The 55998-nt window shown below is 72.9% G+C and carries 51 protein-coding genes (1 of these 51 cut by a window edge); 27 read left to right on the top strand and 24 right to left on the bottom strand.

Annotation, left to right across the window (positions count from 1 at the left end; translation table 11 throughout):
* Positions 1–1215: the 3' portion of a uroporphyrinogen-III synthase gene (locus ACFVDM_RS35940; protein ID WP_383650760.1), read on the top strand. It extends 453 nt beyond the left edge of the window; the window shows 1215 of its 1668 coding nt (coding positions 454–1668); its start codon lies beyond the left edge, outside the window; the stop codon is at positions 1213–1215.
* 126 nt (positions 1216–1341) lie between these two features.
* Entirely contained in the window at positions 1342–2337 is a 996-nt protein-coding gene (gene hemB / locus ACFVDM_RS35935) for a porphobilinogen synthase (protein ID WP_383650756.1), read from the top strand.
* Here the strand turns inward: hemB and ACFVDM_RS35930 are convergent.
* Complete coding sequence (locus tag ACFVDM_RS35930) at positions 2334–3179, bottom strand: HEAT repeat domain-containing protein (RefSeq protein WP_383650753.1); 846 nt, start codon at positions 3177–3179, stop codon at positions 2334–2336. The two genes, hemB and ACFVDM_RS35930, sit on opposite strands and share 4 nt — an antisense overlap.
* Before the next feature lie 81 nt (positions 3180–3260).
* Here ACFVDM_RS35930 and ACFVDM_RS35925 point away from each other — a divergent pair, with 81 nt between their 5' ends.
* Positions 3261–3671, top strand: coding sequence for a DUF3224 domain-containing protein (locus tag ACFVDM_RS35925; RefSeq protein ID WP_383650749.1), 411 nt, complete (start codon positions 3261–3263; stop codon positions 3669–3671).
* Between the two features lie 38 nt (positions 3672–3709).
* On the opposite strand, the gene ACFVDM_RS35920 is transcribed toward ACFVDM_RS35925, so the two are convergent.
* Together ACFVDM_RS35920 and ACFVDM_RS35915 are read right to left on the bottom strand one after the other, a co-directional pair.
* On the bottom strand, positions 3710–4429 hold the full coding sequence (locus ACFVDM_RS35920) for a DUF4232 domain-containing protein (RefSeq protein WP_383650746.1): 720 nt from the start codon (positions 4427–4429) through the stop codon (positions 3710–3712).
* Between the two features lie 159 nt (positions 4430–4588).
* On the bottom strand, positions 4589–5353 hold the full coding sequence (locus ACFVDM_RS35915; protein WP_383650742.1) for a DUF4232 domain-containing protein: 765 nt from the start codon (positions 5351–5353) through the stop codon (positions 4589–4591).
* 418 nt (positions 5354–5771) lie between these two features.
* Between ACFVDM_RS35915 and ACFVDM_RS35910 the strand changes: the two genes are divergently transcribed.
* Positions 5772–7355: a helix-turn-helix domain-containing protein gene (locus ACFVDM_RS35910; protein WP_383650739.1), complete on the top strand. Its 1584-nt coding sequence runs from the start codon at positions 5772–5774 to the stop codon at positions 7353–7355.
* A gap of 34 nt (positions 7356–7389) precedes the next feature.
* Here the strand turns inward: ACFVDM_RS35910 and ACFVDM_RS35905 are convergent, their stop codons facing one another.
* Positions 7390–9219 (bottom strand): alkyl/aryl-sulfatase, encoded by a 1830-nt coding sequence (locus ACFVDM_RS35905; protein WP_383650736.1) that lies wholly within the window; start codon positions 9217–9219, stop codon positions 7390–7392.
* A gap of 608 nt (positions 9220–9827) precedes the next feature.
* Between ACFVDM_RS35905 and ACFVDM_RS35900 the strand changes: the two genes are divergently transcribed.
* Positions 9828–10805: a MarR family transcriptional regulator gene (locus ACFVDM_RS35900; RefSeq protein WP_383650734.1), complete on the top strand. Its 978-nt coding sequence runs from the start codon at positions 9828–9830 to the stop codon at positions 10803–10805.
* Positions 10806–10837: 32 nt separating this feature from the next.
* Here the strand turns inward: ACFVDM_RS35900 and ACFVDM_RS35895 are convergent, their stop codons facing one another.
* From ACFVDM_RS35895 to ACFVDM_RS35875, 5 genes are all read right to left on the bottom strand, one after another.
* A complete protein-coding gene (locus tag ACFVDM_RS35895) occupies positions 10838–11269 on the bottom strand; it encodes an ester cyclase (RefSeq protein WP_383650732.1) in 432 nt (143 codons plus the stop codon).
* Positions 11270–11321: 52 nt separating this feature from the next.
* Entirely contained in the window at positions 11322–11930 is a 609-nt protein-coding gene (locus ACFVDM_RS35890; protein ID WP_383650728.1) for a GNAT family N-acetyltransferase, read from the bottom strand.
* A gap of 125 nt (positions 11931–12055) precedes the next feature.
* The gene (locus tag ACFVDM_RS35885) at positions 12056–12568 is read right to left on the bottom strand and encodes a DUF664 domain-containing protein (RefSeq protein ID WP_383650725.1); all 513 of its coding nucleotides are present in this window, start codon (positions 12566–12568) and stop codon (positions 12056–12058) included.
* Between the two features lie 208 nt (positions 12569–12776).
* The gene (locus ACFVDM_RS35880) at positions 12777–14039 is read right to left on the bottom strand and encodes a choice-of-anchor A family protein (protein WP_383650722.1); all 1263 of its coding nucleotides are present in this window, start codon (positions 14037–14039) and stop codon (positions 12777–12779) included.
* Positions 14040–14168: 129 nt separating this feature from the next.
* On the bottom strand, positions 14169–14969 hold the full coding sequence (locus ACFVDM_RS35875) for a DUF4253 domain-containing protein (protein WP_383650718.1): 801 nt from the start codon (positions 14967–14969) through the stop codon (positions 14169–14171).
* A 258-nt stretch (positions 14970–15227) separates the two neighbouring features.
* Between ACFVDM_RS35875 and ACFVDM_RS35870 the strand changes: the two genes are divergently transcribed.
* Positions 15228–15770, top strand: a complete 543-nt coding sequence (locus ACFVDM_RS35870; protein ID WP_383650716.1) for a flavoprotein — start codon at positions 15228–15230, stop codon at positions 15768–15770.
* Positions 15771–15864: 94 nt separating this feature from the next.
* Here the strand turns inward: ACFVDM_RS35870 and ACFVDM_RS35865 are convergent, their stop codons facing one another.
* Together ACFVDM_RS35865 and ACFVDM_RS35860 are read right to left on the bottom strand one after the other, a co-directional pair.
* Positions 15865–16104, bottom strand: a complete 240-nt coding sequence (locus ACFVDM_RS35865; RefSeq protein WP_383650713.1) for a DUF397 domain-containing protein — start codon at positions 16102–16104, stop codon at positions 15865–15867.
* The gene (locus ACFVDM_RS35860; protein ID WP_383650709.1) at positions 16101–16934 is read right to left on the bottom strand and encodes a Scr1 family TA system antitoxin-like transcriptional regulator; all 834 of its coding nucleotides are present in this window, start codon (positions 16932–16934) and stop codon (positions 16101–16103) included. Before ACFVDM_RS35860 ends, ACFVDM_RS35865 begins: the two co-directional genes overlap by 4 nt.
* Positions 16935–17047: 113 nt before the next feature.
* Between ACFVDM_RS35860 and ACFVDM_RS35855 the strand changes: the two genes are divergently transcribed.
* On the top strand, positions 17048–17452 hold the full coding sequence (locus ACFVDM_RS35855; RefSeq protein WP_383650707.1) for an ATP-binding protein: 405 nt from the start codon (positions 17048–17050) through the stop codon (positions 17450–17452).
* A gap of 7 nt (positions 17453–17459) precedes the next feature.
* Here ACFVDM_RS35855 and ACFVDM_RS35850 read toward each other — a convergent pair whose 3' ends face one another.
* Together ACFVDM_RS35850 and argS are read right to left on the bottom strand one after the other, a co-directional pair.
* Positions 17460–19067, bottom strand: a complete 1608-nt coding sequence (locus tag ACFVDM_RS35850; protein ID WP_383650706.1) for a hypothetical protein — start codon at positions 19065–19067, stop codon at positions 17460–17462.
* A 169-nt stretch (positions 19068–19236) separates the two neighbouring features.
* Positions 19237–21024: an arginine--tRNA ligase gene (gene argS / locus ACFVDM_RS35845; RefSeq protein WP_383650704.1), complete on the bottom strand. Its 1788-nt coding sequence runs from the start codon at positions 21022–21024 to the stop codon at positions 19237–19239.
* 162 nt (positions 21025–21186) lie between these two features.
* Between argS and lysS the strand changes: the two genes are divergently transcribed.
* On the top strand, positions 21187–22950 hold the full coding sequence (gene lysS / locus ACFVDM_RS35840) for a lysine--tRNA ligase (protein WP_383650702.1): 1764 nt from the start codon (positions 21187–21189) through the stop codon (positions 22948–22950).
* A 265-nt stretch (positions 22951–23215) separates the two neighbouring features.
* Here lysS and ACFVDM_RS35835 read toward each other — a convergent pair whose 3' ends face one another.
* Positions 23216–24154 (bottom strand): ACP S-malonyltransferase, encoded by a 939-nt coding sequence (locus ACFVDM_RS35835; RefSeq protein ID WP_383650700.1) that lies wholly within the window; start codon positions 24152–24154, stop codon positions 23216–23218.
* A gap of 276 nt (positions 24155–24430) precedes the next feature.
* On the bottom strand, positions 24431–25342 hold the full coding sequence (locus ACFVDM_RS35830) for a UbiA family prenyltransferase (RefSeq protein WP_383650698.1): 912 nt from the start codon (positions 25340–25342) through the stop codon (positions 24431–24433).
* A 386-nt stretch (positions 25343–25728) separates the two neighbouring features.
* Between ACFVDM_RS35830 and ACFVDM_RS35825 the strand changes: the two genes are divergently transcribed.
* The 3 genes from ACFVDM_RS35825 to ACFVDM_RS35815 all read left to right on the top strand — a co-directional run bounded on the left by ACFVDM_RS35825 (position 25729) and on the right by ACFVDM_RS35815 (position 28300).
* Positions 25729–26430 carry a hypothetical protein gene (locus ACFVDM_RS35825; RefSeq protein ID WP_383650696.1) on the top strand — a complete coding sequence of 234 codons (702 nt, stop codon included), beginning with the start codon at positions 25729–25731 and terminating at the stop codon, positions 26428–26430.
* A 105-nt stretch (positions 26431–26535) separates the two neighbouring features.
* A complete protein-coding gene (locus tag ACFVDM_RS35820; protein WP_383650694.1) occupies positions 26536–27642 on the top strand; it encodes a sensor histidine kinase in 1107 nt (368 codons plus the stop codon).
* Complete coding sequence (locus tag ACFVDM_RS35815; RefSeq protein WP_383650692.1) at positions 27617–28300, top strand: response regulator; 684 nt, start codon at positions 27617–27619, stop codon at positions 28298–28300. The genes ACFVDM_RS35820 and ACFVDM_RS35815 overlap by 26 nt, the downstream gene beginning before the upstream one ends.
* Before the next feature lie 76 nt (positions 28301–28376).
* On the opposite strand, the gene ACFVDM_RS35810 is transcribed toward ACFVDM_RS35815, so the two are convergent.
* A complete protein-coding gene (locus tag ACFVDM_RS35810) occupies positions 28377–29777 on the bottom strand; it encodes a PLP-dependent aminotransferase family protein (RefSeq protein ID WP_383650690.1) in 1401 nt (466 codons plus the stop codon).
* Positions 29778–29884: 107 nt separating this feature from the next.
* Between ACFVDM_RS35810 and ACFVDM_RS35805 the strand changes: the two genes are divergently transcribed.
* The 15 genes from ACFVDM_RS35805 (at position 29885) to ACFVDM_RS35735 (ending at position 45613) form a co-directional block, all read left to right on the top strand.
* Positions 29885–31225 (top strand): nucleotide sugar dehydrogenase, encoded by a 1341-nt coding sequence (locus tag ACFVDM_RS35805; RefSeq protein ID WP_383650688.1) that lies wholly within the window; start codon positions 29885–29887, stop codon positions 31223–31225.
* Positions 31225–32274, top strand: coding sequence for an anthranilate phosphoribosyltransferase (gene trpD / locus ACFVDM_RS35800; protein WP_383650686.1), 1050 nt, complete (start codon positions 31225–31227; stop codon positions 32272–32274). The genes ACFVDM_RS35805 and trpD overlap by 1 nt, the downstream gene beginning before the upstream one ends.
* Positions 32271–33068: an indole-3-glycerol-phosphate synthase gene (locus ACFVDM_RS35795; protein ID WP_383650684.1), complete on the top strand. Its 798-nt coding sequence runs from the start codon at positions 32271–32273 to the stop codon at positions 33066–33068. The genes trpD and ACFVDM_RS35795 overlap by 4 nt, the downstream gene beginning before the upstream one ends.
* Entirely contained in the window at positions 33065–34252 is a 1188-nt protein-coding gene (trpB, locus tag ACFVDM_RS35790; protein WP_383650682.1) for a tryptophan synthase subunit beta, read from the top strand. Before ACFVDM_RS35795 ends, trpB begins: the two co-directional genes overlap by 4 nt.
* A complete protein-coding gene (trpA, locus tag ACFVDM_RS35785) occupies positions 34249–35046 on the top strand; it encodes a tryptophan synthase subunit alpha (protein ID WP_383650680.1) in 798 nt (265 codons plus the stop codon). Before trpB ends, trpA begins: the two co-directional genes overlap by 4 nt.
* Positions 35043–36203 (top strand): DegT/DnrJ/EryC1/StrS family aminotransferase, encoded by a 1161-nt coding sequence (locus ACFVDM_RS35780; RefSeq protein ID WP_383650678.1) that lies wholly within the window; start codon positions 35043–35045, stop codon positions 36201–36203. Before trpA ends, ACFVDM_RS35780 begins: the two co-directional genes overlap by 4 nt.
* Positions 36200–37324: a DegT/DnrJ/EryC1/StrS family aminotransferase gene (locus ACFVDM_RS35775; RefSeq protein ID WP_383650676.1), complete on the top strand. Its 1125-nt coding sequence runs from the start codon at positions 36200–36202 to the stop codon at positions 37322–37324. Before ACFVDM_RS35780 ends, ACFVDM_RS35775 begins: the two co-directional genes overlap by 4 nt.
* Before the next feature lie 5 nt (positions 37325–37329).
* On the top strand, positions 37330–38232 hold the full coding sequence (locus ACFVDM_RS35770) for a sugar phosphate isomerase/epimerase family protein (protein WP_383650674.1): 903 nt from the start codon (positions 37330–37332) through the stop codon (positions 38230–38232).
* Positions 38225–39532 (top strand): M20/M25/M40 family metallo-hydrolase, encoded by a 1308-nt coding sequence (locus ACFVDM_RS35765; RefSeq protein ID WP_383650672.1) that lies wholly within the window; start codon positions 38225–38227, stop codon positions 39530–39532. The genes ACFVDM_RS35770 and ACFVDM_RS35765 overlap by 8 nt, the downstream gene beginning before the upstream one ends.
* A 45-nt stretch (positions 39533–39577) precedes the next feature.
* Positions 39578–40699: an Ldh family oxidoreductase gene (locus ACFVDM_RS35760; RefSeq protein ID WP_383650670.1), complete on the top strand. Its 1122-nt coding sequence runs from the start codon at positions 39578–39580 to the stop codon at positions 40697–40699.
* 62 nt (positions 40700–40761) lie between these two features.
* Positions 40762–42075: a Gfo/Idh/MocA family protein gene (locus ACFVDM_RS35755; protein WP_383650668.1), complete on the top strand. Its 1314-nt coding sequence runs from the start codon at positions 40762–40764 to the stop codon at positions 42073–42075.
* On the top strand, positions 42072–42749 hold the full coding sequence (locus tag ACFVDM_RS35750) for a phenylalanine--tRNA ligase beta subunit-related protein (protein ID WP_383650666.1): 678 nt from the start codon (positions 42072–42074) through the stop codon (positions 42747–42749). The genes ACFVDM_RS35755 and ACFVDM_RS35750 overlap by 4 nt, the downstream gene beginning before the upstream one ends.
* Positions 42750–42891: 142 nt before the next feature.
* Entirely contained in the window at positions 42892–44382 is a 1491-nt protein-coding gene (locus ACFVDM_RS35745; protein WP_383650663.1) for an anthranilate synthase component I family protein, read from the top strand.
* On the top strand, positions 44379–44978 hold the full coding sequence (locus tag ACFVDM_RS35740; RefSeq protein WP_383650661.1) for an anthranilate synthase component II: 600 nt from the start codon (positions 44379–44381) through the stop codon (positions 44976–44978). The genes ACFVDM_RS35745 and ACFVDM_RS35740 overlap by 4 nt, the downstream gene beginning before the upstream one ends.
* A complete protein-coding gene (locus tag ACFVDM_RS35735; protein WP_383650659.1) occupies positions 44948–45613 on the top strand; it encodes a flavodoxin family protein in 666 nt (221 codons plus the stop codon). Before ACFVDM_RS35740 ends, ACFVDM_RS35735 begins: the two co-directional genes overlap by 31 nt.
* Before the next feature lie 40 nt (positions 45614–45653).
* On the opposite strand, the gene ACFVDM_RS35730 is transcribed toward ACFVDM_RS35735, so the two are convergent.
* The 8 genes from ACFVDM_RS35730 to ACFVDM_RS35695 all read right to left on the bottom strand — a co-directional run bounded on the left by ACFVDM_RS35730 (position 45654) and on the right by ACFVDM_RS35695 (position 54783).
* Positions 45654–46925 carry an amidohydrolase family protein gene (locus ACFVDM_RS35730; RefSeq protein ID WP_383650657.1) on the bottom strand — a complete coding sequence of 424 codons (1272 nt, stop codon included), beginning with the start codon at positions 46923–46925 and terminating at the stop codon, positions 45654–45656.
* On the bottom strand, positions 46915–47628 hold the full coding sequence (locus tag ACFVDM_RS35725; protein WP_383650656.1) for a hypothetical protein: 714 nt from the start codon (positions 47626–47628) through the stop codon (positions 46915–46917). Before ACFVDM_RS35725 ends, ACFVDM_RS35730 begins: the two co-directional genes overlap by 11 nt.
* The gene (locus ACFVDM_RS35720; RefSeq protein WP_383650654.1) at positions 47625–49037 is read right to left on the bottom strand and encodes a phenylacetate--CoA ligase family protein; all 1413 of its coding nucleotides are present in this window, start codon (positions 49035–49037) and stop codon (positions 47625–47627) included. The genes ACFVDM_RS35725 and ACFVDM_RS35720 overlap by 4 nt, the downstream gene beginning before the upstream one ends.
* A 178-nt stretch (positions 49038–49215) precedes the next feature.
* Positions 49216–49815, bottom strand: a complete 600-nt coding sequence (locus ACFVDM_RS35715; RefSeq protein WP_383650652.1) for a phosphoribosylanthranilate isomerase — start codon at positions 49813–49815, stop codon at positions 49216–49218.
* A 94-nt stretch (positions 49816–49909) separates the two neighbouring features.
* A complete protein-coding gene (locus ACFVDM_RS35710) occupies positions 49910–51187 on the bottom strand; it encodes an MFS transporter (RefSeq protein ID WP_383650648.1) in 1278 nt (425 codons plus the stop codon).
* Positions 51174–52457: an acetyl-CoA carboxylase biotin carboxylase subunit family protein gene (locus ACFVDM_RS35705; RefSeq protein WP_383650645.1), complete on the bottom strand. Its 1284-nt coding sequence runs from the start codon at positions 52455–52457 to the stop codon at positions 51174–51176. The genes ACFVDM_RS35710 and ACFVDM_RS35705 overlap by 14 nt, the downstream gene beginning before the upstream one ends.
* A gap of 101 nt (positions 52458–52558) precedes the next feature.
* Positions 52559–53770 (bottom strand): ATP-grasp domain-containing protein, encoded by a 1212-nt coding sequence (locus ACFVDM_RS35700; protein WP_383650643.1) that lies wholly within the window; start codon positions 53768–53770, stop codon positions 52559–52561.
* The gene (locus ACFVDM_RS35695; protein WP_383650641.1) at positions 53767–54783 is read right to left on the bottom strand and encodes a Gfo/Idh/MocA family protein; all 1017 of its coding nucleotides are present in this window, start codon (positions 54781–54783) and stop codon (positions 53767–53769) included. The genes ACFVDM_RS35700 and ACFVDM_RS35695 overlap by 4 nt, the downstream gene beginning before the upstream one ends.
* 262 nt (positions 54784–55045) lie before the next feature.
* Between ACFVDM_RS35695 and ACFVDM_RS35690 the strand changes: the two genes are divergently transcribed.
* Positions 55046–55816: a 3-oxoacyl-ACP reductase family protein gene (locus ACFVDM_RS35690; RefSeq protein ID WP_383650639.1), complete on the top strand. Its 771-nt coding sequence runs from the start codon at positions 55046–55048 to the stop codon at positions 55814–55816.
* The last annotated feature ends 182 nt before the right edge of the window (positions 55817–55998 follow it).

Raw genomic sequence — 55998 nt, 5'->3', positions numbered from 1 at the left:
GCGCAGGGCGCGGACGTCCGCTTCGTGGACGCCCGTACCGCCACGGACCGCTGCTGGGCCGAGGTCGGGGCGAGCGACGCGACGTGCGTCATCTCGACCTCGCTCGACGCCGTGGCCGCGGCCGCGGGCGAGCTGGTCTCGGCGGGCCGCAAGCCCGACACCCCGCTGACCGTGACCGCCGCCGGGACGACGACGCGCCAGCGCACCTGGACCGCGACGCTCGGCACGATCGCCCAGGTCTTCAAGCAGGGCAAGGTGCTGCCGTCGCCGGACGGGCACCAGCCCGTCATAGCCGTGGTCGGGGAGCGCAGCTCCGCGGCCCAGCGCGACCAGCTGGCGTGGTTCGAGTCGAAGCCGATGTTCGGCTGGAAGGTGCTCGTGCCGCGGACGAAGGAGCAGGCCGCGTCGCTCTCCGACCAGCTGCGTTCCTACGGCGCCGTGCCGCACGAGGTCCCGACCATCGCGGTCGAGCCGCCGCGGACGCCCCAGCAGATGGAGCGGGCGGTCAAGGGCCTGGTCACCGGGCGCTACGAGTGGATCGCCTTCACCAGCGTCAACGCCGTGAAGGCGGTGCGGGAGAAGTTCGAGGAGTACGGGCTGGACGCCCGCGCCTTCGCCGGGATCAAGGTCGCCGCGGTCGGCGAGCAGACCGCCGCCGCCCTGGTCGACTTCGGTGTGAAGCCGGACCTGGTGCCCTCGGGCGAGCAGTCCGCCGCGGGTCTGCTGGAGGACTGGCCGCCGTACGACCCGGTCTTCGACCCGATCGACCGGGTGTTCCTGCCGCGGGCCGACATCGCCACCGAGACCCTGGTGGCCGGGCTCATCGAGCTGGGCTGGGAGGTCGACGACGTCACCGCGTACCGCACGGTCCGCGCCTCGCCGCCGCCGGCCGAGACCCGTGAGGCGATCAAGGGCGGCGGGTTCGACGCGGTGCTCTTCACCTCGTCCTCCACGGTGCGCAACCTGGTCGGCATCGCGGGCAAGCCGCACAACGTGACCGTCATCGCGTGCATCGGTCCGGCCACGGCGAAGACCGCCGAGGAGCACGGGCTGCGTGTGGACGTCCTCTCCCCGGAGCCCTCGGTGCACAAGCTGGCCGAGGCCCTGGCCGAGTTCGGCGCGCGCCGCCGGGACGCGGCCAAGGAGGCCGGGGACCCGGTGACCCGGCCCAGCGAGCGCCGTCCGGGCGCGCGGAGACGTCGTACGACGACCTGACCGGACCTGAGCGGCTGCGGGCCCGGCCACCTCTTCGGAGGGGGCCGGGCCCCGGCGCGTTTCCGGGGCCTTTTGCCAACAAGGGTGTCGGTAAGAGCGTGATGTGTACGGGTCTAGTCTCGAAGGATGACTGTGTACGGAAACTTCCCCGGCTCGCGGCCCCGTCGGCTGCGGACGACCCCCGTGATGCGGCGGATGGTCGCCGAGACACGGCTCGACCCGGCGAACCTGATCCTGCCCGCGTTCGTGCGCGAGGGCATCGACGCCCCGGTCCCGATCTCGGCCATGCCCGGTGTCCAGCAGCACACCCTGGACACCCTGCGGAAGGCCGCGGTCGACGCGGTCGCGGCCGGTGTCTCGGGGATCATGCTGTTCGGTGTGCCGCTGGACGAGAAGAAGGACGGCCGGGGCACGGCGGGCACCGACCCGGACGGCATCCTCCAGGAGGGGCTGCGCGCGGTCCGCGAGGAGGTCGGCGACGACCTCGTCGTCATGTCGGACCTGTGCCTGGACGAGTTCACCGACCACGGCCACTGCGGAGTGCTGACGGAGGACGGCCGCGTCGACAACGACGCCACCCTGGAGCGGTACGCGGAGATGGCCCAGGTCCAGGCGGACGCGGGCGCCCACGTGGTCGGCCCCAGCGGCATGATGGACGGTCAGGTCGGTGTCATCCGCGACGCGCTGGACCAGACCGGGCACGAGGACGTGTCGATCCTCGCGTACACGGTGAAGTACTCCTCCGCCTTCTACGGCCCGTTCCGCGAGGCCGTCGGCTCCTCGCTCCGGGGCGACCGCAAGACGTACCAGCAGGACCCGGCCAACGCCCGTGAGTCGATGCGCGAACTGGCGCTGGACCTGGCGGAGGGCGCGGACATGGTCATGGTCAAGCCGGCCGGTCCGTACCTCGACATCCTGGCGAAGGTCGCCGAATCGGTGGACGTGCCGGTCGCGGCGTACCAGATCAGCGGCGAGTACGCGATGGTCGAGGCCGCCGCCGAGAAGGGCTGGATCGACCGCGAGGCGGCGATCCTGGAGAGTCTGACCGGGATCCGGCGCGCGGGCGCGCAGATGATCCTGACGTACTGGGCGACGGAGGCGGCGCGGCTGCTGCGCGCTTAGGGGACGTCTGCCGGTCCTCCTTCGCCCGGTTCCTCCTCGGGCGGGGTGTCGTCCAGCCGCCCGGTGAAGTCGACCTCCTCGCGCACCTCCGGGTCCGGGTCGGCGGCCAGGTCTCGCAGGAGGTCGTCGACACCGGGGGTCGTCCAGCGGGCGACGGCCCGGACGACGGCGGCGCGGACGGTGGGGTCGGGGTGGCCGGCGAGCGGGGCGAGTCGGTCGAGGGGGCCCCGGCGGCGGAAGCCGAACCAGTACAGCGCCTCGCGCAGGGCGCCCGCGTCCCGGGCCGCGTCGAGCCGTTCCAGGAGGACGGGAACGGCCGGGGCCGGGCCGTCCAGCGGGTGGGGCCGGCGCCGGCGCAGCCGGGCGGAGCCGTACTCGCCGCGCACCCGGCAGCCGGTGCAGGTGCACGGGCGGGTGCCGTGGGCGTCGGGGAAGTAGCGCCAGCCGGTCACCTGGCGGACGGCGCGGACGCGGTGGATCTCGCCGCGCGGGACGGGCCGGGGGAGGAACACCTCCCAGCCGCGCGGGTCCTCCAGGGCGGCGATCCGGCGGACGGCCTCGCTCGCGGTGACGCCGGTGGGCGCCCCGCCGCGCCGGCGGCCGTAGTGCCCGACGGTGACGGGCTCGGCGTCGGGCAGCCGCAGATGGACGGCGACGAGGCCGCGGGGGCCGTGGTGGCGGGCGAGTTCGCGCAGCCACTGATGCGTCAGGGCGTACGACGGCAGGACCGGGAAGCAGTACACGCCCCGGCCGCCGTCGGGTCCGTGCGCGGCGGCCCGTATGCCGGTGCGTCGGATGCGGTCCGCGTACGCGGCGGGGGTCAGATGCACGAACATGGCCATGGCCGCGAGGGTAGGAGACCGGCCCCGGGCGGGCCGAGCGGTTTTCGGGCGGGTGTCAGTGGCGGTCCATACGATCGGGACATGCGCATCTCTGGAACGTTCACCGTGACCTCGTTCGTCCCGACCGAGCTGAAGCCCGAGCCCGAGCCCGCGATCACCACGGCCCTTCCGGTGGGGCTCGCGACCATCGTGAAGGCCTTCGATGGCGGGGTCGTGGGACGGTCCACGACCCTGTTCACCGCCGCGTTCGACCAGGAGTCCGGCGTCGGCTCGTACATCGCGATGGAGTCCTTCGAGGGCGCGCTCGACGGCCGGGAGGGCACCTTCAACTTCGTGCACTCGGCCGCGACGCGCGGTTCGGACCGCTCCGACGAGTTCTTCTCGGTCGTGCCGTCGAGCGGAACCGCCGCCCTCGCCGGGATCAGCGGGGGCGGCGGGATCGCCGTCGACGAGGACGGCACGCACAGAATCTGGTTCGACGTCGAGTTCTAGGCCGCGTCGCTCGGACGCTTCCCGGAACCGGAGGTGTTTCAGAGCAGGGCGTTGTCCATCTCGGTCTGCCAGTAGGTGACGAAGCCGTTGTCGTCCCAGTAGGTCGTGCCGGGCAGCGTCAGTTCGGTGGCGTCGGACTCGGACTGGTTGTTCCGGTCGGCGAGGAAGACGCCCAGGTGCTCGCTCTTGTACGGCTTCCGGCCGTTGGGCTCTCCGGTCAGGCCGATGCCGGCGTACGCGGACTGGCCCGGCTCCAGCGTCACCACGGCCTGCGGCTTGCTGTCCTGGAGCACCGGGAACACCGCCTGCGCGTCGTCGAAGCGGAGCATCGGCGCGTAGTACGCGTAGCAGGGGCGGGAGCCCGTGTTGGTGAGGGTGAGCAGCAGGTGGTTGATGGGGCGGCTCACCTTGGTCACGGTGATCTTGGTGTTGGACGCCACGCAGGTGACCGGGCTCGTGCTGCCGCCGCCGCTGCCCCTGCCGCCGCCCGTGCCGCCGCCGGGGGCCTTCGTTCCGGCCGGGGCCTTCGGCTTGGCGTCGCCGGCCGGTTCGGTGTCCGTGTCCGCGGTGGAGTCCTTGGCCGGGGTCGCGTCGGCCGAGGGCTTCGCGGTGCCGTCGGCGTCGGCCGAGGCCGCGGGGGAGGCCGCGCCGGGCTGACCGGCGGCGGCTCCGTCGTCCCCGTTGCACGCCGTCAGCGAGAGCGCGGCGAGCAGGGCGGTGGCGGCCAGGACGGTGGTGCGGATGCGGTTGCTGCGCATGGTGGTTCTCCCCGTGGAGTGTGTGGTGGTGCCGGTGGTCGGTGGCGCGGCTGTGATGGGCCGGTGGTCGGTGGTGCGGCTGTGGTGGTGCTGAGGACGTGATGGCGCTGACTGCGTGGTGGCGCTGAGTGCGTGGTGTGGCTGGGTGCGTGGTGGGGCTCAGTACTGGAGCGCGTCGTCCATGTCGGTCTGCCAGTACGTGACCGTCAGGGTGCTGTCCACGTACACGCTCTTGGCGAGCGGCACGCTCACCGGAGAGCCGGTGCCGTCGAAGCCGCCGTCGCGGTTCTGGAAACCGACCTCCAGGTCCCGGGTCTTGTATCCGTTCGAGCCGCTGCCGTCGGCGGACGACGTCATGACGCCGGTGTAGGCGGACTCGCCCGGGTTGAGGGTCACCACGGCCTGGGGCTTGCTGCCCTGGGCGGTGTTCGGGACGGACTGGGCCTCCCCGAACCGCAGGGCGGGGTAGTGGTACGCGTTGCACGCCTTGGAGCCGGTGTTCGTCAGCGTGAGCAGCATGTGGTTGACCGGCCGCCTGACCTCGGTGATGGAGAGCTTGGTGTTCGCTCCGGTGCAGGCCGTCGTGGTCGCGCCGCCGCTGTTGTCGCCGCCGGCCGGCTCGGCGGTGGACTTGCCGCCGCCCGAGCCGGAACCGGAGTTCGAGCCCGAGCGGGAATCCGAACCGGTGGAGTCCTTCTTGCCCTGGCCGGCGGGCGATGCGGTCGCATCCTTGGCTCCGGAGGTGCCGGAGGTGCCCGAGCTGTCGGCCGGGGTCCGGTCGGACGAGCCGGGGGTGGCGGACGCGAGGGCGTCGTACGGTTCCGGGGCGTCGCTCTGGCAGGCCGTCAGCGAGAGGGAGGCGAGGAGTGCGACGGCGCCGAGGGCGGTGGTGCGGGCGGCGCGGCGGAAGGCGGTGGTACGCATGAGGTGTGATCCGTTCGTCGAGTTGCGCAGGGTTGTGGGGCGCCGCTTTGGCACACCGGAAGCCGGCGGATGTACTGGACAATGACGTGTGGTCAGAGGTTCCACAGCAGAGCGATGACGGTCGTGACGGATGCGATCAGGACTGCTGTGGCCACTGAGTCGGTGAGGCTGAGTCGAGGACGAGTACGCACGGCGGCTCCCGGGGACGGGCAGGTCGGTGGGTGGTACGAGACGCGCTGCTTGCCCTTGCCGGGGTGCTTGCTGCGGCGTGTTCCACCATCGTGTCCGGCCCCCGGATCAGGGGACAACGGTTGCCGGCCGGTACGGGACGCTGGAACGGAAACATGCCCTCTGACCTGCGAAGACAGCACCTGCCTGGAACGCCGTTCCGGGAGGGCGGGAGAGGGGAACGGTCGGGGTGGGCACAGAGATCCAGGAGTTCGCGGCATCGCTCAGGGAGCTGAAGGAGCGCTCCGGGCTGAGCTATGGAGCGCTCGCCCGGAAGCTGCACATGAGCACGTCCACGATCCACCGCTACTGCAACGGTGAGGCGGTGCCGCACGACTACGCCCCCGTCGAACGCTTCGCGCGGGTGTGCCGTGCGGGGGCGGACGAACTGGTCGTGCTGCACCGGCAGTGGATCCTGGCCGACGAGGCGCGGCGCAGAGGGAAGTCGGAGGGCGGGGCCCCGGTCGCGGCCTCCGCCGCAGCGCCGGTCGCGGCCTCGGGCGAGGCGCCGGGTGCGGCCTCCGGGGAAGGCCCGGTTGCGGCCTCCGGCGAGGCGCCGGCATCCGATTCCGGGAAGGCGCCCGATCCCGAGGCGAAGGCCGGGCCGCTCGTGCCCGATCCGGCGGCTGGGCCGCCCGCGCCGGAGGCAGAGGCTGGGCCGCCCGCGCCGGAGCCGGAGGTTGTGCCGCCTGTGCCTGGGCCTGGGCCGCTTGGTCCGGGGCCGGAGTCCGTACGCGATTCCGCGCCGGAGTCCCTCGCACCTGAACCGGCCCTCGGGGCCCTGGCGGAGAACGAGATCACGCGCGAGGCTGCCGAGCCCGCCGCCTCCCGGTGGCGGCGGGCCTCGGGGCGGACCCGGGTGCTGCTCGCGGTGGCGGCGGTGGTCGCGCTCACCGTGCCCACGGCGGTGGTGGTGGGGGAGCTGAGGAACGCGGGTTCCGATACGGCGGCGGAGCGGCCGAAGGGTGCGGCGTCGGGCGACGGCAAGGCTGCCGATGCCGTGTCCGAGGGGCCGGGGAGTCCGTCGCCCTCGGTCAGCGCGTCGAAGCGGCCGAGTCCGTCGGCGAGCACCGGCTCCGCGTCCGCGTCCACGACGCCTTCCGGGTCCTCCTCGGCGGGCTCCGGGGCCGGAGCGGGGAAGCCGAGGAGCGAGCCGGGCCGGCCGCCGACCGCGGCGATCACCTCGTACAACTGGGACGGTCCGTGCGGGCAGTTCTATCTGGTCGACCAGGACGCCGACAGCGTTCCGCCGCCGCCGGACAACCCGAAGACCTCACGGGGCTGGGCGAAGGTGCTCGGTGGGGTCGACGGCGGCACGATGATGCTCGAAATCACCGTGCAGGGCACCTCGGAGCAGGCCGTCGTCCTCAACGCGCTGCGCGTGAGGGTGCTGAGTCAGCGGGCGCCCCTCCAGCACTCCGCGTTCTCGATGGGCGAGGGCTGCGGCAGCACCATCGAGCCCCAGTCGTTCAAGGTGGACCTGGACGACAGCCGCCCCACGCTCGTCCCGGTCGCGGGGATGCAGGCGGACGGGCCCATTCCGGCGAAGAACTTCCCGTTCCGGGTCTCCGCGAGCGATGTGGAGGTCTTCGACATCGAGGCGCACGTGGAGGGGCACGACGTCAGCTGGGTCCTGGAGCTGGACTGGAGCAGCGGGGGCCGCACCGGCACGCTGGAGATCGACGACGGCGGGAAGCCGTTCCGTACCAGCAGCATCGCCGGGCGGCCGACCTACTACTACCGGTGGGACACCACGGTGTGGGAGAAGCGCTGAGCCAACCTACGGGGCGTCGGTGAGCCGCCTTTTCCTACGGGGTGACGATCGCGAACGACGGGTCCGTGCGGTCCAGGGCGTCCAGCAGGCGGTGCAGGACCATGAGGTCGCCCTCGTGCTCGATCGGCTCGGTGGTCGTGCCCCCGAGCAGGTCCGTCAGCCGGTCCCTGGTCAGGGTGAGGCTGAGGTCGGCGTTGACGTCACGGACCCGGGCGTCGGGGACGACGGCGTGGGTGAGGACGCCGTTGCGCAGGGAGAGGCGGTAGGTGCGGCCCAGGTCGGTGAAGTGCCAGAGCGAGGTGAAGGACTCGTCCCACGCCTTGGGGCCGTTGACCCGGATGGCGAGCGAGTCGAAGACCTGGCCCACCGACAGGGCCCCGGCCATGCTCCCGGAGCTGATCGGGGTGGTCGTGACGCCCTCGCGCAACTCCTTGGCGCCCATGAGGTAGTTGTTGCGCCAGGTGCCGCATTCGGCGCCGTGGCCGAGCCGTTCGAAGGTCTGGGCGAGGAGTTCCTTGGCGTCCGCGCTGTCCGGTGCGGCGAACACCGCGTGCTTGAGGATCTGTGCGGCGAAGCGGGCGTCGTCGTCGGCGAGGTACCGGCGGGCCTTGGTGAGGACCGCGTCGAGGCCGCCCATGCAGTCCACGTAGCGGCGGGCGCTCTCGGTGGGCGGGTGCTCCCAGAGGGAGGAGGGGTGGCCGTCGTACCAGCCCATGTAGCGCTGGTAGATCGCCTTCACGTTGTGGCTGACCGAGCCGTAGTAACCCCGGGCGTGCCAGGCGCCGGCCAGGGCGGGCGGCAGCTCCATCATCTCGGCGATCTCGATGCCGGTGTGCCCCTGGTTGGCCAGCCGCAGCGTCTGGTCGTGGAGGTACGCGTAGAGGTCGCGCTGCTCGGACAGGAAGCGGGTCAGCCGTTCCGTGCCCCAGGTCGGCCAGTGGTGGGAGGCGAAGAGGACGTCGGACTCGGCGGCGAAGGTGTCGACGGCGTCGGTGAGGTAGCGCGCCCAGATACGGGCGTCGCGGACGACCGCGCCGCGCAGGGTCAGGATGTTGTGCAGGTTGTGGGTGGCGTTCTCCGCCATGCACAGGGCCCGGCGCCGGGGGAGGTGGAAGTTCATCTCCGAGGGCGCCTCGGTGTCCGGGGTCAGCTGGAACCGGAACAGCACCCCGTCCAGCGTCTCCTCCTGGCCGGTCCGGGTCACGTCCACGGTGGCCGGCAGCAGGCTCGGGGTGCCCTTGGACGCGGTGAAGCCGAGGCCGACGCCGATGAGCCCGGCCGGGCCCGGCTCCAGCTCGGCGCCCGTGTGGTAGACACCGCGCCGCAGCATCGCCGTACCGGCGTAGACGTTCTCGGCGACCGAGTGCTCCATGAACTCGGCGGGCGCCACGATCGGCACGTCCGCCCCCGGTTCGACGACGCCGAGCGTGCCGCCGAAGTGGTCGATGTGGGAGTGCGTGAAGACGACGCCCGTCACGGGCCGGTCCCCGCGCTGCGATCGGTAGAGTGCGAGGCCGGCGGCGGCGCATTCGGCGGAGACCAGCGGGTCGACGATGATCACGCCCGTGTCGCCCTCGATCAGGGTCATGTTGGAGAGGTCGAAGCCGCGGATCTGGTAGATGCCTTCGGTGACCTCGTAGAGCCCGGCCCGCGCGCAGAGCTGCGACTGCCGCCACAGGCTGCGGTTGGCGGTCTCCGGGCAGTCCCCCTCCAGGAACGCCGTGGCCCCGAAGTCCCACACCACCCGCCCGTCCTCCGCCGTCACGGTGGCGGCCGAGGGCGGGGCGACCAGCCCCCGGTCCGCGTCCTCGAAGTCGGTGGTGTCGGAGAAGTCCAGCAGATCGAGGTCGTCGGAACGGGTCATCGGGCTCTCCCCACATCAGGGCGCGCCCGGCCGGAACCCGGGCGCGCGCGACCGCGTCCCACGCTGCCGCAGGACCCGTACGGGGGCATGGGGGACTGGGCCGTACGGGGGACGGGGGACAGGGGACGGGGGCGGGGCAGGCGGGGGCGGGCGGGGTGATCCCCCGAAGCCCGGGTCTCGGGTCTCGGGTCTCGGGCTTCGGGGGGTCGGAGCCGGATACGGGCGGGGGCGTGGATCGCGGCCCGTGTCACCCGTTCAAGCGATCGGAGGGAGGGGCGCGGCCCGAAGCTCGGGACTTGGGACCCGGGTGTCGAGCGTCGAGCGCCGGGATTCGAGCGCCTTCTTCAACTGATGGGTGGTTAAGGGGGGTTGGGACAACCTCCCCGCCTCCCTACCCCGTAACGGCGAGCAAGTATGACTAATGGTGACGGCTTGCGACGCAGCGTGTCGACTGTTTACGGTGCGAGCACATAAGACGACCCCGACGCGGCGTAGCAACACCGGCCGGGGTCTGACCCGAGATCACCACACTTCAGAAAGCTGATCCCATGGCTGTACGAGACATTAGCTCCCCCCTTCCCGCGCCCGCAGGACCGGCCTCGCATCCGATGGCGAATCCCGGCTACGGCAAGCGCGAAGCCCCCGGCCAACTTCCGCGTTCAGCAGGTGATTTCGCCCTGCTGCCCGCGCGCGAGCGCTGCGTCGCCGGGTTCGTCGAGCGGCTGCCCGAGGGTGCGTCGATGAGCGTGAAGAGCCTCGCGAAACAGATTCCCCTGTACGGGCAGCAGGCGATCGCCTCCGCCCTGACGGCCCTCTCCGTGGCGGGGCACCTGCGCCGCTTCCGCTGCTCGGTGAGCACGGGAGACGGCGAGGTGCGGTGGGTGTTCCGTACGTACTGGTCGCGGACGGCCCGCGACAACGAGTGGTGGGCGGCGCTGGCGGCTGGCGGTGTGTCCGAGACGGCTGCTGTGCCGGTGCCTGTGGCTGTGTCCGAGTCCGCATCCGTTGGGACTGTGACCGCGCCCGTGCCCGCCGCAGCCGCTGTTCCGGTTCAGCGGACGGCCGCTTCGGCGCCCGTGCAGGTGCCTGTGGTGCCTGCGGCCCCTTCGGCGCCTGCGGTGTCCGTGGAGCCGTCCCCCGCCTTCCGCGCCCTGGCGCTGCTCGGTGAGCGCGATGCGCGGCTCGCCCTCTCGGAGGACGACTGCGCCGTACTGGAACCGCTCGCCGCCCAGTGGCTGATGCGCGGCGTCGGCACCGACTACCTCGTGAGCGTCCTGACGGCCGGACTGCCCGAAGCGGTCGCCTCGCCCCGTGGCTTCACCCGCGACCGGCTCGTCAAGAAGCTGCCGCCCGCACGTCAGGCGCTCGCCCCTGCCGGTCCGGCTGCGCCGAGCCCGTCGATGGAATGCACCGCGTGCAGGGTCCCCGGCCCCGCCGAAGCGCTCCCGGACGGCCTCTGCCGCTCCTGCCGAGCCCCCGTTCCCCCGGAGTCCGCCGACCCGGAGGAGTGCGAGGTCCGCACCCGGGTGGACGGGCTCAGGGGCCTGCTGCGCGAGTCCCGGCCGCCCCGGCCCGCGCGGCGCTGAGGGGGAGGTCTCCGCCGAGGGCCGTGCCGAGGTCACCGCCCGGAGGCGGCCGCCTGCCGGAGCTGGGCCGCGATTCCCTGCCGGTCGATCTGGATCCAGTACTCGACGATCAGCCCGTTCTCCACGCGGTAGACCGCACTGGTCATCGCCGAGACCGGCGCCCCCGTCGGCGCGAACGCGTCCACCTGCCCCACGTGCCGCCCCTTCTGCGTCCAGCGCGCGTACACCCGGTCCCCGTCCGCGATCAGCTCGTCCACGGTCAGCGTGAACTCCCCGTACGCGTCGAGCATCTCCCGTACGTGCTCCGCGTACTGCTCCGGCGTGCGCTCCACGACCGCTGGTGCCTCCGACATCACCTGATGCGCCCGGACACGCGGCGCCATGAAGTCACCGGCCCGCTCGGGGTGCCGCCCGGAGCGCACGTCGAGGAGGAACTGACGGACGAGGTCCTTGGGATTGCTCATGCGCAAAGTGTGACATCGGGACGTCTGCGCAGCTCGGCGGAGGGGCCCCGGGTCAGTCCTCCCACGCGCGGGGCCGGTCCAGGGCCTCCCATTCCGCCCGCAGCAGGGAGCAGACGGCGATGTCGAGGCGTCGGCCCCGATGCAAACAGGCGGAGCGGCTGGTGCCCTCGCGGACGAAGCCGGAGCGGCCGAGGACGGCCAGGGCGGCGGCGTTCTCCGCATGCGTCTCGGCCACCAGCCGGTGCATCGGCAGTTCGCCGAACGCCAGGTCCACCAGGGCGTCCAGGGCGGCGACCCCGTACCCGTTGCGGCGGTGCTCGGGGGCCAGCATGAGTTCGACCTCCGCCGTGCCGTTGACCATGCTCTGGTGCGTGAGCGCCGCATGGCCGACCGGGGTGCCGTCGGGGAGCAGCACGAGGAAGTCGTCCTGGTCGTCGTTGTCGTTGTTCCGCTCGATGCGCTCGCGCATCGCCGTCAGGGAGCGGGGCCAGATCCCGATCTCGTACAGAGCGGTCGGATCCGCCCGCCACCTGTGCAACAGCTCCGCGTCATCGACGTCGACCGGCGCCAGCCCCACGGAACGCGCCCGCCACGACACCACCCTCCCGGCACCGGAGGTGTCGTCGTCGTGCGCACATCCGGACTCGGTGTTCTCGCTCATGGCCCGACCCTATGGGGACGGCCGGGGGCGGAGCCATCGCGTTCCGGGGCGGTGGGTGGAGCGTGGTGGGGCCGTTGCCCGCCTTCCGGCGGTCGCCCGGCGGGGCGGTGCGATCAGAGGTGCGCCTACGTCAGCACCAGCCACCGCCGTCCGTCCAGGAGTTCGCGGGCGGCGTCCAAGTGGCCCGCGTGGCAGGCGGTTTCGGTGAGGACGTGGAGGAGGACGTCGCGGAGGGTGTGGAGGTGGGGGTCGCCGAAGAGGTCCTGGGGCCACCAGGCGAGGGGGGTGTCGGGGGCGGAGGCTGCGGCGATGGCGTCGGCGCGGGCGGTTTCCGTGCGGTAGCGGGCGAGGACCTCGGTCGTGGGGGTGGTGTCGGGGACCTGCCAGGCGTTGTCGATGTCCGCGAGGGAGGCGATGACGTCCTTGTCGCCCGTGACCACGGCCTGGAACCAGAAGCGTTCGACGTCGAGCGCGAGGTGCTGGACGAGGCCGAGGCAGCTCCAGCCCGAGGGGAGGACCGGGCGGCGCAGGTCTTCCTCGCAGAGGCCGTCGAGTATGCCGAGGATGTGGCGGCGCTGGCCGTCCAGGGCCGCCAGCAGGGCCTGGACCTCGGGGGCGGCGGGGGCGGGTGAGGTCACTGGGAGCTCCGGGGGTGGTGGGGCCGGACGGGTTTCCTGGCCAAGGCCCCCATGCTGGGCAGGTGGTGACGTTCTGTCCAGGGCTTGTGGTGCTTGGCCCGGCCGTACGGCGAGCAGTTGGCTGCTGTGGGGTGTGCGGGAACGGCCCCCGGAATCCGCCCGGCAGGGGCGGAAATCCAGGGGCCGTTGGTCGGGGCGGGGGCCGGCGTCAGGCGCGCTTGCGGCGGCGGGTCATGACGACCAGGCCCGCACCGGCGACGACGACCGCCGCGCCGCCGAGGGCGATCGGGAGCATGTTGCTGCTGCCGGTGGTCGCGAGGTCGCCCTCGGCGGGCTGCGAGGGGCCGGCGGACGGTGCCGGGGCGCCGGGGGACGGCGAACCGGACGGGGTGCCCGACGGGGCGTCGGACGGGGTGGCGCTGCCGGTCGGCGGTGCCGAGGCCGACGGGGTGCCGGTCGCGGGGGGTGTCGTCGCGGGAGTGCTGGGCGACGGGGTCGTCGTGCCGGGGACCTCCGGCAGGCAGCCGGTGAACGGGAAGTGGTGCGTCTCCGCGCCGCCCGATCCGTGCAGCGAGGCCACCCACACCGAGCCGTTCACCGGGGCGCCCGTGCCCAGTTCCAGGTGCGCGCGGGGGGCGAGGACGCTGCCCGGCCAGGCCGCCAGGCTGCTCTTGGCGATCTTGGTGGCGTCGGGGAAGTTCCACAGCAGCCGGGCGCGGACCGCTCCGTCGTTCGCGCTCTGGAGCTTGTCGTCGAGGACGAAGTCCTGGCCGCCCGAGAGGAAGAAGCCCGTCGTGCCGGCGCTCGCCATGTCGTAGGCCGTGCCCGTGACGTTGACGATCGTCGTCGCCCCGGCCGGGACCTTGACGAAGACCTCCTTCGCCTTCTCCAGCTGCGAGGCCGGGACGGAGAAGACGTTGCGGCCGGTGTCCGTTCCGGTCAGCGTCAGCCTGGTCCCGTCGAGCCGCACCTCGGTCCCGGCGGTGGCCTGCTCGTCGGCCAGGGCGTCGGAGTAGGCGCGCAGTTTGGTGAACTCGCCGTCGAAGTCGATGAGATCGGCCTTCTTGGCGAAGGTGCCGTTGTGCATCTCGACGGCCCGGTCCTTCACCGAACCGCCGACGACGGCGTTGCCCTTCATCACGACGGTGGCCGAACCACCGTTGAGCAGGTCGCCCCGCACGACGAGCGACGCCCGGCCGGGCAGCGCGTCGACCTGGGCGGACGTCAGCTCGTTGCCGACGCTGAACCCGCCCCGGAAGTCGGCGTTGCCGCCCACCGCCACGGCACCTTCCGCGTCGGGGGAGTGGACGTCGTCCCCGAGGACGAACTCGCCGTACTGTCCGGCGATGCCGAAGGCGTTGGTGGCGCAGTCCCCGGCGGCGGGGGTGGCCTGGGCGGCCGGAGCGACGGTGAGCCCGAGAACGAGGGCACCGCCGAGCGCCGCGAGGGCGGCGGAGGTCGGTATGCGCATAGTGCGTGGTTCTCCTGCGGAGCAGTTATGAAGATTCTGTGGCGACTCCGGTCATGATTCTCACACTCGGGGAAATTGGTCAAGACCAATGCAGGCGTTACTTCCGACGCCGTTCGGACCGTCCGGGGCTCAGTCCCACCAGAACGACCACACCTCCTGGTGGAGCACGGCCTTCTCCGCGTACACCTCCAGCGTGCTGAGCGTCGACTGCTGGATGTTGTCCGGGCAGAACGCGAAGTGCTCGGCCGCCAGGGCCCCGGCCTCGGCGGCCGTCGTCGGCGGGCGGCTCACGGAGACGATCATCGTGTCGAAGCCGAGCGCGACGACGCGGGCGCCGAAGCGGTCCTCCCAGGAACGCAGCACCGCGCAGAGCCGCGCCACGTCGTTCTCATGGTTCGTCGGGCCCGTCCAGCCGATCGCCGCCGGTATGTCCGCGCTGCGCCGCGCGGGCACCAGACCCGCCCGCAGCCCCGCCATCGGCCCGCCGATCTCCGTCACCTGGTCCGCGATCGCCGCCGCCAGCCCCTCCGGCGTGTCCGGCCCCGCCACGGCCGGCACCGGCGCCAGGCCCGGCCAGGCGATCACGGAGGAGTCGCCCGGGGGCAGTTCGTCGCCTGCGTACTCCTCCCAGAACCCGCGCAGCACCTCTTCCGCCTCGTGGTCCCCCGCGTACGACATCCGGTCCGGGGCCAGGTCCCAGTTCTGCGGCAGCTCGTTCCGCATCCCGCCGTCGATCAGCACCGGCAGCAGCCCGACCGGCCGCCCCAGATCCCGCATCCCGGCCCAGGTCCCGGGCACCGCCGCCTCCTCCCCGTACCAGAGCAGGGGTTCGTGCCATGGGCCGTTCATCGTGGAGTCCACGAAGGTCCCCGGCGGAAGCAGCAGTCCTGCCTCGGCGGGGGAACGGAGCGGGTTCGGAAGCGTCGCCATACCTGAACCGTAGGGGGTCCCACTGACAACGGGGCCGGGTCCGGGCTTCGTTACTGCGTTCCGTCGCAGGGCCCGATGGGTCCGCAGTCGTTGAGGGGGCCGTACCGAAGAATCAGCCGAACGCCTCTGGGGAGATCCACATGCCGGTGCCGGTGAAGCCGTAGTGGACCCAGACGCCCCTGCTCGTCGCTGCGCCCGCGACCGGCGTCGTACGCTGCCCGAACTCCACCGACTGAGCCGACGACTGGGAGCCCCGGCATGACGACACAACCATTCCTGTACGTCGTGGTCTGCGCAGCCGGCATCGCGGGCGACGCCCACAAGCTGATCACCGCCGCGCAGAGCAAGGGCTGGGGCGTCGGGGTCGTGGCCACGCCCCAGGGGCTCGGCTTCCTCGACACGGAAGCGATCGAGGCCCGGACCGGCTACCCGATCCGCTCGGCCTGGCGCAGCCCCGGCGCCATGGGTCCCCTTCCGCCCGCCGATGCCATCGCCGTCGCGCCCGCCACCTTCAACACGATCAACAAATGGACGGCCGGCATCGCCGACACCCTGGCCCTCGGCATCCTGTGCGAGGCCTACGGGATGGGCATCCCCACCGCCGTTCTCCCTTACGTCAATACGGCTTTGGCAGCCCACCCGGCGTACGGCCGGAGCCTGGACCAGCTCCGGGAGATGGGCGTTCTCATCGGGTCGTACGAGCCCCACCGGCCGAAGACAGGCGGCGGGGCGGACCTATTTCGGTGGGACGAGGCACTGGAACTGTTGGACAGCAGGATCCCCGGTTTCCCCGAAGGATGACTGCCGTTGCGCCAAGAAGGGGCGGGAAGCGCGGCGCTGTGGTGTTCATCGGCGCGCGGGCACCGGTCCCGCGCCGCAGCCCGGCCCGGCCGCCTCAGCTCCCGACGTGCCCCGTGAACGCCGCCCAGGCAGCGGGCGCCAGACTGAGCGACGGGCCCTCGGGGTTCTTCGAGTCGCGTACGTGGATCGCGGCCGGGTGGGCGGCGACCTCCACGCACTCGCCGCCGTCGCTGCCGCTGTGGCTCGACTTCCGCCAGTCGTACGCGACTTCGAGGCATTCGCCGCCTTCGCTGCCGCTGTAGCTGGATTTGAACCACATGTGCGTGGTGCTCATAACTCTCCTAGCAGCCGGTTCAGCAGGTCCATCGTCTCCTCGGTGGTGAGGGCCTGCGTCCGCAGCATCGCATACTTCTGCGCGAGGATGCTGACCTCGTTTGGGTCGGAGATGAGCTGGCTGCCGCGCTGTGTCTCCGTGTAGGCGACGCGCTGGTAGTCCGGTGTTTCAAGGAGGATGAAGGGGCCGTCGAGAGCAGCGTGCGAGGGGCGGTTCAATGGCATGATCTGGATGGTCACGCCCGGGAGTTGGGCGCACCGGAGCAGGTGGAGCAGGGTTTCCCGGTGAATGTCCTTTCCGCCCAGGGGGGCGAGGGCGACGGCTTCCGAGATCACGAAGCTCATGGTGGGCGGCGCGGACCGGTGCAGGATCTCCTGCCGCTCCAGGCGGTTGGTGACGTGGGCGTCGATCTCTTCGGGGCTGAAGGTCGGGACCCTGCTCTTGAACACCGCCCGTGCGTAGTTCTCCGTCTGGAGCAGCCCCGGCAGTACCTGGTTCGCGAAGAACGACAGCGCCAACGCCGTCCGCTCCAGGTCCAGATACTGCTCCGCCCACGCCGGGATCAGATCCACCTCCGGCATGTTCTCCACCGCCGTCTCCAGGGCCCCCTTCGTCTCCAGGATCGCGTCCATGCGGCGGGCGAGGGGGAGGAGCAGGGGGCGGCGGCCCTGTTCGATGGAGGCGATGGTTTCGGGCTGGGCGCAGACGCGCTCCGCGAGTTGGCGTTGCGTCAGCTCGGCCTGGATGCGGAAGCGGGCTACCAGGGCGCCCACGAGCTTCATGGCGGACGCGTTCCTGCGCTGCTTGGTCCTGTTGTTCCTGGGGTGCATACCGTCCCCACTCCCCACCGTCGGCCGTACTTCACGCATCGGCGGCCCGTACGGGATATCTGTACGGGTGCGCGTACTGTCTCAGCGTAGTCACAGAGTGTGACTCTCGTCCCATGAACGAGACGATGCAACTCCTGTCCGCACGCGAGCAATTTTTCCGGCGGGAACGCCGATCGGTGCGGGTCGCACGGGAGTTCGTACGGGAGCCCGCAACGGAATGGGGGTTCGGGGCGCGGTTGGACGACATCCTGCTCTGCGTGAGCGAGCTGGCGACCAACGCGGTGGTGCACGGGGTGCCGCCGGGGCGTGGGTATCTGGTGCGGGTGCTGCTCGCGGACGAGGGGCGGGCTTTGCTCGTGGAGGTGCACGACAGTGGGGACGGGGTCCCCGCCGCGCGGGTGCCGGACGGGGAGTCCGGGCGGGGGCTGCTCATCGTGACCGCGCTGGCCGACGCGTGGGGCGTGGGGGAGCGGCTGCCCGGCAAGGTGGTCTGGTGCCGGTTCGACGCCGAGCGGTGATCCGGCGTCAGGCCCGGGTCCTCCCCGACGTGTCCTCCCGGAGCACCGTGTCCCGCGCCGTGCGGGCGATCGCGGCGGCGGTTTCGCGGTCGAGGGACGGCTTGTTGAGGACGACCGTGCCGTAGCTGCCCCGGTCCAGCCAGGTGCACGCGGAGTGGGCGCCGTCGTCCTCCGCGTCGGTGGAGTAGGCGACGCAACGCAGGCGGCCGCCGTGGGGGCCGGGGGGTGCGTTCCAGACGTCGTCGATGGTGGATTCGGATTCGGAGAGGTCTCGTTCGTAGACGCGGACCGAGTCCGGGTCGGCCCCGTGGTAGTCGCCCGTCATCCCCATGACGAGCGCGACGGGTTCGGCGGTCACCAGGCTCTCCGGGGTGCCGTAGGCGTACATGAAGTTGCCGGGGCCGAAGTCGTCCGACTCGGTCGTGACCGTGTTCGGACCCGTGCCGTCCACGGACGGTACGGCGGTCAGGAGCGGGGCGCCCAGGAGCGTGGGCGGGGGCGTGGCCACGTAGTGCGGGTAGTCCGTGTTCTGCGGGGCGGGCCAGAGCAGCGGGGAGGCGGCCGCGCAGAGGACGAGCGCGCCGGCGGCCAGGCGGGAGACGGACTCGCGGGAGCTGTACGCGGGCGGCGGGGGCAGCGGGCTGTCCGGCAGGGGGGTGTCCGGCGGCAGGACGGGGGTCCGGGCCGTGGCCAGGGCCCGGGACCGGTGCTCCAGCCGGGCGAGCAGCACCGTCGGGGCGCTGAGCAGCAGGACGGCGACGCCCGTCCAGACCGGCCAGTGGAACGCGGCCCGGGTGACGAGGAACGCCGCGACCAGCACCGTCACGGCCCACAGCGCCGTCATCGGGGCCCGTGCGGGGAACCGGAGCAGCCGGTGGCCGGGGCGGTCGAGCGCGAGGAGCGTGTCCGCGCGGATCGCGAGGCGCAGATCGTACGGGGAGTCTGCGGCTCGCTCCCAGGCCAGGCGCGCCGCTGTGGTGACGTCCGGGGCGTCGGCCAGGGCGGTGCGCACGTCGTGGCGCTGGATGTGCGCGAGGGCGCCCGGGGGCAGTGAGCCGCCGGGCGGGACCGCCATGATCTCGCCGCGCGCGTACCGGCCCACGTGGAGGGCCTGGACCGAGTCCGGGGCGAGGGCGATGATCCGGTCGGCCAGGGCGGGGCCTCGGGCGCTGCGGCCGGGGTGGTCCAGCGGGTCGGAGCGCAGGCAGAGTTCGGCGTAGGCGACGAGGAGATCGAGGTCGTCGGGGAAGTGTTCCAGGCCCCGGCGGTAGGCGCGTTCGGCCTCGTCGTCGTGGTCGTCCTCGTCCTCGGCGGCGTGCGCGCGGCCGAGCAGTTCGTACAGCACGGCGGCCACCCCGTACACCTTCAGCGCCGCCTCGGCCCGCAGCCGGGCCTCGGCGAGGCGTCCGCCGTCGAGCGCCGCCCGGACCGCGTCCGCCGTTGTTTCGGAGAGGGTGTAGTTTCCGGCCGGGTGTGTGCTGTCGGGCGTTGCGCGGTCCGTGTCCGCCGCCGCCTCGGAGGGCGTGTCGTTCCCGGGCGGGCGTTCGCCGTACAGCTCCGCCCGGACCGCGTCCGCCGTTGTTTCGAACGATGCGTCGTCCCCGTACTCCCGCATGAGATCCCCACCCCGGTGCCTCCGCTGACGCGTGTCAGCCGCGTCACTATCGCTCCGGCGTGGGGCCGTGGTCAACGGGCTTCGGCGGCGGCCGGCCGTACACACCGCCGCCCCGCACCGGAGGCCGGTGCGGGGCGGTGAGGTCTCGCGGGTGCCGGACCCGGAGGCGTCAGAGGCGCTCGGGGGTCCGGATGCCCAGGAGGGCCATGCCCTTGTGCAGGGTGCGGGCCGTCAGCTCCACGAGGAAGAGGCGGTTCTCGACCACCTCGGGCGGGTTCTCGTCGCTGAGGACCTGGCACTGGTCGTAGAACGTGGTGAGGTGCGAGGCAAGCTGGTAGAGGTACGCGGCGAGCTTGTGGGGCTCGTAGTTGGCGGCGACCTCGGAGAGGACCTCGCCGAACTGGTCCAGGTGGAGGCCGAGGGCGCGCTCGGCGAGGGCCAGGGGCAGCTCCGGGTGGGCGGCGGGCTTGGCGTCGCCGGCCTTGCGGAGGATGGAGCGGATCCGGGCGTAGGCGTACTGGAGGTAGACGGAGGTGTCGCCGTTGAGCGAGACCATCTGGTCCAGGTCGAACTTGTAGTCGCGGACGGCGGAGGTCGACAGGTCGGCGTACTTCACGGCGCCGATGCCGACGTACCGGCCGTTCTCGACGATCTCCTGCTCGGTCAGGCCGATCTTGGCGGCCTTCTCGCGGACCACGGCCGTGGCCCGGTCGACGGCCTCGTCGAGGAGGTCCTCCAGCTTGACCGTGACGCCCTCACGGGTCTTGAAGGGCTTGCCGTCCTTGCCGAGGATCGTGCCGAAGGCCAGCTGGTGGGCCTTGGTGTCCTCGTTCAGCCAGCCGGCCCGGCGGGCCGTCTCGAAGACCATCTTGAAGTGCAGGGACTGCCGGACGTCCACCACGTAGAGCAGGCTGTCGGCCTTGAGGTTCTGGACCCGGTCGCGGATCGCGGAGAGGTCGGTCGCCGCGTAGCCGTAGCCGCCGTTGGACTTCTTGACGATGAGCGGGACCTTGTTGCCGTCCGGGCCCTTCACGTCGTCGAAGAAGACGCAGAGCGCACCCTCGGAGCGGACGGCGACGCCCGTCTCCTCCAGGATCCGGCAGGTCTCCTCCAGCATGTCGTTGTAGCCGGACTCGCCGACGATGTCGGGGTCGCGGATCTCCATGTCCAGCTTGTCGAAGACGGAGTAGAAGTAGATCTTCGACTCGTCGACGAACCGCTGCCACATCGCCAGCGTCTCCGGGTCGCCCGCCTGGAGGGCCACCACCCGGTCCCGGGCCCGCGCCTTGAACTCCTCGTCGGAGTCGAAGAGGGCCCGCGAGGCCTTGTAGAGCCGGTTCAGCGAGGACATGGCGGCCTCGCCGGCCGCCGCCTCGTCCGCCGCGTCGCCGTGGCCCAGCTCGTCGGGGTGCTCGGTCAGGTACTGGATGAGCATGCCGAACTGGGTGCCCCAGTCCCCGATGTGGTGGCGCCGCACGACGCTCTCGCCGGTGAACTCCAGGATCTGCACCATGGCGTCGCCGATCACGGCGGAGCGCAGATGGCCGACGTGCATCTCCTTCGCCACGTTCGGCTGGGCGTAGTCCACGACCGTGGTGCCCGCCGAGGCGTTCGGCGGCACGCCGAGCCGGTCGGTGTCGGCGGCCCGCGCGGCCAGGGTCTGAGTGATCGCCCGGTCGGTCAGTGTGATGTTCAGGAAGCCGGGGCCGGAGACCTCGATGTCCTGGATCAGCTCCGAGGCCGGCAGCGCGGCGGTGACCCGGTCGGCCAGCTCCCGCGGGTTGCCCTTCAGCTTCTTGGCGAGGGCCAGGATGCCGTTGGCCTGGAAGTCGGCCCGGTCGCTTCGGCGCAGCAGCGGGTCCGCGGTGCCGGCCTCCGGCAGGGCTGCCGTCAGGGCGTCCGCCAGCTGCTGCTGGAGCGTGGAAGCGAGGGAATTGACCGAGCCGTGCTCAGGCATGGGACGGGCTGCCGTTTCCGTAGGGGTACAAGGGATGGATCCCAGTATCCCACGGGGCGCCGAGCCCTCCGCAAAGCCGTTTTCGTGCTGCGGGCAGTACCTGGGAGAATGGGGGTGCCCCCGCACGAGGGCGTCCCTGTGAGTCCTAGCCGAGAGAAGGACGTGCCGACCGTGGCTCAGAGTCAGAGCAGCACCGAGACCGACTGGGTCTCCCGCTTCGCGGACGAGGTCATCGCCGAATCGGAGCGTCGTGCGCCTGGCAAACCGGTCGTCGTCGCCTCCGGCCTCTCCCCGTCGGGCCCGATCCACCTGGGCAACCTGCGCGAGGTCATGACCCCGCACCTGGTCGCCGACGAGATCCGCCGCCGCGGGTACACCGTCCGGCACCTGATCTCGTGGGACGACTACGACCGCTACCGCAAGGTGCCGAACGGCGTCGCCGGGATCGACGAGTCCTGGGCCGAGCACATCGGCAAGCCGCTGACCTCCGTGCCCGCCCCGGCCGGTTCCGCGTATCCGAACTGGGCCGAGCACTTCAAGGCCGCCATGACGGCGTCCCTGGACGAGCTGGGTGTCGAGTACGACGGGATCAGCCAGACGGAGCAGTACCTCGCGGGCACGTACCGCGAGCAGATCCTGCACGCGATGCGGCACCGCGCCGACATCGACGCCGTCCTCGACCGCTACCGGACCAAGAAGGACCCGGCCGCCGCGGGCAAGGGCGGCAAGAAGCCGCAGCAGCAGAAGAAGGTCGACGAGGCCGAGCTGGAGGCCGAGGCCGGTTCCGGCGCGGCGAGCGAGGACGACGGCAGCGGCGGTTCGGCGGGCTACTTCCCGTACAAGCCGTACTGCGGCAACTGCGAGAAGGACCTCACGCAGGTCACCTCGTACGACGACGAGACCACCGAGCTGAACTACACCTGCGCGTCCTGCGGCTTCGCGGAGACCGTGCGGCTCAAGGAGTTCAACCGGGGCAAGCTGGTCTGGAAGGTCGACTGGCCGATGCGCTGGGCCTACGAGGGCGTGATCTTCGAGCCCAGCGGGGTGGACCACTCCTCGCCGGGATCCTCGTTCGTCGTGGGCGGGCAGATCGTCCGCGAGGTCTTCGACGGGGTGCAGCCGATCGGTCCGATGTACGCCTTCGTCGGCATCTCCGGCATGGCGAAGATGTCCTCCTCCAAGGGCGGGGTGCCGACGCCGGCCGACGCGCTGAAGATCATGGAGGCGCCGCTGCTGCGCTGGCTGTACGCGCGCCGCAAGCCCAACCAGTCCTTCAAGATCGCGTTCGACCAGGAGATCCAGCGGCTCTACGACGAGTGGGACTCGCTGGGCCGCAAGGTCGCCGACGGCACCGTGCTCCCGGCCGACGCCGCCGCGTACGCGCGCGCGATCGGGACCGCCGCCGGTCCGCTGCCCAGCACGCCGCGCCCGCTGCCGTACCGCACCCTGGCCTCGGTCGCCGACATCACCGCGGGCGCCGAGGACCAGACGCTGCGCATCCTCAGCGAGCTGGACCCCACGAGCCCGCTGACCTCGCTGGACGAGGCCCGGCCCCGGCTCGACCGCGCCGAGAACTGGATCACCACCCAGGTCCCGGCCGAGGCGCGCACCATCGTCCGCGACGAGCCGGACAAGGAGCTGCTCGGTTCGCTGGACGAGCGGGGGCGCGAGTCCCTGCGGCTGCTCCTGGAGGGGCTGGACACGCACTGGTCGCTCGACGGGCTGACCACGCTCGTCTACGGCGTGCCGAAGGTCATGGAGGGGCTGGACCCCGAGGCCAAGCCGACGCCGGAGCTGAAGGTCGCCCAGCGGTCCTTCTTCGCGCTCCTCTACCGGCTGCTGGTCAGCCGCGACACCGGGCCCCGGCTGCCCACGCTGCTCCTGGCCGTGGGGGCGGACCGGGTGCGCAGGCTCCTCGGGGCGTGACGGTCGGCTCGTGATGTCCGGCCTGTGACGGTCGGCTCGTGATGTCCAGCGTGTGACGTCCGGCTCGTGATGTCCGGCTCGTCACGACCGGCTTGTGACGACCGGCGCGTGACGCCGCGTCCGTATCAAGGCGAAGGGCCGCCTTCCGCTTCGGCGGAGGGCGGCCCTTCGTCCGCTCGGCCGCCCGGGGGAGGGATGCGGCCGTGCGCGGGTGGTGGTTCGTGGGTCCGGGGCCCGGGGCCGGGCGCCGGAGGCGGGGGGCTCCTCAGGCCGCCGGGGTCAGGACCGCCTGGGGGTCGGAGAAGGTGTCCCGGGGGACGCGCGGGACGGTGGCCTTGGCCAGGCCGGTCAGGGTCCGGCCCGGACCGATCTCCATCAGCCGGTCGCAGGCCAGCTCCCGGGTGAGCGTGTGCAGGGTGTCCGACCAGCGGACCGGCGCGGTGAGCTGGAGGCGCAGCAGCTCCGCCCAGTGCGGGCCGCCGCGGTGGGCGCGGGCGTCCACGTTGGAGACCACCGCCGAGTGGCCCGGCATGAAGCGGGCCGTGGCCAGGGCCTCGGCGAACGGTTCCACGGCCGGTGCCATCAGCGGGGTGTGGAAGGCGCCGCCGACGGTCAGGGCCACCACCTTCGCCGCCCCGGCCCGCTCGGCGGCCAGCGAGCAGCGCTCCACATCGGCCGCGCGTCCCGCGATCACCGTCTGCTGCGGGGAGTTGAGGTTGGCCACCCAGACCTGGCCGCCGTCCGCGTGGATGCCGTCGACGACGTCCTGGGCGCGGTCGGTGTCCAGTCCGAGCACGGCGGCCATCGCGCCCTCGGCGCGTTCGCAGGCCCGCTGCATCGCGGCGCCGCGCGCCAGGATGAGCCGGGCCGCGTCCTGCGGGTCGAGGATGCCGGCGGCGACCAGGGCGGCGTACTCGCCCAGGCTGTGTCCGGCGCAGGCGCCGGGGAAGGTGGCCAGCGGGTGCTGGCGGCGCAGTTCGGTGAGGGCCACCAGGGCCAGGGTGAAGGTGGTCAGCTGGGCGTTGTCGGTGCGGCGCAGGGTCGCCGTGTCGGCGTCCAGCAGCAGGGACTCGACGTCCCGGCCCGCCGCTTCGGAGATCTCCGCCACCACGGACCAGCCCGCGGTGCGGCGCCAGGGGAGGCCCATGCCGGGACGCTGGGCTCCCTGGCCGGGGAACATGAGCGCCAGTCGGGTACTCGCCATCGCTTTCCGTCTCCTTTCTGCGGCCGGGGGCGATGCGCTGGTGCGCGGAGTGGAATACGGTCCCGTGCGGCGGTGAGAATTCCCCGCCCGGGGCGCGTGCGCTTTTTCCATTCCCGGATCTCGCCGCCCGGACCACCTTTTCGCGATCCGTTCTTTCTCCGGTGATGAAACCACTTCGACCACCCTGTGGTGTCGGTGTACTGCACTTGAGTGGTGCGTGAATGCGCCTTTGGGGAGGGGGTGATGTCTCTTCGGTGTTTCCTCTCGGGCCGTCCCTCAGGCGAACGCCTGGCCGAGCAGCGCCAGGTGCGCGCAGTGCTGGGTGACCATGAAGAAGCGGTACGGACGGCGGCGCCGGTGGCGGCTGTCGGTGGCGCGGCCCCGGAGCGTCACGGCGGCGAGGCCGGCGGCCCCGGCCAGGACCACGCAGGCGGTGGGCAGCTGCCCGGGGGCCCAGCGCAGCGCGCCGGCCGTGAAGGCGGTGGCGACGGTGCAGGCGCCGGCCGCGACGAGGTAGCGGGTGCGGCGTTCGCCCAGGGTGACGGCCCAGGTCCGGCGGCCCGCGGCGGTGTCGCCCTCGATGTCGGAGAAGTCCTTGGCCACGGCGCCGACCAGGGCCATCCACAGGGACATGGCGACGGCGGTGACGAAGAGCGCGGGGGAGTGGGGCGAGAGGCCGAGGGTGAGCGGTCCGGCGGCGTAGGTCAGCAGGCCGGAGGCGAACACCACGCCCATCGCGGTGGGCGTCCGGCTCTTCCAGGCGAAGCGGGGCGCGGAGTAGGCGTGGCCGAGCAGGAGCATGGCCGCGCACAGGATCAGCGGGCCCGTTCCGGCGCAGGCCGCGGAGATCAGGGAGCCGACGGCGGCGACGCGGGCGACGAGCAGCGCGGTGGAGCGCGGCAGCCGGCCGCCGGCGATGGGCCGCGTCGAGCCGTTGACCTGGTCCTCGTGGTAATCCATGCAGCCGTTGAAGAGATACGTGTAGAAGATTGCGCCGAACCAGGCGAGGGAACCGAAGACGGCCTGGACGACTGCCCGGGGACCGATCTCGGGATCCGTCGCGAGCGCCAGGGCGATTCCGGCGAAATAGCGGAGCTGGAAGGCCGTCAGAACCGCGGGCCGGGATTCCTCGATGCAGAGTCGAAGAATGCTGGGATTCCGGTGCTTCGTGCCACTGGGTGCAGTCACAGGCAGTGGCCGTATCGTCGCCGTAGGCATGACCAGGAGCCTAGGCACCGGTAGAGGTGTCTGACTGTTCCGCAAATGAGCCATGCGTACTCCTAAAGAGGCACGGAAGACACACGGAATACCGGCGGGTCGGATTCCGAATTGCTCCGTCCGTTTTCTGCCGGACCACGAGCGGGCCTCCGTCGGTCCTCGACCGGTTCTTGAGCGTCCGTGGATCTCCGGGCGGTGCCGCGCTGGTACGCCGGACCGCCGCCGAAGTGGACCGCCCGCCCGCCCCCTCCTGGCGCTTCGCTGGTGAGGTGGCGGGCGCCGGTCCTTTCCGGCACCCCGCTTCCCGTCATGGGCCGTTGGCAGCCCTGGTCCGTTTCCGACCCCGGGAAGCCACTATGCATACGCTCGTTTCCTTACCCCCGCGCGCCCTTTTTCCGGCGCCCAGGGAGCTTCACGTCTGGTCCGTCGCGCTCGACCGTGTTCCCTCCGAGGGAGGGGACGCGGTCCTCGATCCCCGCGAGCGCGCCCGTGCGGCGCGTATCGCCCGCCCCCTCGCGCGGGGGCGCTACCGGGGTGCGCACCTCGCGCTGCGGTCGGTGCTCGCCGGCTATCTCGGCGTCCCGCCCGCGGTGCCCCGGTTCGTCCGCCGCTGCCCCGATCCGGAGGAGTGCGGCGACTGCGGGCAGGGGCGGCCCGTGCTCGTCGACGGGCCCTGGCCGGAGATCGGCTTCAGCCTGTCGCATTCGGGCGCGGCGGCGCTCGTCGGTGTGGCCGGGGGACCCGGTGCCGTGGGCGTGGACGTGGAACGCGTCCGTTCCGTCTTCGACTGGTCCCGGATACCGGCCGTCGGCCCAGAGAACCGGATTGCTGGATTCCGTACCTGGACGGCGATCGAGGCCGTGGGGAAAGCGGCCGGAACGGGGCTGCGTATCCCCGTGCGCGTCGGTGATCCCGGACCGGAAGGAGTACGCCGGGCCAACCGCCCAGGTGATCCGCGGGATTGGTACGTCCATGAGGTGAACTGCCCCGACGGGTATGTGGGATCGGTCGCCACGGATGTGGCGGGCGCCGTGGTCAGCGTTTTCTCATGGCCCTAGCGGGGCGTGTCTCAGAACGTGGGACGGTAGGCATCGTGTTGACATGCCGTAACCGTACGATGATGATCCGAGGGTCGGTTTCTGGTGAGGGTGGGGGCTCTTCTGATGCATTCGGGTTTTATTGAATCCGATACAGTCGAACAACTGCTGGCCCGTACATCGGAATTACTGTCCGACTACCGGGGCCGGCTCGAAGCAATCAAAAGTCCTCTGGTAGCGAATGAGACCACCTGGCGCACCTGCGCGCTCCAGGCCGAGCGGATCATCCGGGACTGCGCGGAGAGCCTGCGCACCCAGCGTTCCGATGTGCGCGACCGGCTGATCCAGCAGGTCGAGGGGCTGGGGGTGGAGCGGGCGACGCAGGGCATCGACGCCGTCCACTCCATCCGCGCCGGGATGATCCTCTTCGACATCGTCTTCGACGCTCTGGGCCGCGTGATGGTGGACGCGCCCGCCGCGTTCGACAGCTTCCAGGCGGGGGTGCGCACCCTCCAGCGGGGGATCGGGCTGCGGCTGGAGGCCGGGGCGATCGGGCACGACACCTATCTCCTCAACACCGTGCGCGAGGTCAACGCGGCCGGGCAGCGCCAGCTCGCCCGCGAGATCCACGACCACCTCGGCAACCACGTCAGCCTCGCCCTGCGCCGTATCGAACTGCACGAGCTGACCTGGCAGTCCCGCCCCGACGAGGTCTCCGCCCGCATCGGTGCCGTCAAGGAGACCCTGACCGAGGCGCTCGGCATCATCCGCGACCTGGTCACCCAGCTGCGCCGGGCCGACCGCGAGGGGACGCTGGAGTCCGCGTTCACCGCGTTCCTGGAGTCCATGGAGATCACCCCCTCCAAGGTGCGGGTCCAGGTCAACGGCAGCGAGGAATGGGCCCCGCAAGAGGTCCTGGACGAGGTGTTCCTCGTGGTCCGCGAATGCCTGCGCAACTCCTTCGCGCACGCCGAGGCCGAACACGTCCTGGCCGCCGTGGACATCGCCCCCTACCAGGTGCAGGCGCTCATCGAGGACGACGGACGCGGCTTCGACCCCTCGGTGGTCGCCACGGCGGGCCGGGCCAACGGCATCGCCTCCGCCACCGAACGCGTCGAACTCCTCGGTGGCACCATCCTGTTCACCAGCTCACCCGGGGCCGGCGGCACGCGGGTCACGGTCACGATCCCCCTGATGGACCTCTCCGGTGATTCCGCTGAACGCACGGCCTGACCTCATCCGCATCCTCGCGGCCGACGACCACACCCTGCTGCGCACCGCCCTGGCGGAGCTGCTGAACGCGGAGGACGACCTCCAGGTGGTGGCCCAGGCCAGCAGCGGGCGGGGGCTGGCCGAGCTGGTGGAGCGCCATCAGCCGCATGTGCTGCTGCTCGACGTGGAGATGCCCGACCATCACCCCCGCGCGGCCGTGCGCGGGCTGCTGGAACGTTTTCCCGGGCTGCGGATCATCATCCTCACCATGTACGACGACCAGCCGCTGGTGCACGAACTGCTGCAACTGGGCGCCCGGGGCTATCTGCACAAGAGCGTCTCGCGCGCGGCACTGCTGAGCGCGGTGCGCAACGCGGCCCGAGAGGACGACCAGATCACCATCCTGGTGCCGCGCGCCGGCTACACGGCCGGCGGCGACCAGCCGCACGACCAGGACGCCGGACCGGTCTCGCCCCGCGAGCGCGAGGTGCTGACCTGTGTCGCCGAGGCCATGAGCAACCGCCAGATCGCGGCCCGGCTCGGCATCACCGAGGGCACCGTCAAGCGCCATCTGCGCAATATCTTCGACAAGCTCGACGCCGTCTCGCGCATCGACGCCGTCAACAAGGCCCTGGCCCAGAAGCTGATCGCCGCCCCGCGCGGACGCTCCATGCGCTGAGAGCCCTCCGGGGCCTCTCCGGGGGCCCGTACGGCTGCTTGAACGCGTACGGCCGCTCGAAGGCCCGTACGGCCGCTCAGTGGCGGCGGGCCTCCCCGTACGCCGCGCCGATGGCCGCCATGGCCTCCGAGATGCCCGTCAGGGGCAGTGAGCCGTAGCCCAGCAGCAGCCCCGGCTCCCCGGGCGGCCCGCCGAAGCGGAACTGCTGGCCGCTGCGGACCAGCACCGAACGGCTCAGCGCGCCGTGCACCACGGCCGTCTCGTCCGTGCCCGGCGGCAGGACGGCGTAGCTGTGCAGCCCCGCCGCGCAGCCGATCAGCCGGGCCTCCGGGAGATGTTCGCGCACGGCCAGGGCCAGGGCCTCGCGGCGGGAGCGGTAGCGCGAGCGGACCCGGCGCAGATGGCGGTCGAGCAGACCGCTGCGCATCAGCTCGGCGAACGCCAGCTGCGTGAGGGTGTCGGAGCCCTGGTCCTGGCGCGAGCGCACCCGCTCCATCAGGGGGTAGAGCTTCGGCGGGATCGCCAGCCAGCCCAGCCGCAGCCCCGGCACCAGCACCTTGCTCGTGGTGCCCGCGTACACCACCCGCTCCGGATCGCCCTCCTGGAGCGCGGTCGGCCGCACCCCCCGGTCGAACCAGAACTCCCCGTCGTAGTCGTCCTCGATGATCCAGGCGTCCCGCTCCCGGGCCCAGGCCAGCAGCTCCGCGCGGCGCCGGGCCGACATCATCACACCGGTGGGGAACTGGTGCGCCGGGGTGACCAGGACCGCGCGGGCGCCGGTGCGCTCCAGCGCCTCGACGATCAGCCCCTCCTCGTCGACCGGGACCGGCAGCGGGGTCAGCCCGGTGTCCAGGATGAAGCGGCGCTGCCCGCTGTGGCCGGGCTCCTCGATGGCCAGCTCGTGGATGCCCAGGCGCTGGAGCGCGTCGGAGAGCAGCGCGAGCCCCTGGGCGAACCCGGCGGTCACCATGACCTGCGCGGGCTCGGTGTGCACGGAGCGGACCCGGCCCAGATAGCCGGACAGCTCGTTGCGCAGTTCCGCGATGCCGGCCACCGGCGGATAGTCCATGCCCTCGCGGCCGACGTTCTGGAGCACCTTCGTATAGGAGTTGAGCCACTCCTGGCGCGGGAAGTTGGACAGATTGGCGATGCCGACCCGCAGATCCCAGCGCGCGCTGGTGGCCGGCCGGGAGTCCAGCAGTGAGGTGTCGCCCGCGCTCTCGGGCAGTTTGCGGGCCACATGCGTGCCCGAGCCGCGCACCGCGTCGAGATAGCCCTCGGCGATCAGCTGCTCGTACGCCTCGACCACGACGCTGCGCGAAAGTCCCAGGTCCAGGGCGAGTTGACGGCTCGAAGGCAGCCGTGCGCCGGGGTGCAGAACGCGGTCCTCGATACGGGTCTTGATGGCGTTCTGGAGCTGGGCGGTGAGCGGTACGGACGAGTCCCGGTCCACTTCCACCGACAGATGCCAGGCCATCTGGTCTGCTCCGTATCCCCCGCAGTGGTCTGGGTGGTCGCCCTCGGCCACTGGCCTACTTGATCACGCCAACGGCCTTTATTTATAGCACTCAGAGGGAGAACCCCATGGTTGAGATGACTGGCGTACTCGCTCCCGTGATTCATGGGCGGGACGGCGCGAGCGTCTTCGACGAGAAGATCGAGCGCCGCACCCTGCGGGTGGGCATCGTCGGCCTCGGATACACCGGCCTGCCGCTCGGACTCGGCTTCGCGATGGCCGGCCTGCCGGTCCGCGGCCTCGACACCGACGCCGGCCGGGTCGCCCGGGTGGAGCGGTCCAGCTCCTACCTGCCGGATGTGAGCGACGCCGAACTCGCCTCGGTCGCCTCCCGGTTGAGCGCCACCACCGAGCCCGGCGAGCTGGCCGGCTCGGACGTCCTGATCATCTGCGTGCCGACCCCGGTCACCGGTGACCAGCAGGCCAACCTCGACTACGTCGAGTCCGCGATGGACTCGGTGGCGCCGCTGCTGCGCCGCGGGATGCTGCTGGTCCTCCAGTCCACCGTCCCGCCGGGCACCACGGCCGCCGCGGCGGCGGCCCTCGCCGAGGCCACCGGCCTGGAGCCGGGCACCGACTTCCATGTGGCGATGGCCCCCGAGCGGGTCGACCCGGCCAACACCAACGGCTGGAACCTCACCAACACCCCCAAGGTGGTGGGCGGCCTCACCGAGGAGTGCACCCGCCGGGCCGCCGCCCTGTTCGGCCTCGTCTGCGAGCGGGTCGTACCGGTCTCCAAGCTGGAGGTCGCCGAACTCTCCAAGGTCTTCGAGAACACCTTCCGCCTGGTCAACATCAGCCTCACCCTCGAACTCTCCGACCTCTGCCGGGCGTTGGACATACCGGTCCGCGAGGTCATCGACGCCGCCTCCACCAAGCCCTACGGATTCCTGGCGCACTACCCCGGCCCCGGGGTCGGCGGCGAGTGCATCCCGGTCGACCCGCTCTTCCTGCGCGAGGCCGCGGACCGGGCCGGCACCGACATGTCGCTGGTGGCCGCCGCCTTCGACCGGGTCGAGCGGCGCCCCGGCCAGGTCGTCGAGCGGCTGGCCGAACTGACCGCCGAACGCGGCCGGAAACTGCGCGGCGCCAAGGTGATGGTCGTCGGCGTCAGCTACAAGTCCGGCGTCGCCGATCTGCGCAACGCCCCCGCCCTGGACGTCATCCGCGGTCTGCGCGCCGCCGGAGCCGTCGTCTCCTACCACGACCCGCTCGTCCCGGACCTCGTCGTGGACGGTGAGCCGGTCACCCCGGCCGACTGGGCCGTGGTCGAGCTGGCGCAGCTGGACGCCGCCGTGATGGTCACCCCGGTGCCGGGGCTGGAGCAGGACCTGCTCTGGGGCATCCCGCCGGTCGTCCTGGACACCCACAACAAGCTGACGGCGGCCAGCAATGTGGCGGTGCTGTGATGGCGACCGCCCTGCTCACCGGCCGTGCGCTCCCGGGCGTGACCCGGGACGCGGTCGCCGGCCGCACGGTCTCGGCCGAATCGGCCCGGGACGCGGTGGCGGAGCTGCTGGACGAGACGACGGACGAGGTGGACGCGGCGGCCTTCCTGACCGCGGTCGCGGTGGGCGGGGCCACGCCGGTCCTGGTGGCCGCCGCTGTGGAGGCGGTCCTCGCGGTGGCCCGGCCGGTGGCCTGGACGGGCCCGGCGGTCGATGTGGTCGGCACCGGCGGTGACGGCAGCGGCTCGGTCAACATCTCCACCCTGGCCGGACTCGTCGCGGCCTCGGCCGGGGCGACCGTCGCCAAGGCCGGCAACCGGGCGGCGACCTCGCCGTGCGGGAGCGCCGACCTGCTGGAGGCGCTGGGGATCGAGCTGGACGCCGGGGAGCGGATCCCGGAGCTGCTGGCCGCGCACCGGTTCGCGTTCCTCTTCGCCCCCGCGCTCCACCCGGCGCTGCGCCGGCTGGCCCCGGTCCGCCGCCGGCTCGGCTTCAAGACCCTGTTCAACCTCTCCGGACCGCTCGCCAACCCGGTCCCGCTGACCGGCCGGCTCATCGGCACCGCGACCCGCCGGGACCAGGAGGTCCTGGCCGAGGCCGCCGCCCGGCTCGGCCACCGCCGCACCTGGGTCGTCCAGGGCTTCGACGGCATGGACGAGCTGACCACGGCGGGCCCGGCCCGGGTGCTGCGGGTGGACGGCCCCACCGTCACCGAGTCCGCCGTCGACCCGTCCGCGCTGCCGCTGCGGCCCGCCGGACGCGAGGCGCTGGCGGGCGGCGGACCGGCCCGCAACGCCGAACTCGCCCGGCAGGTGCTGGACGGCACGGCCCCGGCCCCGCTGCTGGACACCGTGCTGCTGAACGCCGCCGCCGTCCTCCATCTGGCCGGTCTCACCGACGACCTGGGCGGCGGGATCGTCCTCGCCCGCGACGCCGTACGGCGGGGAGCCCCGGCCGAACTGGCCGCCCGGCTCGCCCGTACCCCGATCACGCAGGAGTCCTCCTCATGAGCAGCCATCTCGACGACATCGTCGCCGCCAAACGCGCCGCATGGAGCGGCCCGCGGGCCGCCGACGCCGCCGCACGCGGCCGGCGCACCCCGGCCACGCCCGGCCGGTTCGCCGCCGCTATCGGCGGGACCCGGGTCTCGGTCATCGCCGAGATCAAGCCCAAGTCCCCCTCGAAGGGCCCGCTGCTGGACCCGGCGCTCGCCGTGCCCACCGCGCGCGGCTACGTGGCCGGCGGCGCCGCGGCGATCTCCGTCCTCGGCGACACGCCCTTCTTCGGCGGTTCGCCGGAGCTGGTCCGCACGGTCGCGGAGCACCCCGACGTCACCGTCCCGGTCCTCTTCAAGGACTTCCTGGTCGACATCCGCCAGGTGCGGCTCGCCCACGACAGCGGGGCCGACGCGGTGCTGGTCATCGCCCGTGCGGTGGACGACGCGCTGCTGACAGATCTGGTGCAGACCGCCCACTGCATGGGGCTGGACGCGCTGGTGGAGACCTTCACCCAGGACGAGGTGGACCGGGCGCTGAACGCCGGGGCCCGCGTCGTCGGCATCAACAACCGGGACCTCCAGACCTTCGCGGTCGACCTGGAGAACTCGGCCCGGCTGCGCCGCGACATCCCGCGCGGCGTCCTGACCGTCAGCGAGAGCGGCCTGTCCGGCCGCTCCGACATCGAACGCATCGCCGCGCACGGCTTCGACGCCGCGCTCATCGGCGAATCCCTGCTCAGCAGCCCCGACCCCACCGCCCAGCTGCGGACGTACACCGGGGTCCCGATTCTGGAGGTGGCCTCGTGAACGGCCGATTCGGCGAGTACGGCGGACAGTTCGTCGCGGAGACCCTGGTGGGCCCGCTCCAGGAGCTGGAGGAGGAGTACCACAAGGCGCTGCTGGACCCGGAGTTCACCCGGGAGCTGGACCGGCTCCTGAAGATGTTCGTCGGCCGGCCCACCCCCATCACGGAGCTGCACCGGCTGGGCACCACCGAGAATGGCGTCAAGCTCTGGCTCAAGCGGGAGGACCTGACCCACACCGGCGCCCACAAGATCAACAACTCGATCGGGCAGGCCCTCCTCGCCCGGCGCCTGGGCAAGAAGCAGATCATCGCCGAGACCGGCGCCGGACAGCACGGGGTGGCCGTGGCCGCCGCCTGCGCCCACCTCGGCCTGGACGCCACCGTCTACATGGGCCGGGTCGACGCCGAACGGCAGGCCCCCAACGTCCAGCGCATGGAGCTGCTCGGCGCCCGCGTCGAACTGGTCGACCTGGGCACCGCCACCCTCAAGGACGCCATCAACGCGGCCATCCGCGAATGGATCGCCCGCCCCGACACCACCCACTACCTGCTCGGCTCCGTCGTCGGACCGCATCCCTTCCCGACCATCGTGCGCGACTTCCAGTCGGTCATCGGCCGCGAGGCCCGCGCCCAGTTCCTGGCGGAGAACGACCGGCTGCCCGACGCGGTCGTGGCCTGCGTCGGCGGCGGCTCCAACGCGGCCGGGATGTTCAGCGCCTTCCTCGACGACCCGGTCCGGCTCGTCGGCGTCCAGGCCGCCGGCGAGGGCAAGGGCGGGCAGGGCGGCCACGCGGCCCCGCTGCTCTACGGCGACCCCGGCGTCCTCCAGGGCACCCGCACCTACCTCCTCCAGGACGACGACGGGCAGATCCAGCTCACCCACTCCATCGCCCCCGGCCTCGACTACGCGGGCGTCGGCCCCGAGCACTCCCACTACAAGGACACCGGCAAGGTCGACTACATCACCGCCTCCGACGACGAGGCCCTGGACGCCTTCGCCGCCCTCAGCGCCCAGGAGGGCATCGTCCCCGCCCTGGAGTCCGCCCACGCCGTGGCCGGCGCCCTCAAGGTGGCCCGCGAGAGCGCGCCCGGCAGCACGATCCTCGTCAACCTCTCCGGCCGCGGCGACAAGGACCTCACCTCCGCCATGGCCGCCCTCAAGCAGCGTGAGGAGACCGCGCGATGAAGCGCCTCGAACAGACCTTCACCGACAACCGGACCAAGGACGAGACCACCCTCGTCGCCTACCTCACCTCCGGCTACCCGCACCTCGGCGAGACCGTCGGACTGATCTCCGCCGCCGTCGAGGCCGGCGCCGACGTGATCGAGCTCGGCGTCCCGTTCTCCGACCCGCTGGGCGACGGCCCCGTCATCCAGGCCACCGGCCAGGCCGCCCTGGACACCGGCACCACCACCGCCGCCACCCTGGACGTCGTCGCCGAGGCCCGCGCCGCGGGAGTCGAGGCACCGATCGTGCTCATGGGCTACTGCAACCCGTTCCTGCGCTACGGCCTCACCCAGCTGTACGACGACGCCCGCTCCGCCGGGGCCGACGGCTTCGTCGTCCCCGACCTCCCGGTCAGCGAGGGCGCCGAATGGCTGAAGCACGCGGAGGCCACCGAACTGGGCCAGACCTTCTTCACCGCGCCCGGCAGCTCCCAGGAGCGCATCACCGCCTCCGCCACCGCCTCCCGGGGCTTCCTCTACGTCCTCGCCGCCAACGGCGTCACCGGTGTCCGCAAGGACCTGGACCCGGGCATCGACGCCTATCTGGAGCGGGTCCGCTCGGCCGGCGACACCCCGATGGCCGTCGGCTTCGGGATCTCCCGCCCCGAGCACGTCGCCGCCCTGCACGGCAAGACCGACGGCGTGATCGTCGGCAGCGCCCTGCTCCAGGCCATCGGCGCCGCCCGCGACGCGGCCGGCCGCCGCCGGGCCGTCACCGGGATGATCTCCGCCCTGAAGGCGGCCACCCGATGAGCGCCGACGCCCCCGTCCCCTTCTTCAGCGGTGCCGCCTCCGCCCGCCGGGACCGCACCCGGCTGGCGGAGGTGGTCCGCCGGGTCGCCGCCTCCGGGCGGTTCACCTCCGGACCGGTCACCGCCGAACTGGAGGACGCGATCGCCGCCCGCACCGGCGCCCGGCACGCGGTGGCCGTCGCCAACGGCACCGACGCCCTGGTGATCCTGCTCCGGGCGGCGGGCATCGGCCCCGGCGACGAGGTCATCGTCCCCGCGTACACCTTCTTCGCCACCGCCTCCTCCGTCCTGCACGTCGGCGCGCAGCCGGTGCTGGTGGACGTGCTCCCCGGCAGCTACGCCATGGACCCGGAGCGCGCCGAGGCGGCGATCACCGAGCGGACCAGGGCGATCATGCCGGTCCACCTCTTCTCCCAGATGGCCGACATGGAGCGGCTGAAGGACCTGGCCGACCGGCACGGACTGATCCTCCTGGAGGACAGCGCCGAGGGCATCGACATGCGGGCCGGCGGGGTGCACGCGGGACTGTGGGGAAGCGGCGGGGTGCTCTCCTTCTTCCCCACCAAGACCCTGGGCTCCCTCGGTGACGCGGGGATGCTGCTCACGGACGACGACGAGATCGCCGCGAGCGCCCGCCGGCTGCGGCTGCACGGCCAGGGCACGGACGGGGCGTACGCCACCGACGGCGCCTACGTCTACCAGGAGCTGGGCTACAACAGCCGCTGCGACGAACTGCACGCCGCGTTCCTGCTGCACCGCATGGAGCGGCTGACCGAGGAGATCGAGCGCCGGGCCGAACTCGCCGCCCGCTACGACCGGTTGCTCGCCCCGCTCGCCGGGACCGTCACCACCCCGTGGATGGCCCCCGCCAAGAACCCGAGCAACCAGGTCTACTACGTCTACCTCATCGAGTGCGACCGCCGCGACGAGCTGGCCGCCTTCCTGGAGGAGCACGGCGTCGGCACCGAGGCGTACTACCCGCGCCCGCTGACCGAGCAGCCGCTGCTCGCCCCGCTGCCCGGCTCCCGCCACCCCGTCCCCGTCTCCGAGGCCGCCGCGCGGCGCGCCCTGGCGCTGCCCCTCTACCCCGACCTCACCGACCAGCAGGCCGACCGCGTCGCCGCCCTGGTCCACGCCTTCTACGGAGCCGCATCGTGAGCACCGTCATCCCCTACTTCGACTGGTCCGCCCGCTCGGCCGACTGGGTCGACGACATCGTGGAGGTCTTCCAGGAGGTCGCGGAGAGCGACGAGTTCATCCTCAAGTCGCGCGTCGAGCGGCTGGAGGCGGAGATCGCCGCCCGCACCGGCGCCGCCCACGCGATCGCCGTCGCCAGCGGCACCGGGGCCCTCACCGTGGTCCTGGCCGCGCTCGGCATCGGCGAGGGCGACGAGGTCGTCACCCCGGCGTTCTCCTTCGTCTCCACCGCCTCCACCGTCGCCCTGCGCGGCGCCCGCCCGGTCTTCGCCGACGTGGAGTACGAGACCGGACTGCTGGACCCGGCCGCCGCCGAGGCCGCCGTCACCGACCGCACCCGGGCGCTGCTGCCGGCCTACCTCTTCTCCGGCTCCCCGCGGATGGGCGCCTTCGCCGAACTGGCCGGGCGCCGCGGACTGCGGCTCGTCGAGGACAGCGCGGTCGCGCTCGGCGCCGAGACGGACGGCCGGCCCGCCGGCCGGCACGGCGACGCCGGGGTCTACTCCTTCTTCCCCGCGAAGCCCGCCGGGGGCATCGGCGATGCCGGGATGATCGTCACGGACGACCCCGAGATCGCCCGCGTCGCCCGGATGCTCCGCAACCACGGCCAGCCCGCCGGCAAGCGCTTCTACCACGAACTGCTCGGCTTCAACTGCCGGATGGACGAGTTGACCGCCGGCTTCCTGCTGCGCAAGCTGCCGCACCTGGACGGTCTGCTGGAGCGCCGCCGCGCGATCGCCGCCGTGTACGAGGAGGGGCTGCGCCCGCTGGCCCCGGCCCTGCTGCCGCCGCAGGCCGGCTTCGGGGGACGCGCGGTCTACACGTACGTGATCCGCTCCCAGGAGCGGGACGCGCTGCGCTCCTACCTCGCCGGGGAGGGCATCGAGACCGCCGTCTACTACCCCCGCCCGCTCCACCTCCAGCCCGCCTTCGCCCACCTCGGCCACGGCCCCGGCGACTTCCCGGTCGCCGAGCGGCTGTCCCGCGAGGCGCTGGCGCTCCCGCTCCACCCCGATATGGCACCGGGCGCCGCCGAGCGCGTCGTGGCCGCCGTCCACCGCTTCCACACCGCTGGGAGGTGACCACGATGTCCGCGCACGAGCCCCTGAACATCACCCCCGACCGGCTGTGCGGCATCGGCGACGAGGCCGCCGCCGATCTGGCCGGCCAGCTCGCGATCCACCACGAACTGGGCATGGACGCGATCGAGTTCCGTACGGTCGACGGACTCGGACTGCACGAGCTGTCCGTCGGTGACGCCGCCGACCTCGCCCGGCGCACCATCGTCGCCGGACTGCGGGTCCCGGTCGTCGACACCCCGGTCGGCTCCTGGGCCACCACCGTCGCCGGCTCCATGGACGAGGAACTCGCGGTCCTGGAGCGCTCCGCCAGGGCGGCGGCACTGGTCGGCTGCGACCGGCTGCGCGTCATGTCGTACCCCAACGACGGCCGTCCGGACCGGGAGTGGCGCACCGAGGCGCTGCGCCGGATGCGGCTGCTGGCCCGGGAGGCCGAGCGGCTGGGCGTCACCCTGCTGCACGAGAACTGCCAGGGCTGGGGCGGCCGGAGCGCGGAGCACACCGTGCGGATGCTGGAGGAGGTGGCCAGCCCCCGGCTGCGGCTGCTCTTCGACACCGGCAACGGCCTGGCCTACGGCTACGAGTCGCTGCCCTTCCTGCGGCGGGTGCTGCCCTGGGTGGAGCACGTCCACATCAAGGACGGCGTCCGGACGTCCAGCGGGGCGCAGTTCACGCTGCCCGGCGAGGGCACCGCCGAGGTCGCCGCCTGCGTCCGGCTCCTGGAGGAGCACGGCTACCGGGGCCACTACAGCCTGGAGCCGCATCTGGCCCACATCCCGCACCTCGGCGTCGAGGGCGACCCGGCCGCCCTGGCCGACGGCTACCGGGCGTACGCGCGGCGCTGCGCCGAACTGCTCGGCATCGACACCACCGGAATCCACACCTACTGGGAGGGCAGCCACCATGGCTGAGACGGCCCGCACGATCCGCACCGAGGCCGGACTGGCCCCCGCCGATCTGGAGTGGCTCGTCGGTCTGATGGCCGTCGACACGGTCTCCCCGCTGGAGGGCGGGCCGATGGACGGCACCGCCCGCGCCCAGCAGGTCTTCCTGGCCGGCGCGCAGGCGCGCGGCTTCCGCACCGCCCTGCACCGCTCGCCCGCCCCCGAGCTGCTGGACCGCCCCGAGGTCCCGGCCCCGGTGCGCGAGGCCGCCGCCCGGGACCTGCCGGCCTTCCTCGCCGGGCAGCCCTCGGTCGTGGTGGCGTACGGCTCGCCGCAGCCGCAGGAGCGGCGGCTGGTCGTCAACTTCCACATGGACACCGTCGGTCCGCATGTGCCGCCGCGTCTGGAGGGCCGGGTGCTGCACGGCCGGGGCGCCGTGGACGACAAGGGCCCCGGAGTCGCCGCCGCCGTCGGGGTGGCCGCCGCCTTCGCCGAGGACCCGTCGCTGGACGGCCGGATCGAGGTGCAGATCGCCTCGGTGCCCGGTGAGGAGGGCGGCGCGATGGGCACGTACGGCACCCGGGCCCTGATCGACGCCGGATACACCGGCCGGCTGATGGTGTTCGCCGAGCCGACCGGGAACACCTTCATGGACGGCTGCACGGCCGCGATGACCCCCCGGATCACCGTGCTCGGCCAGGACTCCACCGACGACCACCCCGCCGACGGCCACAACGCCACCGTGCTGCTGGGCTTCCTCGCGGACTTCCTCGCCCGCCGGCTCGGCCCGCTGGCCCACGGCATGGGCGCCAAGCTCTGCGTCTCCGGGCTGCACACCGGCACCGCGCACAACCGGGTGTACGGCGGCGGCCAGTTGCTGATCAACATCGCCTATCCGGCGACCGAGCAGGCCGAACTGCTGGCCGCCTCGCTGGAGGTGCTGATCGAGGAGGCCCGGACCGAGTTCGCCCATCTGCACGCCCACGACCCGTTCAGCCGGCGCACCGTCAAGGACTGGCGGCGCATCGTCCGCCTGGACTGGCTGAAGCAGGGGCTGCCGACGCTGAACAACCGGGACGCGGACGCCGAACGGATGCTGCACGCGGCCGGGTTCGTCCGCCACGACGGCCTCGCCGACGGCTCCGCCTTCACCTGCGACGCCATCTGGGCCCCCGGCCCCGGCCGCTACGTCGTGGCCTGCGGTCCCGGCCGGCTGGACGCCAACGGGGCGCACACCGCAGACGAGTTCGTCGACCTCGACGACCTGGACAGCTACGCCCGGCGCATCAAGGACCTGGTCCACGCCTTCGCCGCCCGCACCGCCTGAACCACCCTCCCCGCACCACCTCACCCCAGACCCGAAGGATCCGTCATGAACAGCACCGTCCGCGTCCCGCTCACCGAGCTCTCCTCCTTCGTCCGCGACGTCCTCGCCCAGTGCGGGCTGAACGCCGACGCCGCCGCGACCGCCGCCGACGTCATCACGTACGCCGACGCCAACGGCTTCACCACGCACGGCACGAACGGGCTGGTGAACATCTACGCCCCCCGGCTGCTCGACGGCCGGATCGACCCCGACGCGGTGCCGCACATCGTCCAGGAGACCGCCGGGGCCGCCCTGCTCGACGGCGACCGGGGGCTCGGCCTGGTCACCATGGACCTGGCCATGGACATCGCGATGGCCAAGGCCCGGCAGACCGGCATCGGCATGGTCGCCGTCCGCAACAGCACCCACTTCGGCAGCGCCGGCTACTACACGCAGAAGGCCGCCGCCGCCGGGCTGATCGGGCTGGCCATGACGAACTGCGGCGCCCAGGGCGTCGCCCCGCCGCTCGGCGGCACCGTGCGGATGCTGGGCACCAACCCGATCAGCGCCGCCGTGCCCGTGACCGAGGGCGCGCCCTTCGTCCTGGACATGTCCACCACCGTCGTCGCCACCGGCAAGATCAAGGCCGCGCACCGGGAGGGCCAGGAGGTCCCCCAGGAGTGGCTGGTGCGCCACGACGGCACCCCGACCTCCGACCCGGCCGACTTCATGGCCGAGGAGGCGGACGTCGCCTGGCTCGGCGGGCCCGCCGCCACCGGGGGCGCCAAGGGCTTCGGACTCGCCCTCCTGGTCGACCTGTTGTGCGGGCCGCTCTCCGGCGCCGCCTACGGTCCGCGCCCCGGGGTGCTGAAGGGCGAGCCGGCCGGGGACGACAACGTCGGCCACACCGCGATCGTCATCGACCCCTCGGCGTTCGGCTCCGCGCACGCCATAGCCGCCGAGAACCGCACCCTGCTCGACACCGTCGTGAACTCCCCGGCCGCCGCCTACGCGACGCGCGGGGTCACCTACCCGGGGGCGCCCGAGGCCGAGCGGTACGCGCAGTCGCGGCAGGAGGGCGTGGCGCTGCCCGGCCCGGTGGCCGAGGGGCTGGCCGCGCTCGCCGACCAGCTGGCCGTGACCGCGCCCGCCGCCCTGACCGGCCGCGTGCTGGAACCCGTCGCCTGACCGCCCGTACCGCCCCCCCTCGTACCCGCCTCAGCCCAGTCACCGGAAAGGACCGGACCGTCATGCGTATCGGAGTCATCGGCGTCGGCGTCATCGCCCCCTTCTTCCTCCAGGCCATCCAGGACGACCCGCATCTGCGGCTGTCCGCCGTGTGCGACCTCGACCCGGCCAAGCTCACCGGATTCGACCCGGGCGTCGCCCTCTACACCGACCACCGCGAACTGCTCGCCTCCGGCCGGGTGGACGGTGTCGTCGTCACCCTGCCCAACCACGCGCACGCCCCCGTCGTGGCCGACGCCCTGCGGGCCGGGGTGCACGTCTGCTGCGAGAAGCCGCTGACCGTCGCCGCCGAGGACGCCCGGCATCTGACCGCGCTGGCCGAGGAGTACGACACCACGCTCTTCACCGCCTTCCACCGCCGCTACAACACCCATGTGCGGGACCTGGCCGCACGGCTGCCCGACCGGGCCCTGATCAGCCATGTCACCAGCCGCTACCAGGAGCGGATCGAGGAGCACACCGGCTCCGACCGCTGGTACCAGGACCTCGACCGGTGCGGCGGCGGCTGCGTCATCGACAACGGCCCCAACGCGCTGGACGCCCTGGAGACCGTCCTCGGCCCGCTCACCCTGACCGACGCCGTCATCGGCGACGTCCGCTCCGGCGTCGAATTCTGCGCCGAACTCGCCCTGGCGACCGCCGACGGCATCCCCGTCACCGTCGACCTCGACTGGGCGCTGGAGACCGGTGAGCGCAAGGACATCACCGTGCACCTCAAGGACGGCCGCGAGCTGAGCGCAGACATGCTGGACGGTTTCGCGGCGTTCAAGTCCTCCCTGGACCACGAGTACGCCGGCATCATGGCGGACTTCCACCGGACCGTCCGCGAGGGCCGCGAGGGACCGGACCGGGGCCCGCACATCGTCGACCTCGTCGAGGAGGCGTACGCCATCGGCCGCACCCGGGAGGAGCGGCTGCGGATGTCCGCGAAGGAGCCGGTCTCGGCCAACCTGGTGAAACTGCTGTTCCACCGGCGCACCGACCGGGGGATGCGGCTGTCGCCCTGGCAGTCGCGCTGTGTGCGCGCCGGTGACGTGCACGAACTGGTCACCACCACCGACCGGCCCACCGCCACCGGCGACCGCGTCGACCACGTCGGCTTCCTCGGTTTCGCGGAATTCCCCGTGGGGGTGGTCATCGACCGGGGCGATCTCGTGGCGGGCCCCGGCGGACTCATCGGACGGGTGGCCGGATTCGACGAGTGCCACGCGCCGAACCACTACAACATCCTCATCGACACCGAGCGGGTCCTGACCGCCGAGGACCTGGACCTGCACGCGCTGGACACCCTGACCTTCTCCGGAGGAACCCGATGACCGTCACGCACGGCACCCCGACCTTCCGCAAGGCGGACGTGACCCCCGAGGCCCGCGCCCTCGTCCCGGGCGTCCACGTCCTGACCCTGGAGGCGGACATCGGCCCGGCCGGCCCCGCCCCCGCCGAGGACGTCTGGGCCGAGGCGCACACCCGGTGGAACGGCGCCAGCCGCGCCGAGGTGCGCAACGCGCCGAACGTCGCCGCCTACCGGGAGCTGAGCCGGATGACCGGCGCCCACCCGGACAAGCGGCCCCCGTCCGTCCAGGCCCTGATCGACCGGGGCCTGCGCGCCAAGCCGCTCGGCGCCTGGCCGCACATCAACCCCGCCGTCGACGCGGTCAACGCGGTCGCCGTCCGCACCCTGGTCGCCCTCGGCCTCTTCGACCGCGACACGCTCGACGGGGAGGTGACGCTGCGGCTCACCGACGGCACCGAGGAGTTCACCGCGCTCGGCGCCGACGGTCCGGTCACCCTGGAGGCCGGCGGGCTGGTCCTCGCCGACCGGGAGCGGGTCCTCTCGCAGTTCGCCCACCGCGACGGCGTGCACCAGGCGGTGACCGCCGAGACCCGCCGCGTCCTGCTGCTGGCCTGCGCGGTCCCCGGGGTCAGTGAGGACGTCTGCCGGGACGCGCTGCTGGAGGCCGCCGCGCTGCTGCGCGGCACCGCCGGGTAGGGGCCCGCGGTGACGTCCCGGGCCGGGCGGGCAAGTGGTCCGCCCCCGCCCCGGGACAGTGGACTGCCGGGCGCACCGGTGCGGTTGGTTGGCTGGCGGTACGCCGCTGACGGACCCACGCACCGGAAAGAGACCGCCCACGATGACCATGACCGCAGTCGAGCCCGCCGCCCCGCCCCGGGCGGTCCCCGCCCCGCTGCGGGTGACCGTGGAGCGGACCCCGCTGCCACCGCACACCCCGCTCGCCCTGGGCACCGCGCTGCGCCGGCTGCTCGGCGAGGACCAGGTGTTCCTCTTCGAGAGCCTGGCCGGACCCGACGAGGACTGCCGGGTCGCCGCCGTCGGCGCCGATGCCCTGGCCCGGATCACGGTCCGGGACGGGAACGTCGCCCTGGACGGGGTGCCGGAGCTGGTGGAGCGGCTGAGCCCGCTCGCCGCACGCGGCGCGGGAAGCGTGCGCGCCCTGCTGGAGTCGCTGAACGGCGCCTTCGCCGTGGACACCGACGTCCCCCCGGACCGCCACGCCTTCGGCTTCCTCGCCGTCCTCGGCTACGAGGCCGCCTGGCACCTCGAAGAGCTGCCGCCGCTCGCCCCCGGCCACGATCCGGAGATCACCCTCACGCTCTTCCGGTACGTCGTCACCTACGACCTGGAGACTGGCGAGCAGTACCAACTCCGCGCCACTGCACCTGAGTTCGGTGAGCGCGGGCTGCTGGGCGACGATCTGGCCGCGCTGGTGCGGTCCCTGCCGGACGCCGACGAGGGCCCCGTACCGCCCGCGCCCCGGCCGCACGCCGTGCGCCGCACCGTACGCCGCGAGGAGTTCACCGCGCGCGTGGAACGCTGCCTGGAGCACATCCGGGCCGGCGACGTCTACCAGATCCAGATCGGCCACCGCATCGAGGTGACCACCCCGCTGGACCCCGTCGACGCCTACCGCAGGCTCCGGGCCGGCAACCCCTCGCCGTACATGTACCTGGTCCCGTGGGCCGGGCGCACCCTGGTCGGGGCGAGCCCCGAACTGCTGCTGCGGATCGAGGGCCGGACCCTGGCCATGCGCCCCATCGCCGGGACGACCGCGCGGTCCGCCGACCCCGCCGAGGACGCCCGCCGGGTGGACGCGCTGCGCGCCGACGAGAAGGAGCGCGCCGAGCACATCATGCTCGTCGACCTCTGCCGCAACGACGTGGCCCGGGTCTGCGTCCCCGGCAGCCTCGCCGTCGAACGGATGATGGCCGTCGAGCACTTCGCCCACGTCCACCACCTGGTCTCCACCGTCCGGGGCGAACTGGCCGAGGGCGAGGACGTATGGTCCGCGCTGCGCGCCACCTTCCCCGCGGGCACCATGACCGGGGCTCCCAAGGTCCGCGCCATGGAGCTGATCCAGGAGATCGAGGACCGCCCGCGCGGCGCCTACGCGGGCGCGCTGGGCCTCATCGACGTACGCGGACGGGCCGCGACGCTCGCCCTGTGCATCCGGACCGCCGTCCACGACCCCGCGACCGGCACCTACGCCCTCCAGGCCTCCGCCGGGGTCGTCGCCGACTCCTCCGCCGAGGGCGAATGGCGCGAGACGCTGATCAAGATGGGCGCCGTCCACACCGCCCTGACCGGCGAGGAGCTGACCGCATGAGGATCCTGCTCGTCGACGCGCGGGACAGCTTCGTCCACATCATCGACCACTATCTGCGCGAGCTGGGCGCCCGTACGGAGGTCGTCACCGCCCTCGCGCACACCCCGGCCGAACTGGCGGCCCGCCGCCCCGACGCCGTGGTGCTCGGCCCCGGCCCCGGACATCCGGCCGACTCCGGCCATCCGGAGCTGGTGCGGCACTTCGCCGGACGCGTCCCGGTGCTCGGCATCTGCCTGGGCCACCAGGCCATCGGACTCGCGTACGGCGGCCGCGTCGAGCGCGCGGCCCGCACCGTGCACGGCAAGACCAGCCGCCTCGACCACGACGGCACCGGAGTCTTCGCCGGCCTCGCCGACGGCACCGAGGTCACCCGCTACCACTCGCTGGCCGTCGCCGACCCGCTGCCCCCGGCCCTGGAGGCCACCGCACGGGCCCGCGAGGACGGCTGCGTCATGGGGCTGCGCCACCGCGAACTGCCCGTCCAGGGCGTCCAGTTCCACCCCGAGTCCATCACCACCCGGACCGGGTCCGCCTTCCTCAGCAACTTCCTCGAAGGGATACCGCCATGGTCGACCGCGGCCCGTGGGCGTCGATAGCCGCCCTCAACGGATCGGAACGCCCCGACGGACTCACCGCCCGGGTGCTGCGCATGCTGGCCGCCCAGGCGGCCGAGCACGGGGTGCACCTCGATGTGATCCCGCTCGCCGAGTACGACATCGGGCCCTGCGGCCCGTGCGGCGACTGCAACGTCCGCACGCTGCCCTGCGCCCAGGACGACGACGTGCCCGCCCTGGTGGACCGGCTGATCCGCGCCGACGGGGTGCTCTACGCGGCCCCCGTGCACGGCTTCGGGCTGGCCGGGGCCATGCAGAACTTCATCGAACGGGCCGGGGTCGGCCATCTGCGGTTCGACCGGCCGCTCGCCAACAAGGTGGCCGGCGCGGTCGTCACCGGCCGCCGCTACAGCCACGACCGGGTCTACGGCCAGCTCATCGACAACATCCTGCTCAACCGGATGATCGTGCCGGGCAGCGGCTTCCCCGCCTTCGTGCACGACCAGTTCGCCCCCGGCGAGGACACCGAGGGCCTGGCCGCCGCCCGCGGGCTCATGGACCGGATGATCGACCTGCTGCGCATCCTGCTCCTGCCGCACAACGGCCGCACCGACACCGCCCGGCTGCTGTCGCTGCCCCGCAACGAGCGGGCCGGGCTGCTCACCCCGACGGGATGAACGGCCCGGCCCGGAACACGGGTGGTCCGCGAGGACGGCGTCAGCCCGCGGGCGGCGCCACCGGACCGGCCACATGGCGCCCGCCGATCAGCACCGTGCGCAGCGCGGACCGGTCCTGGAGCACGGTGAGGTCGGCGGCCGGATCACGGTCCCAGACCACCAGGTCGGCCAGCCGCCCCGGCGCCACGATCCCGGCGTCCGCCCCGCGCCCGGCCAGCTCCGCACCGTGGGCGCAGGCCCACTTGAGGACCGTCTCGGGCGCGATCCCGGCCCGCTCCACGTACATCACCAGTTCGTCCGCGTACGTGCCGTGCGGGGTCCAGGCGAAACCGAAGTCGTCGCCCGGCACGATCCTCAGCCCCAGCTCCTCGGCCCTCGGCAGGAAGCGCAGGGTGTTCTCGATCTCGTCCCGGAAGTCCAGCGACTCCAGATAGTCCGGGGCCTTGCCGAAGCGCTCGCCGAGCGCGAGGAGCCGGTCCGGCTGGAAGAGGCTCGGCACCACGAAGATCCCGCGCTCCGCGATCTGTTCGAGCGCCCGGTCGTCCGCGTACGTGGCGTGGTCGATCACGTCGACCCCGGCCGCCAGCGCGTTGCGGATGCCCTCCAGACCCCGCGAGTGCGCCCGCACCCGGGCCCCGCGCCGGTGCGCGGTCTCCACGACCGTGGCCAGCTCCTCACGGGTGAACAGGAGTTCGTCGGAGCGGGCGTTGGGGAAGGTGTCGTCGCCCGAGGAGAACACCTTGATGATCTCCGCGCCCTCGTCGATCTCCTCCTCGGTGTACTTCACCAGATCGCCCAGCACGTCCACCACGGGCATCAGCTCGCGCGGCATGCGCTCCTTCAGCTCCGGCGAGCGGCGGCCGGGCGGGCCCGAGACCATCAGGTCCCGGCTGCACGGCGTGATCCGGGGCCCCGGTATCGCGCCGGCCTCGATGGCGTTCTTCAGCGCCATGTCGATCCCGGCGACCGAACCGGCCCCGACGAACGCCGTGTAGCCGCACTCCAGCAGCCCCGCCGCGTGCGCCCCGGCGTGCAGCGCGACCTCGGGCACCCGGTACTTGAACAGCGTCTCGCGGCCGGTGGTGACGTTCACGTACGCGATATGGGTGTGGCCCAGCGTCATCCCGGGCAGTACCGTGGCGCCGCCCAGCTCCCAGCGGACGAAATCGCCCTCGGCGGGCGCCTCTGAGGCCGGCAGCACGGCCTCCACGCGCTCCCCGGAGAGCAGCACCGAGCGGGCGGGCAGCGAGGCTCGGCCCAGCCCCTCCTGGACGGTGACGTCGTGCAGCAGCAGACGGCGGTCAGCGGTCACGGTGGGCTCCCGGGGCGGCGGTGGAGGGACGGGGGAGGACGGCGGGCCCGAAGATCAGCCACACCATGGGGACGCCGGGCCGCGAGACCTGGAAACTCAGCCGGTGCGCGGCCCGGCCCGGCTCGTTGGTGATGGCCGCGTCCGCGCGCCCCTCCGCGACCAGCTGCGCCGCGTGGATCGTGGACTCGGCGGGCACCCAGGCGATGTCGTAGCCGCCCCGGCCGCCCTCGGCCCCGTCGAGCAGTTCGACCAGGCGCCGGGTCTCGTGCAGGGTCGCCAGGCGCAGGATGCCCTCCCGCAGGCCCGGTGGCCGGGCGGCGATGCCGTACTGCGGCGTGGGCGTGGAGAAGGTGGCGTCCAGGCGCAGCCGGGGCGACCAGAAGAAGCGGGTCGCGCACTCGGCGGCGGCCGGCACCAGGGCGTAGGCGGGGCCGCCGCCGCTGCTCACGGCGGCGAGCAGTTCCTCGAAGGAGTCGTAGGGCACCGCGTGCACGTCCGGTCCGCCCAGATGGGCCAGCCGGTGGCCGAGCCGGTCCAGCGCGACCATCGAGGTGGTGCCCGCCGGGCCGAGCGTGCCGACCCGCAGGATGCCGGGGCGCAGCAGCGGCGAGTGGGGTATGCGGGCCGGTTCCCACAGGATCGGGAACGGGGTGTGGTCGGTGTCCGTGTCGAGGCCGAGCGGGTGCAGCAGGGGCTCGGTCATGAGCGGTGCCCCCGGGCCCCGGCCAGCCGGCGGGCGGCGGCCGTCTCGTGGTCGACGGCGGTGCGCCGGTCGTGGATGCGGGCGGCCTTCCAGCTGACGAAGGCGCCCGTGGTGGTGACCGGGTCCAGCGCCTCGGGCAGCTCCACCCGGCAGCGGACCCCGAGCGCGTCGGCGACCCGCGCGGCGTGCGCGGCCTCCAGCCCCGGTTCGGCCCCGCCGGGGAGGTCGAGGCGGACGGTGACGATGTCCTCGCCGTGCCCGTCCCGGTCGATGACGACCTGGTAGCCGAGGCTGTGGTCGATGCGGCGGAGCACCGCCTGCTCGATCTGCCAGGCCTGGAAGCTGTGCCCGCCGAGGACGATCCGGTCCCGGGTGCGGCCGACGACCCGGATCACCGGGCCGTGGATGCCGCAGCCGCAGTCGTTGTCCGCGAGGTGGACCAGATCGCCGGTGCGGTAGCGGATCAGCGGCTTGATGCCGTCGATGAGCATGGTGACGACCAGTTCGCCGGTGCCCCGGTCGCCCAGCGGCGCCCCGGTGTCCGGGTCGACCAGCTCGGCCAGGTAGTTGGGCCGGGCCAGGTGGAGCCGGCCGCGGGCGCAGGCCGAGGCGACGACCAGGGTCTCCTGGGAGCCGTAGAGCGCGTTGTAGGTCCGCGCGCCCCAGGCCTGGTCGATCTGGCGGGCCAGGTCGGGCGTGCACATCTCGCCGGTGACGAGGAAGACCTTCACGGCGAAGTCCCGGCGCGGGTCGAGCCCTTCGGCGCGGGCGGCGGCGGCCAGCGAGAGCGCCACGTTCGGGGTGCAGAACACCACGTCGAGGGCGAGGTCCCGCATCAGCTGGAGCGCCTTGGGGAAGCCGATGACGGGGGAGTAGGGCCAGATCTTCGCGACGGCGCAGCCGAGGTTGCGCGCCACGTCGCCGAGGGTGTCGCCGAGCGAGTGCACCTCGGTGGGGCCCATCACGCCGACGCGCGGGGCGCGGTCGCCGAAGACGTCCGCGAAGATGTTCCGCCAGCCCTCCGTGACATGGGCGTTGGAGGCGATCACCTCACGGGCGTCGCGCGGACAGGGCGTGGCCGGGCCGGTGGTGCCGGTGGTCTCGTAGTAGAAGCAGGCCTCGTCCAGGTCGCGGCTCAGCACGTCGGCCATGGCGGTGCGCAGATCGTCCTTCGTGGTGAAGGGCAGGGTGCGCACGTCCGGCAGGTCCAGGGTCTCCGCCCGCACCCCGGCCAGGCGCTTCGCGTAGAACGGGGAGCCGTCCTGGGCGAGCGCCACGACCTCGCGCAGCTGCCCCCGCGCCCAGGCGCGCCACTCCTCCTCATCGAGCCGCCCCGAGGTGTACCGCTCGTGCAGGCTCAGATAGCGCTCGATGAAGTCACGATGCTTCCCGGAAGCGGGCAGCCACATGGATCCCCCAGATGGTTCGGCGGGTGCGGTGGACGGATGCCGTGCACCGATGGAGGGTGCGGCCCGTACGCGTCCGGGAACGGCCATCCGATCGTGCACGGCGCACCGCAGGCCCCTCAATCCGCCTTAGGTGACAGCGCGTCCGCTCAAGGAGGCACCGCCGTGGGGGAGGCGGGGGTCAGCCGGCGGCGCGGGCCGCCGCCACGAACCGGGTGATCAGGGCCGGGTCCTTCACCCCCCGGGAGGCCTCGACCCCGCTGGAGACGTCCACGCCCCAGGGGCGCAGATCGGTGACGGCCGCCGCGACGTTGTCCGGGCCGAGCCCGCCGGCCAGCAGCCAGGAACCGGTGGGGGCGGCGCCCAGCGCGGCCGGGTCCCAGCGCTCCCCGGAGCCGGGCCGGGGCGAGTCGACGATCAGCAGGTCCTCGCCGTACGCCCCGGTCTCCAGCGGTGCCCCGCTGCCCGGCGAGGTGGCCCGGACCAGCCGGAAGCCGTCGGCGCGCAGCGCCGCGAAGTGCTCCGGGGGCTCGTCGCCGTGCAGCTGGACCGTGGTGACCCCGGCCTCGGCGGCGGCCTTGCGGACCTCGTCGAGCGGTTCGCCCCGGAACACCGCGACGGTGGCGATGCCCTCCGGGACCAGGGCGGCCAGGGCGCGGGCGGTGTCCGGGGCGACCTGTCGGGGGCTCGGGGTGAGGACGAAGCCGACGGCGTCGGCCCCGGCCTCGACGGCGGCGGCCACGTCCTCGGGGCGACTGAGACCGCAGACCTTGATGTACACGTTTCCTCCTGGATCCGGAACGGGGCGGGTGGTGCGTGGGTGGGACGCGGGCCCATGCTGTCAGGGCCGAAGGGTCCCGGGCGTGGCCGGCGGCTCAGGAGCGCATCGCGCTGCGCGAGCAGAGGAAGGCCAGCGCGGCGGCGGTCAGCCCGCCCGCCGTGAGGGCGAGCGCGGTGCGCGGCCCGGCCGCGGCGGCGAGCAGTCCGCCGAGCAGCCCGCCCAGCGGGATCACCGCCCAGGTCAGGAAGCGGAACGTGGCGCTGACCCGGCCGATCAGCTCGGGCGGCACGGTCGCCTGGCGCAGGGTGATCGAGTGGATGTTGAAGACCGCGATGCCGAAGCCGTTGAGGACGTATCCGGCACCGAGGAGCACCTGCCCCGTGGTGGAGCCGGAGCCGGGGGCCAGCGGCAGCAGCAGCGTCGCGGCCGAGGCCACGAGCATGCCGAACACCATGGCCCGGCCGGTGCCCAGCCGCTCCCCGAGCCGCCCGGCGGACAGCGCCCCGCCGAACGCCCCGATGCTGCCGGCCGCGATGATCACGCCGAGCCCGGCCGGGCCGAGGTGCAGCACCCGGATGCCGTAGAGCGGGAAGACGACCAGGACCACGTCCCAGAGCAGGTTGTACAGCGAGGCGTGCACCATGATCACCCGCAGCAGCCGGCTGTTGAGCGTCATCCGCAGCCCCGCGACGATCTCCCGGCGCACCGAGGGGCGGGTCCCCTCCGCACGGGCCGGCGGTTCCTCCGGGGTGCGGATGCGCAGCAGCATCGCGGCGGAGAAGAGATAGCCCAGGCAGTCCACGAGGATCGCCACGGGGGCGGTGAGCACCTGGATCAGCGTGCCGCCGAGCCCCTGCCCGGCGGTCTCCGCGACCGAACGGCTGGCCTGGAGCTTGCTGTTGCCCTCGACCAGCCGCTCCTTGGCGACCAGCGAGGGGACGTACGCCTGGTAGGCCACGTCGAACAGGGCGGTGAGCACCCCGGTGGCGAAGGCCACCGCGCACAGCGCCCAGACGCCGAGCCCGCCGAGCCAGGCCAGCAGCGGCACCGCGGTGAGGATCGCGGCCCGCCCCAGGTTGGCGGCGATCAGGAGCGGACGGCGGCGCACCCGGTCGGCCAGCACCCCGGCGAACAGCGTGACGCACAGCACCGGCAGGTACTGGGCGCTGTTGAGCAGCCCCAGCTGGGCCGGGCCCGCGTCGAGCAGCACGATCGCGGTGACGGGCAGGGCCAGTTCGGTGACCCGGGAGCCGAGCAGCGAGACGGTCTGCCCGGCCCACAGCCGGCGGAAGTCGCGGTGGTGCCAGAGTCCCCGGGGCGGCTCTCCGGAGGCGCCGGGCCCGGCCCGGTCGAGGAGCTCAGCCGAGGTCATCGGAGCCCTCCGGAACGCCTCGGGCCCCGGCCCCGACGGGCTGCCGCTCGTCCAGCGGGTGCCAGTCGAGCCGGTAGGCGTCCAGGGTCCGCCGGATCGCCTCGTCCACCTGGGCGGAGGAGCGGGCCCGGAAGCGGAAGGTGCCCGCGGTGTGCACGGCGCCGCCGTTGCCGCTGAGCACGGTGCCGGGCGGCGGCAGCGTCTCGGCGTACAGCGCGGGCACCGTCCCCACCAGGGAGGTCACCGCGTCCACGACGGCCGGGCGGACCGGCGGTTCGGGCATCATCAGATAGCCGGCGACCGGCCCGGCCAGGTCCATCGGCGCGACGGCCGGGTCCTCGCCGAGCTGCACCCGCGCGGAGGCGGCGACGAGGTCGACCCCGTACACCTCCTCCCAGACGAAGCGGACCTGGCCGCCGCCGGCCCGCGCGCCGATCTCCAGGAAGACCAGACCGTCCTCGCCGTCGGCGGACGGGGTGCGGAAGACCTCCAGGTGGAAGACGTCGTCGGTGAGGTCCAGGGCCGCGCAGACCCGTTCGGCGAAGGCGGTCACCCGGGCCTCGAACACCGGGTCGTCGTTGGCGACGGAGCTGAAGGCGGTGCCGGTGGCGAAGTCCAGGCAGCTGCCGCCGCACCGCCAGGCGCGCGAGGTGAGCAGCCGGCCGCCCCTCACGACCCCGTCGATCTGGTAGAGCACCCCGTCGACGTACTCCTCGCACTGGGCGTCCGCCAGATCGGCGGTCGTCAGCAGCGCGTCCAGCTCCCCGGCCGAGCGCACCACGTGCACGCCCTGGCTGTCGGCGCCGGCGCGCGGCTTCAGGACGAACGGATAGCCGTGGTCGTCGGCGAACTCCCGGACCAGGGAGGCCGCCGGCGTCTCCCGGAAGGCGGGCACCCGCAGTCCGGCCGCCGCGACCAGGCCCTTCATGACGACCTTGTCGCGGACGGCGGCGACCTCACCGGGGCCGCGTCCGGGGACGGAGAAGCGGCGGCGGATCTCGCCCGCGGGCTCCAGATCGAATTCCGACAGGGCGAGGACATGCGTGAACGGGCCGTACCGGTCGATGAGTTCGGCGGTCTCGGCGAGGACGGCGTCGGTGTCGGAGAGATCGGGCAGGACGCGGATCTCCTCGGCCTGCTCCGCGTCGAGCGGGGCCCGGCCGGCCGGGGTGGTCAGATAGGCGATCCGGTCGGTGGTGTGGTCCAGATAACGGTGGTACTCGGCAAAGGAGTTGGTCCAGCGGTTGAGGATCAGGACATGGCGGTTCATCGGGTTCTCCGGAGGGTCAGGGACGGTGGTGCGGGGTCGGTGGACGGACGTGGGGGGTCCGGGACGGCCGTACGGAGGTCCGGCGGCGGCCGTGCGCGGGGTCAGCCGAAGGTGACGGCCTGTTCGGCGCGGTGCAGCACCCCGGCCGTCTCCCGGTACGAGGCGCCGGCGGCCAGCACATAGCCGAGCCGGCCCGACGAGCTGCCGGGGTCGGGCAGGGGGATGTTCGGGGGCAGCAGGACTCCTATCTCCCGGACGCGCGGGTCGGAGGCGAGCAGCGGATCGACCCGGAACTCGCGGTACTCGGTGAGGCCGGGGCGCAGGAAGTAGCGGATGCCGGCACGGGCGCCGGTGCGCGGCGCGGCCGGTTCGGGGTTGGGCAGGCCCAGATAGGAGCGGAGCATGATCTCGTACAGGTCGTGGCCGCAGGCCAGCCGCAGCAGATCGGGGATGCGGTCGCCGGGGAGCCGGGCCGCGACCTCCATCAGCAGCGGGCCGCGGTCGGACATCCGCAGTTCGGCGTGGAACGGGCCGAGCCCGAGGCCGACGGCGGCGAGCACCCGGGTGATGTAGGCGCGGACGGCGGCGGAGACGGAGGGCTTCAGCCGGGCCGGGACGATGTGCCCGACCTCGACGAAGTGCGGTTCCGCGCCGAGGATCTTCTCGGTGATGCCGAGGATGTGCGTCCGGCCGTCCTCGACGTAGCCCTCGACGCTGTACTCCGGCCCCTCCACGTACTCCTCGACCAGCACCAGCCCCGCCCCTCGCGCCCCGGGCACCCGGGCGGCGCGCAGCGCGCCCCGGAAGGCGTCGACCGCCTCCGCCGCCGACGAGGCCCGGCGCACCCCGAGACTCCCCGACTGGTCCACGGGCTTCACCACGCAGACGGGCCCCAGCTCGGCGTGGGCGGCGGCCGCCGAACGGGCGTGGGAGACCGCCCGGTAGCGCGGCTGGTCGAGCCCGGCCGCGTCCAGTGCCCGGCGCATCCGGTGCTTGTGGCGCAGCGGTTCCACACCCGCCGGGTCGATGCCGGGCAACCCGAGCATCGCGGCGGTGTGCGCGGCCAGCTCGACGAAGTGCTCGAACCCGGGCAGGACCGCGTCCAGCGGGGTCTCGGCGTGCAGGGCGCGGACGGCGTCGAGCGCGGCGGCCCGGTCCAGGGTGTCGGCGGTGACGATCCGGTCGGCCTTGTCGGGGACCGTGCCGGGTTCGGTGCCGGAGGTCAGGACGAGGACGGTGTGGCCCAGTTCATGGGCGCGCGTGACCAGTTCGAGGCCGGACGAGCGCGGTTCGATGATCAGGACGGTGCTCATGCCGCCTCCTGGGGAAGAGGGGCGACGGCCCCGGCGAACGCGGCGGCGCGCGCGGTGTCGAGCAGCTCCATGGACTCCAGATGGACGGCCAGATCGCTGCGCGGGGCGGGGCGCTCGCCGCGGAAGTGGGCGTAGGCCTGCTCGATGAACCGGGTCAGCGGGGCGTCCTGGACGACCTGGTGGACCGGGCGGCCGGCGATGCGGACCTGGCCGAAGTCGTCGTCCCCGGAGACCGGGTAGTCCGCCACGAGCGTGCCCTCGGTGCCGTGGACGTGCAGCCGGCGGCGGCGCACCGGCGAGCCCAGATCGGTGTACAGGGTGGTGGTGACCCCGGAGGTGTGGCGCAGGACGACCTCGGCGCCGCCGAGCCGGGCGAGCCGCCCGGTGGGCAGCGGCAGGTCCCAGCCGCGCGAGTCGGTGACCTCGGCCACCGGGCCCGCCAGATGCAGCGCCAGCAGCAGCTGGTGCGGCAGCTCCACCTCGAAGGCGCTGCCGTGGCCCCGGGTCTCCAGCGAACGGCGGAAGCGGGGCTTGCTCTGTTCCATGTGGTACGAGACCGGTGTGCCGATCGCCCCGGCCGCCACCAGCTCCTCGGCGGCCTCGGTGACCCGGCTGGCCGGCCAGACGCTCATCGGGAGCACCTGGGCCCCGGTGGCCTCCACCAGCTCCACCAGATGCGCGGCCTCCTGCACGGTGTGCGCGATCGGCTTCTCCAGGATGAAGCGCTGCGCACCCGCGCGCAGCAGCTCCTCCAGGCAGTCCCGGTGCGCGCCCGGGGGCACCGCCACATGGAAGACGGCGTCGGACACCCGGTGCCCGGCCGCCCACAGGGCCGCCACGGCGCCGCGCACGTCCGGTACCCAGGTGCCTCCCGCCACCTCGGCGGGGCGCGGGTCGACGGCGATCACCGCCGATTGGCCGCCGGTGAGGTCGCGCAGTGCCCGGTGGTGCAGATCGCGGCCCGCGTGCCCGTATCCGACGATGACGGAAGGTGAATTGCCTTTCTTCCTCATCTGTTTACCGCCCTTCGCTGTCGTGGTGAAAGGAGCTTCGCAGCGGCCCCGGAAGGGCGGCCAGGCCAATTCCCGTAACCGGCGGCGGACCACTTGAATGAGCGTGCGGAGACATCGGAATACCCCGAAAGGAACACGGGCGGAGCCGAGGTGACAGCGGTCGGGCCTCCCTTCCCGGCTTCCTCGCTGGATAGCCTGGCCGGGCGTCATTCGGGAATTCCCGGACCCTTGAATTCCGCCTTTCGGAGAAGGAGTCGATTCGATGAGCCTCGAAGGCCGGGCCGCCCTGGTCACCGGTGGATCCCGCGGAATCGGGCGGGCCATCGCGCTCCGCCTCGCGGCCGACGGTGCCGCGGTCGCCGTGAACTACCGCTCCCGCAAGGACGAGGCCGAGCGCGTGGTGGAGGACATCACCGCGCTCGGCGGCCGGGCGATCGCCCTGCGCGCGGACGTCTCCGACCCGGACGAGGCACAGCGCCTGGTCGACGAGGCGAAGGACGGCCTCGGCGGACTGCACATCCTGGTCAACAACGCGGGCGTGGCCCGCGACGGACTGCTCTTCGACCAGGCCCCCGAGGACTGGTGGGAGGTGCTGAAGGTCAACGTCGGCGGTGTCTACCACTGCACCCGCGCGGCGGCCGGCCACTTCATGTCCCAGCGCGAGGGCAACGTCGTCAACATCTCCTCGGTCATGGGCGAGGGCGGCTGGGTCGGCCAGTCCAACTACTCCGCCTCCAAGGGCGCGGTGAACGCCTTCACCCGCGCCGCCGCCATCGAGCTGTCCCGCTTCGAGGTCCGCGTCAACGCGGTCCTCGCCGGCTTCACCGCCACCGAACTGATCGGCGGGCTGCTGGAGAAGGACGGCGGCCGCTCCATCAAACGCCAGCTCCCGCTGCGGGAGTTCGCCACGCCCGAGCAGGTGGCTGGGGCGGTCTCCTTCCTGGCCGGCGAGGACTCCGGGTACATCACCGGCGAACTGCTGCGCGTGGACGGCGGCTGGGCCGCCCAGCTCGGCCTCGGCCGCGCCAAGTAGCACCGGAGGGCCCGTCCACCGGCAACCCCGGTGCGGGCCCTTCCGCATGCCCGCGTACGCACGCCCCTGCGCGCCCGCGTACGCACGCCCCTGCGCGCCCGCGTACGCACGCCCCCGCATGCCCGCCACCGGACGGGAGCGGGACGCCCTGCGCGTCCGGACAGCCGGGAAAGCCCCGGGGG

This window comes from Streptomyces sp. NPDC057682, from assembly GCF_042799575.1.
Taxonomy (GTDB): domain Bacteria; phylum Actinomycetota; class Actinomycetes; order Streptomycetales; family Streptomycetaceae; genus Streptomyces.
This window is presented reverse-complemented; position numbering and strand designations above follow the sequence as displayed.

Coding starts and splice junctions, on each gene's coding strand:
- hemB (WP_383650756.1), top strand. CDS start 1,342: ATGACTGTGTACGGAAACTTCCCCGGCTCGCGGCCCCGTCGGCTGCGG.
- ACFVDM_RS35930 (WP_383650753.1), bottom strand. CDS start 3,179: ATGGCCATGTTCGTGCATCTGACCCCCGCCGCGTACGCGGACCGCATC.
- ACFVDM_RS35925 (WP_383650749.1), top strand. CDS start 3,261: ATGCGCATCTCTGGAACGTTCACCGTGACCTCGTTCGTCCCGACCGAG.
- ACFVDM_RS35920 (WP_383650746.1), bottom strand. CDS start 4,429: ATGCGCAGCAACCGCATCCGCACCACCGTCCTGGCCGCCACCGCCCTG.
- ACFVDM_RS35915 (WP_383650742.1), bottom strand. CDS start 5,353: ATGCGTACCACCGCCTTCCGCCGCGCCGCCCGCACCACCGCCCTCGGC.
- ACFVDM_RS35905 (WP_383650736.1), bottom strand. CDS start 9,219: ATGACCCGTTCCGACGACCTCGATCTGCTGGACTTCTCCGACACCACC.
- ACFVDM_RS35900 (WP_383650734.1), top strand. CDS start 9,828: ATGGCGAATCCCGGCTACGGCAAGCGCGAAGCCCCCGGCCAACTTCCG.
- ACFVDM_RS35895 (WP_383650732.1), bottom strand. CDS start 11,269: ATGAGCAATCCCAAGGACCTCGTCCGTCAGTTCCTCCTCGACGTGCGC.
- ACFVDM_RS35890 (WP_383650728.1), bottom strand. CDS start 11,930: ATGAGCGAGAACACCGAGTCCGGATGTGCGCACGACGACGACACCTCC.
- ACFVDM_RS35880 (WP_383650722.1), bottom strand. CDS start 14,039: ATGCGCATACCGACCTCCGCCGCCCTCGCGGCGCTCGGCGGTGCCCTC.
- ACFVDM_RS35875 (WP_383650718.1), bottom strand. CDS start 14,969: ATGGCGACGCTTCCGAACCCGCTCCGTTCCCCCGCCGAGGCAGGACTG.
- ACFVDM_RS35870 (WP_383650716.1), top strand. CDS start 15,228: ATGACGACACAACCATTCCTGTACGTCGTGGTCTGCGCAGCCGGCATC.
- ACFVDM_RS35865 (WP_383650713.1), bottom strand. CDS start 16,104: ATGAGCACCACGCACATGTGGTTCAAATCCAGCTACAGCGGCAGCGAA.
- ACFVDM_RS35860 (WP_383650709.1), bottom strand. CDS start 16,934: ATGCACCCCAGGAACAACAGGACCAAGCAGCGCAGGAACGCGTCCGCC.
- ACFVDM_RS35855 (WP_383650707.1), top strand. CDS start 17,048: ATGAACGAGACGATGCAACTCCTGTCCGCACGCGAGCAATTTTTCCGG.
- ACFVDM_RS35850 (WP_383650706.1), bottom strand. CDS start 19,067: ATGCGGGAGTACGGGGACGACGCATCGTTCGAAACAACGGCGGACGCG.
- argS (WP_383650704.1), bottom strand. CDS start 21,024: ATGCCTGAGCACGGCTCGGTCAATTCCCTCGCTTCCACGCTCCAGCAG.
- ACFVDM_RS35835 (WP_383650700.1), bottom strand. CDS start 24,154: ATGGCGAGTACCCGACTGGCGCTCATGTTCCCCGGCCAGGGAGCCCAG.
- ACFVDM_RS35825 (WP_383650696.1), top strand. CDS start 25,729: ATGCATACGCTCGTTTCCTTACCCCCGCGCGCCCTTTTTCCGGCGCCC.
- ACFVDM_RS35820 (WP_383650694.1), top strand. CDS start 26,536: ATGCATTCGGGTTTTATTGAATCCGATACAGTCGAACAACTGCTGGCC.
- ACFVDM_RS35810 (WP_383650690.1), bottom strand. CDS start 29,777: ATGGCCTGGCATCTGTCGGTGGAAGTGGACCGGGACTCGTCCGTACCG.
- ACFVDM_RS35805 (WP_383650688.1), top strand. CDS start 29,885: ATGGTTGAGATGACTGGCGTACTCGCTCCCGTGATTCATGGGCGGGAC.
- trpD (WP_383650686.1), top strand. CDS start 31,225: ATGGCGACCGCCCTGCTCACCGGCCGTGCGCTCCCGGGCGTGACCCGG.
- ACFVDM_RS35795 (WP_383650684.1), top strand. CDS start 32,271: ATGAGCAGCCATCTCGACGACATCGTCGCCGCCAAACGCGCCGCATGG.
- trpA (WP_383650680.1), top strand. CDS start 34,249: ATGAAGCGCCTCGAACAGACCTTCACCGACAACCGGACCAAGGACGAG.
- ACFVDM_RS35780 (WP_383650678.1), top strand. CDS start 35,043: ATGAGCGCCGACGCCCCCGTCCCCTTCTTCAGCGGTGCCGCCTCCGCC.
- ACFVDM_RS35770 (WP_383650674.1), top strand. CDS start 37,330: ATGTCCGCGCACGAGCCCCTGAACATCACCCCCGACCGGCTGTGCGGC.
- ACFVDM_RS35765 (WP_383650672.1), top strand. CDS start 38,225: ATGGCTGAGACGGCCCGCACGATCCGCACCGAGGCCGGACTGGCCCCC.
- ACFVDM_RS35760 (WP_383650670.1), top strand. CDS start 39,578: ATGAACAGCACCGTCCGCGTCCCGCTCACCGAGCTCTCCTCCTTCGTC.
- ACFVDM_RS35755 (WP_383650668.1), top strand. CDS start 40,762: ATGCGTATCGGAGTCATCGGCGTCGGCGTCATCGCCCCCTTCTTCCTC.
- ACFVDM_RS35750 (WP_383650666.1), top strand. CDS start 42,072: ATGACCGTCACGCACGGCACCCCGACCTTCCGCAAGGCGGACGTGACC.
- ACFVDM_RS35745 (WP_383650663.1), top strand. CDS start 42,892: ATGACCATGACCGCAGTCGAGCCCGCCGCCCCGCCCCGGGCGGTCCCC.
- ACFVDM_RS35740 (WP_383650661.1), top strand. CDS start 44,379: ATGAGGATCCTGCTCGTCGACGCGCGGGACAGCTTCGTCCACATCATC.
- ACFVDM_RS35735 (WP_383650659.1), top strand. CDS start 44,948: ATGGTCGACCGCGGCCCGTGGGCGTCGATAGCCGCCCTCAACGGATCG.
- ACFVDM_RS35725 (WP_383650656.1), bottom strand. CDS start 47,628: ATGACCGAGCCCCTGCTGCACCCGCTCGGCCTCGACACGGACACCGAC.
- ACFVDM_RS35720 (WP_383650654.1), bottom strand. CDS start 49,037: ATGTGGCTGCCCGCTTCCGGGAAGCATCGTGACTTCATCGAGCGCTAT.
- ACFVDM_RS35710 (WP_383650648.1), bottom strand. CDS start 51,187: ATGACCTCGGCTGAGCTCCTCGACCGGGCCGGGCCCGGCGCCTCCGGA.
- ACFVDM_RS35705 (WP_383650645.1), bottom strand. CDS start 52,457: ATGAACCGCCATGTCCTGATCCTCAACCGCTGGACCAACTCCTTTGCC.
- ACFVDM_RS35700 (WP_383650643.1), bottom strand. CDS start 53,770: ATGAGCACCGTCCTGATCATCGAACCGCGCTCGTCCGGCCTCGAACTG.
- ACFVDM_RS35695 (WP_383650641.1), bottom strand. CDS start 54,783: ATGAGGAAGAAAGGCAATTCACCTTCCGTCATCGTCGGATACGGGCAC.
- ACFVDM_RS35690 (WP_383650639.1), top strand. CDS start 55,046: ATGAGCCTCGAAGGCCGGGCCGCCCTGGTCACCGGTGGATCCCGCGGA.